The sequence below is a fragment of the Otoolea muris genome (assembly GCF_943193115.1).
Classification (GTDB): Bacteria; Bacillota; Clostridia; order Lachnospirales; family Lachnospiraceae; genus Otoolea; species Otoolea muris.
The window spans coordinates 1-56067 of the sequence record NZ_CALPCY010000031.1 but is presented as its reverse complement, the minus strand read 5'-3'; the positions used below and the strand labels follow the sequence as shown (position 1 = coordinate 56067).

Annotated in this window: 63 protein-coding genes and 1 other annotated feature (1 of these 64 only partly in view); of the genes, 54 read left to right on the top strand and 9 right to left on the bottom strand. The window is 49.6% G+C overall.

The window, feature by feature from the left end; translation table 11 throughout:
• A protein-coding gene (locus NFS31_RS17120; protein WP_251497643.1) for an endonuclease MutS2 crosses the window boundary here: on the bottom strand, positions 1 to 1660 show its 5' portion. 776 nt of this gene lie to the left of the window's left edge; the window shows 1660 of its 2436 coding nt (coding positions 1–1660); its start codon is at positions 1658 to 1660; its stop codon lies beyond the left edge, outside the window.
• A gap of 245 nt (positions 1661 to 1905) precedes the next feature.
• Here NFS31_RS17120 and NFS31_RS17115 point away from each other — a divergent pair, with 245 nt between their 5' ends.
• The 24 genes from NFS31_RS17115 (at position 1906) to NFS31_RS17005 (ending at position 22378) form a co-directional block, all read left to right on the top strand.
• Positions 1906 to 2079 carry a type II toxin-antitoxin system HicA family toxin gene (locus NFS31_RS17115; protein ID WP_251497641.1) on the top strand — a complete coding sequence of 58 codons (174 nt, stop codon included), beginning with the start codon at positions 1906 to 1908 and terminating at the stop codon, positions 2077 to 2079.
• Positions 2080 to 2091: 12 nt separating this feature from the next.
• Positions 2092 to 2532 carry a type II toxin-antitoxin system HicB family antitoxin gene (locus tag NFS31_RS17110; protein WP_251497639.1) on the top strand — a complete coding sequence of 147 codons (441 nt, stop codon included), beginning with the start codon at positions 2092 to 2094 and terminating at the stop codon, positions 2530 to 2532.
• Positions 2533 to 2659: 127 nt separating this feature from the next.
• A complete protein-coding gene (locus NFS31_RS17105; RefSeq protein ID WP_251497637.1) occupies positions 2660 to 4357 on the top strand; it encodes an AAA family ATPase in 1698 nt (565 codons plus the stop codon).
• Positions 4358 to 4447: 90 nt separating this feature from the next.
• Positions 4448 to 5062 (top strand): class I SAM-dependent methyltransferase, encoded by a 615-nt coding sequence (locus tag NFS31_RS17100; RefSeq protein WP_251497636.1) that lies wholly within the window; start codon positions 4448 to 4450, stop codon positions 5060 to 5062.
• Positions 5063 to 6016: 954 nt separating this feature from the next.
• The gene (locus tag NFS31_RS17095; RefSeq protein WP_251497634.1) at positions 6017 to 6478 is read left to right on the top strand and encodes a hypothetical protein; all 462 of its coding nucleotides are present in this window, start codon (positions 6017 to 6019) and stop codon (positions 6476 to 6478) included.
• A 10-nt stretch (positions 6479 to 6488) separates the two neighbouring features.
• Positions 6489 to 7778 carry a hypothetical protein gene (locus NFS31_RS17090; protein ID WP_251497632.1) on the top strand — a complete coding sequence of 430 codons (1290 nt, stop codon included), beginning with the start codon at positions 6489 to 6491 and terminating at the stop codon, positions 7776 to 7778.
• Between the two features lie 101 nt (positions 7779 to 7879).
• Positions 7880 to 8368 (top strand): hypothetical protein, encoded by a 489-nt coding sequence (locus tag NFS31_RS17085; protein ID WP_251497630.1) that lies wholly within the window; start codon positions 7880 to 7882, stop codon positions 8366 to 8368.
• On the top strand, positions 8355 to 8717 hold the full coding sequence (locus NFS31_RS17080) for a hypothetical protein (RefSeq protein ID WP_251497628.1): 363 nt from the start codon (positions 8355 to 8357) through the stop codon (positions 8715 to 8717). Before NFS31_RS17085 ends, NFS31_RS17080 begins: the two co-directional genes overlap by 14 nt.
• 3 nt (positions 8718 to 8720) lie before the next feature.
• On the top strand, positions 8721 to 9938 hold the full coding sequence (locus tag NFS31_RS17075) for a hypothetical protein (RefSeq protein WP_251497627.1): 1218 nt from the start codon (positions 8721 to 8723) through the stop codon (positions 9936 to 9938).
• The gene (locus tag NFS31_RS17070) at positions 9938 to 10993 is read left to right on the top strand and encodes a leucine-rich repeat domain-containing protein (RefSeq protein ID WP_251497625.1); all 1056 of its coding nucleotides are present in this window, start codon (positions 9938 to 9940) and stop codon (positions 10991 to 10993) included. The genes NFS31_RS17075 and NFS31_RS17070 overlap by 1 nt, the downstream gene beginning before the upstream one ends.
• A gap of 45 nt (positions 10994 to 11038) precedes the next feature.
• Entirely contained in the window at positions 11039 to 12124 is a 1086-nt protein-coding gene (locus NFS31_RS17065) for a leucine-rich repeat domain-containing protein (RefSeq protein ID WP_251497623.1), read from the top strand.
• A gap of 57 nt (positions 12125 to 12181) precedes the next feature.
• The gene (locus tag NFS31_RS17060; RefSeq protein WP_251497621.1) at positions 12182 to 13318 is read left to right on the top strand and encodes a leucine-rich repeat domain-containing protein; all 1137 of its coding nucleotides are present in this window, start codon (positions 12182 to 12184) and stop codon (positions 13316 to 13318) included.
• Between the two features lie 305 nt (positions 13319 to 13623).
• Positions 13624 to 14547 (top strand): leucine-rich repeat domain-containing protein, encoded by a 924-nt coding sequence (locus tag NFS31_RS17055; RefSeq protein ID WP_251497619.1) that lies wholly within the window; start codon positions 13624 to 13626, stop codon positions 14545 to 14547.
• The gene (locus tag NFS31_RS28360) at positions 14526 to 14690 is read left to right on the top strand and encodes a leucine-rich repeat domain-containing protein (protein ID WP_416389475.1); all 165 of its coding nucleotides are present in this window, start codon (positions 14526 to 14528) and stop codon (positions 14688 to 14690) included. Before NFS31_RS17055 ends, NFS31_RS28360 begins: the two co-directional genes overlap by 22 nt.
• A gap of 57 nt (positions 14691 to 14747) precedes the next feature.
• Entirely contained in the window at positions 14748 to 15824 is a 1077-nt protein-coding gene (locus NFS31_RS17050; protein ID WP_251497618.1) for a leucine-rich repeat domain-containing protein, read from the top strand.
• Positions 15825 to 15937: 113 nt separating this feature from the next.
• Positions 15938 to 17092, top strand: a complete 1155-nt coding sequence (locus tag NFS31_RS17045) for a leucine-rich repeat domain-containing protein (RefSeq protein WP_251497617.1) — start codon at positions 15938 to 15940, stop codon at positions 17090 to 17092.
• A 32-nt stretch (positions 17093 to 17124) separates the two neighbouring features.
• Positions 17125 to 17706, top strand: coding sequence for a hypothetical protein (locus tag NFS31_RS17040; protein WP_251497616.1), 582 nt, complete (start codon positions 17125 to 17127; stop codon positions 17704 to 17706).
• An 18-nt stretch (positions 17707 to 17724) separates the two neighbouring features.
• Complete coding sequence (locus tag NFS31_RS17035) at positions 17725 to 18294, top strand: hypothetical protein (protein ID WP_251497615.1); 570 nt, start codon at positions 17725 to 17727, stop codon at positions 18292 to 18294.
• A 4-nt stretch (positions 18295 to 18298) separates the two neighbouring features.
• Positions 18299 to 19630, top strand: a complete 1332-nt coding sequence (locus NFS31_RS17030; protein WP_251497614.1) for a DUF6531 domain-containing protein — start codon at positions 18299 to 18301, stop codon at positions 19628 to 19630.
• A gap of 237 nt (positions 19631 to 19867) precedes the next feature.
• On the top strand, positions 19868 to 20320 hold the full coding sequence (locus NFS31_RS17025; protein WP_251497613.1) for a hypothetical protein: 453 nt from the start codon (positions 19868 to 19870) through the stop codon (positions 20318 to 20320).
• A 311-nt stretch (positions 20321 to 20631) separates the two neighbouring features.
• The gene (locus NFS31_RS17020; protein ID WP_251497612.1) at positions 20632 to 20961 is read left to right on the top strand and encodes a hypothetical protein; all 330 of its coding nucleotides are present in this window, start codon (positions 20632 to 20634) and stop codon (positions 20959 to 20961) included.
• 64 nt (positions 20962 to 21025) lie between these two features.
• Positions 21026 to 21445 carry a hypothetical protein gene (locus NFS31_RS17015; RefSeq protein ID WP_251497611.1) on the top strand — a complete coding sequence of 140 codons (420 nt, stop codon included), beginning with the start codon at positions 21026 to 21028 and terminating at the stop codon, positions 21443 to 21445.
• A gap of 44 nt (positions 21446 to 21489) precedes the next feature.
• Positions 21490 to 22023, top strand: coding sequence for a leucine-rich repeat domain-containing protein (locus NFS31_RS17010; RefSeq protein ID WP_251497610.1), 534 nt, complete (start codon positions 21490 to 21492; stop codon positions 22021 to 22023).
• A gap of 118 nt (positions 22024 to 22141) precedes the next feature.
• Complete coding sequence (locus tag NFS31_RS17005) at positions 22142 to 22378, top strand: hypothetical protein (RefSeq protein WP_251497609.1); 237 nt, start codon at positions 22142 to 22144, stop codon at positions 22376 to 22378.
• Between the two features lie 122 nt (positions 22379 to 22500).
• On the opposite strand, the gene NFS31_RS17000 is transcribed toward NFS31_RS17005, so the two are convergent.
• A complete protein-coding gene (locus tag NFS31_RS17000; RefSeq protein WP_251497608.1) occupies positions 22501 to 23406 on the bottom strand; it encodes a hypothetical protein in 906 nt (301 codons plus the stop codon).
• A 161-nt stretch (positions 23407 to 23567) separates the two neighbouring features.
• Here NFS31_RS17000 and NFS31_RS16995 point away from each other — a divergent pair, with 161 nt between their 5' ends.
• From NFS31_RS16995 to larE, 13 genes are all read left to right on the top strand, one after another.
• On the top strand, positions 23568 to 24896 hold the full coding sequence (locus tag NFS31_RS16995) for a S1C family serine protease (RefSeq protein ID WP_160225929.1): 1329 nt from the start codon (positions 23568 to 23570) through the stop codon (positions 24894 to 24896).
• Between the two features lie 57 nt (positions 24897 to 24953).
• Positions 24954 to 25895, top strand: a complete 942-nt coding sequence (locus tag NFS31_RS16990) for a 3'-5' exoribonuclease YhaM family protein (protein WP_251497607.1) — start codon at positions 24954 to 24956, stop codon at positions 25893 to 25895.
• A complete protein-coding gene (locus NFS31_RS16985; RefSeq protein ID WP_251497606.1) occupies positions 25844 to 27304 on the top strand; it encodes a hypothetical protein in 1461 nt (486 codons plus the stop codon). The genes NFS31_RS16990 and NFS31_RS16985 overlap by 52 nt, the downstream gene beginning before the upstream one ends.
• A 10-nt stretch (positions 27305 to 27314) precedes the next feature.
• Complete coding sequence (locus NFS31_RS16980) at positions 27315 to 28340, top strand: acyltransferase family protein (protein ID WP_251497603.1); 1026 nt, start codon at positions 27315 to 27317, stop codon at positions 28338 to 28340.
• Positions 28341 to 28348: 8 nt separating this feature from the next.
• Complete coding sequence (locus tag NFS31_RS16975; protein WP_251497600.1) at positions 28349 to 28510, top strand: hypothetical protein; 162 nt, start codon at positions 28349 to 28351, stop codon at positions 28508 to 28510.
• A gap of 724 nt (positions 28511 to 29234) precedes the next feature.
• Positions 29235 to 30935: an ABC transporter substrate-binding protein gene (locus tag NFS31_RS16970; protein WP_331482723.1), complete on the top strand. Its 1701-nt coding sequence runs from the start codon at positions 29235 to 29237 to the stop codon at positions 30933 to 30935.
• Positions 30935 to 31960 (top strand): ABC transporter permease, encoded by a 1026-nt coding sequence (locus NFS31_RS16965; RefSeq protein ID WP_251497597.1) that lies wholly within the window; start codon positions 30935 to 30937, stop codon positions 31958 to 31960. The genes NFS31_RS16970 and NFS31_RS16965 overlap by 1 nt, the downstream gene beginning before the upstream one ends.
• Entirely contained in the window at positions 31941 to 32831 is an 891-nt protein-coding gene (locus NFS31_RS16960) for an ABC transporter permease (protein WP_331482722.1), read from the top strand. Before NFS31_RS16965 ends, NFS31_RS16960 begins: the two co-directional genes overlap by 20 nt.
• Positions 32832 to 32845: 14 nt before the next feature.
• Entirely contained in the window at positions 32846 to 33646 is an 801-nt protein-coding gene (locus tag NFS31_RS16955; RefSeq protein ID WP_251497594.1) for an ATP-binding cassette domain-containing protein, read from the top strand.
• Positions 33643 to 34248 (top strand): ABC transporter ATP-binding protein, encoded by a 606-nt coding sequence (locus tag NFS31_RS16950; RefSeq protein WP_251497591.1) that lies wholly within the window; start codon positions 33643 to 33645, stop codon positions 34246 to 34248. The genes NFS31_RS16955 and NFS31_RS16950 overlap by 4 nt, the downstream gene beginning before the upstream one ends.
• 131 nt (positions 34249 to 34379) lie before the next feature.
• Positions 34380 to 35126 (top strand): nickel pincer cofactor biosynthesis protein LarB, encoded by a 747-nt coding sequence (gene larB, locus NFS31_RS16945; RefSeq protein ID WP_251497588.1) that lies wholly within the window; start codon positions 34380 to 34382, stop codon positions 35124 to 35126.
• Positions 35123 to 36352, top strand: a complete 1230-nt coding sequence (gene larC / locus NFS31_RS16940) for a nickel pincer cofactor biosynthesis protein LarC (RefSeq protein ID WP_251497585.1) — start codon at positions 35123 to 35125, stop codon at positions 36350 to 36352. Before larB ends, larC begins: the two co-directional genes overlap by 4 nt.
• Positions 36349 to 37206, top strand: coding sequence for an ATP-dependent sacrificial sulfur transferase LarE (gene larE / locus NFS31_RS16935; protein ID WP_251497582.1), 858 nt, complete (start codon positions 36349 to 36351; stop codon positions 37204 to 37206). The genes larC and larE overlap by 4 nt, the downstream gene beginning before the upstream one ends.
• A gap of 69 nt (positions 37207 to 37275) precedes the next feature.
• Here the strand turns inward: larE and trhA are convergent, their stop codons facing one another.
• The gene (gene trhA, locus NFS31_RS16930) at positions 37276 to 37926 is read right to left on the bottom strand and encodes a PAQR family membrane homeostasis protein TrhA (protein WP_251497580.1); all 651 of its coding nucleotides are present in this window, start codon (positions 37924 to 37926) and stop codon (positions 37276 to 37278) included.
• Positions 37927 to 38510: 584 nt separating this feature from the next.
• On the opposite strand from trhA, the gene NFS31_RS16925 reads away from it, so the two are divergent.
• The 14 genes from NFS31_RS16925 to NFS31_RS27875 all read left to right on the top strand — a co-directional run bounded on the left by NFS31_RS16925 (position 38511) and on the right by NFS31_RS27875 (position 51828).
• Positions 38511 to 39305, top strand: a complete 795-nt coding sequence (locus tag NFS31_RS16925) for an RluA family pseudouridine synthase (protein WP_251497577.1) — start codon at positions 38511 to 38513, stop codon at positions 39303 to 39305.
• Positions 39306 to 39366: 61 nt separating this feature from the next.
• Positions 39367 to 39477, top strand: a complete 111-nt coding sequence (locus NFS31_RS27880) for a DUF6783 domain-containing protein (RefSeq protein ID WP_334303103.1) — start codon at positions 39367 to 39369, stop codon at positions 39475 to 39477.
• Between the two features lie 21 nt (positions 39478 to 39498).
• Complete coding sequence (locus NFS31_RS16920) at positions 39499 to 39774, top strand: acylphosphatase (protein WP_251497574.1); 276 nt, start codon at positions 39499 to 39501, stop codon at positions 39772 to 39774.
• Positions 39775 to 40096: 322 nt separating this feature from the next.
• On the top strand, positions 40097 to 41164 hold the full coding sequence (locus NFS31_RS16915) for an AI-2E family transporter (protein WP_251497571.1): 1068 nt from the start codon (positions 40097 to 40099) through the stop codon (positions 41162 to 41164).
• 304 nt (positions 41165 to 41468) lie between these two features.
• Positions 41469 to 42158, top strand: a complete 690-nt coding sequence (locus NFS31_RS16910; RefSeq protein ID WP_251497568.1) for an NUDIX hydrolase — start codon at positions 41469 to 41471, stop codon at positions 42156 to 42158.
• Between the two features lie 140 nt (positions 42159 to 42298).
• Entirely contained in the window at positions 42299 to 42949 is a 651-nt protein-coding gene (locus tag NFS31_RS16905; RefSeq protein ID WP_251497565.1) for a GntR family transcriptional regulator, read from the top strand.
• 212 nt (positions 42950 to 43161) lie between these two features.
• Positions 43162 to 44130, top strand: a complete 969-nt coding sequence (locus NFS31_RS16900; protein ID WP_251497562.1) for an aminopeptidase — start codon at positions 43162 to 43164, stop codon at positions 44128 to 44130.
• Positions 44131 to 44336: 206 nt separating this feature from the next.
• Positions 44337 to 44861 (top strand): M24 family metallopeptidase C-terminal domain-containing protein, encoded by a 525-nt coding sequence (locus NFS31_RS16895; protein WP_331482721.1) that lies wholly within the window; start codon positions 44337 to 44339, stop codon positions 44859 to 44861.
• 54 nt (positions 44862 to 44915) lie between these two features.
• Positions 44916 to 45179, top strand: a binding site (T-box leader).
• A 126-nt stretch (positions 45180 to 45305) separates the two neighbouring features.
• Complete coding sequence (proS, locus tag NFS31_RS16890) at positions 45306 to 46739, top strand: proline--tRNA ligase (protein ID WP_251497559.1); 1434 nt, start codon at positions 45306 to 45308, stop codon at positions 46737 to 46739.
• Between the two features lie 15 nt (positions 46740 to 46754).
• Complete coding sequence (locus NFS31_RS16885) at positions 46755 to 47972, top strand: CCA tRNA nucleotidyltransferase (protein WP_251497556.1); 1218 nt, start codon at positions 46755 to 46757, stop codon at positions 47970 to 47972.
• A 291-nt stretch (positions 47973 to 48263) separates the two neighbouring features.
• Positions 48264 to 49049: a polyphosphate polymerase domain-containing protein gene (locus NFS31_RS16880; protein ID WP_251497553.1), complete on the top strand. Its 786-nt coding sequence runs from the start codon at positions 48264 to 48266 to the stop codon at positions 49047 to 49049.
• Positions 49042 to 49719 carry a DUF4956 domain-containing protein gene (locus tag NFS31_RS16875; RefSeq protein ID WP_251497550.1) on the top strand — a complete coding sequence of 226 codons (678 nt, stop codon included), beginning with the start codon at positions 49042 to 49044 and terminating at the stop codon, positions 49717 to 49719. The genes NFS31_RS16880 and NFS31_RS16875 overlap by 8 nt, the downstream gene beginning before the upstream one ends.
• A gap of 79 nt (positions 49720 to 49798) precedes the next feature.
• A complete protein-coding gene (locus tag NFS31_RS16870) occupies positions 49799 to 51547 on the top strand; it encodes a carbohydrate-binding domain-containing protein (RefSeq protein WP_251497547.1) in 1749 nt (582 codons plus the stop codon).
• Positions 51548 to 51690: 143 nt separating this feature from the next.
• Positions 51691 to 51828 carry a DUF4160 domain-containing protein gene (locus NFS31_RS27875; RefSeq protein WP_334303102.1) on the top strand — a complete coding sequence of 46 codons (138 nt, stop codon included), beginning with the start codon at positions 51691 to 51693 and terminating at the stop codon, positions 51826 to 51828.
• Here NFS31_RS27875 and NFS31_RS27870 read toward each other — a convergent pair.
• Complete coding sequence (locus NFS31_RS27870; protein WP_416389476.1) at positions 51783 to 51962, bottom strand: DUF6783 domain-containing protein; 180 nt, start codon at positions 51960 to 51962, stop codon at positions 51783 to 51785. The two genes, NFS31_RS27875 and NFS31_RS27870, sit on opposite strands and share 46 nt — an antisense overlap.
• On the opposite strand from NFS31_RS27870, the gene NFS31_RS27865 reads away from it, so the two are divergent.
• From NFS31_RS27865 to NFS31_RS16860, 3 genes are read left to right on the top strand one after another with little or no spacing between them, the layout of a single operon-like run.
• The gene (locus NFS31_RS27865) at positions 51912 to 52019 is read left to right on the top strand and encodes a DUF6783 domain-containing protein (RefSeq protein WP_334303104.1); all 108 of its coding nucleotides are present in this window, start codon (positions 51912 to 51914) and stop codon (positions 52017 to 52019) included. The genes NFS31_RS27870 and NFS31_RS27865 overlap by 51 nt on opposite strands.
• Positions 51982 to 52131 (top strand): DUF4160 domain-containing protein, encoded by a 150-nt coding sequence (locus NFS31_RS27860; RefSeq protein WP_275563901.1) that lies wholly within the window; start codon positions 51982 to 51984, stop codon positions 52129 to 52131. Before NFS31_RS27865 ends, NFS31_RS27860 begins: the two co-directional genes overlap by 38 nt.
• Positions 52132 to 52148: 17 nt before the next feature.
• Entirely contained in the window at positions 52149 to 52391 is a 243-nt protein-coding gene (locus NFS31_RS16860) for a DUF2442 domain-containing protein (protein ID WP_160225893.1), read from the top strand.
• Positions 52392 to 52507: 116 nt separating this feature from the next.
• Here the strand turns inward: NFS31_RS16860 and NFS31_RS16855 are convergent, their stop codons facing one another.
• From NFS31_RS16855 to NFS31_RS16835, 5 genes are all read right to left on the bottom strand, one after another.
• A complete protein-coding gene (locus NFS31_RS16855) occupies positions 52508 to 52945 on the bottom strand; it encodes a sensor histidine kinase (RefSeq protein ID WP_251497544.1) in 438 nt (145 codons plus the stop codon).
• Positions 52933 to 53775 (bottom strand): sensor histidine kinase, encoded by an 843-nt coding sequence (locus tag NFS31_RS16850; RefSeq protein ID WP_251497541.1) that lies wholly within the window; start codon positions 53773 to 53775, stop codon positions 52933 to 52935. Before NFS31_RS16850 ends, NFS31_RS16855 begins: the two co-directional genes overlap by 13 nt.
• On the bottom strand, positions 53772 to 54464 hold the full coding sequence (locus NFS31_RS16845; protein ID WP_160226013.1) for a response regulator transcription factor: 693 nt from the start codon (positions 54462 to 54464) through the stop codon (positions 53772 to 53774). The genes NFS31_RS16850 and NFS31_RS16845 overlap by 4 nt, the downstream gene beginning before the upstream one ends.
• A gap of 28 nt (positions 54465 to 54492) precedes the next feature.
• Positions 54493 to 55857 (bottom strand): MATE family efflux transporter, encoded by a 1365-nt coding sequence (locus NFS31_RS16840; protein WP_251497537.1) that lies wholly within the window; start codon positions 55855 to 55857, stop codon positions 54493 to 54495.
• On the bottom strand, positions 55854 to 56067 hold a 214-nt coding region (locus NFS31_RS16835; RefSeq protein ID WP_251497535.1), incomplete at its 5' end, for a hypothetical protein. The genes NFS31_RS16835 and NFS31_RS16840, both read right to left, overlap by 4 nt.

The following is a 56067-nucleotide window of genomic DNA, read 5'->3' as shown; positions in this document are numbered from 1 at the left end:
TTTGCTGCAGGCGGCCCTTTAAGGCGGCGATTTCGGCCTTGTAGGCTTCGATCTCCTTTCGCTCCTTTTCAATGGTAACGCGGCTGTCCTCCAGGCCGGCGAGGAGATCTTCAAAGGATTCATCCTCTTTTTCGATGTGCTTTTTCGCCTCGTCGATGATATAGTCCGGAAGGCCCAGCTTTCTGGAGATGGCAAAGGCGTTGCTCTTGCCCGGAATGCCGATTAAAAGGCGGTAGGTAGGGCGCAGCGTCTCCACATTGAATTCACAGCAGGCATTTTCCACGCCCGGCGTTGTGAGGGCATAGACCTTCAGCTCGCTGTAATGGGTGGTCGCCATGGTCCGGCAGGACATATTGTGGAGAAAGCTTAGGACCGCGATCGCCAGCGCCGCTCCCTCCGTGGGGTCCGTTCCGGCTCCCAGCTCGTCAAACAGGCACAGGGAGCGGCTGTCCGCCTGCCCCAGGATGGAGACAATATTGGTCATATGGGCCGAAAAGGTGCTCAGGCTCTGCTCAATGCTCTGCTCATCCCCGATATCTGCGAACACCTCGTCAAACACGGCCAGCTCCGAGCCGTCAAAGGCAGGGATATGAAGCCCCGCCTGTCCCATGAGCGTGAAGAGCCCGACAGTTTTTAGGGAAACCGTCTTTCCGCCCGTGTTGGGCCCGGTGACGATCAGAAGGTCAAAATCGCCCCCCAGATAGATATTGATGGGAACTACCTGATCCGGGTTCAGGAGCGGATGGCGGCCGTCCTTGATATTGATGTAGCGCTTATCGTTGAATTTCGGCTCCGTGCAGTTGTAATGCCTTGACAGGGCGGCCCTGGCAAAGATAAAGTCCAGCCGGGCTAAAAGCTCCAGATTCAGGGCAATCGTTTCCGTATAGGGAACCAGGCCGGAGGACAGGGCGGCCAGGACAAACTCGATCTCCCGCTTTTCCTGGATCTCCAGCTCCCGCAGCTCATTATTCAGCCGCACAATCGCCATGGGCTCAATAAAAACCGTGGATCCCGTAGAGGACTGGTCATGAATCATGCCCGGAACCTGGCTCTTGTGCTCAGCCTTGACCGGCAGGCAGTAGCGCCCGTCGCGCATGGTGATGACCGCCTCCTGTAAGTAGGAGCGGCTGGAGTTTAAGATGGAATTGAGCTGGGTGTGGATACGGCCTCCGGTGATCTTCATGGAACGCCGCACCTTGTTAAGCCCCGGGCTCGCGTCGTCGCTCACCTCGTCCTCAGAGAGGATACAGCGCTTGATCTCCGCGTTGACAGCCGCAAGCGGTTCGAGAGTCCGGAACATCTCATCCAGCGAATCATCAGGAAGCTCGGATTCCTCATGCCTGCCGTAAGCCCTGGCCCTGGCTGTCACCGTGAGCAGGGAACTGACGGCCAGAAGCTCCAGGATATTTAAGGAGCTGCCGATCTCCAGCCGCTTTAAGGAGGCGCGGACATCTTTTACACCTCCAAAGGACAGGCTTCCCTTCATACGGATCCGGGTCACCGCGTCGCTGGTTTCAGTCTGGCTTTGGCGGATCTCCTCCAGGCTGCAGGAGGGGACCAAATCCCGGCAGAGGGATTTGCCCATCTCGGTGGAGGCGTATTCCGTGAGCTGATCGATGATTTTATTGTATTCTAATGTAGTTAAAGCTTTTTTGTTCATGCTTTGATCCCCTGTTAAATCGTGTGGCGGGTGGTTTGTGGGATTAAAAAACGGCCGCATCGCGTGCGGATGCGAGGCGTTTATTCTTATGATAAAGGGTATCGTGGTTTTTTGCAAGGGGAATATTGGGGGAAGAGGGGGATGTTATATGACAGTTCGGGTTGTCTGAACGATTGCTGTGTTATTGTAAAATGGTTGATTGTTGTGTAATTAGTGTGTATAATACTGATATCGAGGGAATACGGATGAAACAGAGGGATTTGGTAAAGAAGCTTGAAGACGCAGGTTTTTCCTTTGAGAGGCATGGGAGAAATCATGATATATACAGAAGAGGAAATGATATAGAAAAGATCCCACGACACAAAGAAGTAAATGAGAATTTGGCAAGAATGATACTGAGGAAGTGGAAACTATTATAAGGAGCAGAGTATATGAAACAGGTTTACGCAACATTTATCTTAAATACAAAGGACGGTTCAGAACATCCTTTTTTGGTATATGTTCCTGATATGGAAATTTTTACAGAAGGGGATTCCCTTGCAGATTCCATTGAAATGGCAAGAGATGCGATAGGACTGGCAGGAATTTCTATGGAAGATCATAAAGAAGAGATTCCTGCGCCGTCGGATCAGGCGGCCGCCATGGAAAAGGTAAAACAAAATGCAGAGGATATTGATTTTTCCAAAGGTATTTTGACATATGTGGACGTGGACTTCACGGAATATAGAAAGAGAGTCGATACAAAGACTGTCAGAAGAAATGTTGCGCTGCCAGGCTGGCTGAATTATGAAGCCGAACATGCCGGAATCAATGTTTCCAGAGTGCTGCAGGAAGCGTTGATGAATGTGTTAAATGTTAAGAGGAACATTTGATGTGGATTCTCAGGCAGCCGTCCAGATTGTCCGAACGGTTATGTCCTCAGAGAGCAGAGTCTTTGATGGCTCAATATGGAGGGGAGGCAGACATGAAATTGGGGAAGGTCAGAAAGGATGCGGGGATATGGCAAGAACAGTGGGGATAGGGAAGCAGGATTTTGAAAATATACGGGAAAAAAAGGTCTTTTATGTGGATAAGACAGAATTCATCCGTGAATGGTGGGAGAGCGAGGATGATGTAACTCTGATAACCCGTCCCCGGCGTTTTGGAAAGACTTTGAATATGAGTATGCTGGAGAAATTCTTTTCTGTTCAGTATGCGGGGAGAGAGGATTTATTTCAGGGACTTGCAATCTGGAAAAATGAAAAATACAGGAAGATTCAGGGGACATATCCTGTGATTAGTTTATCTTTTGCAGCGGTTAAAGAAAAAAGTTATACAATGACAATCTCGCGAATCAATCAGATATTGACAAATCTGTATTCAGCAAACCGTTTTCTTATGGAAGACGGGAATTTGGATGACAAAGAAAAGAAGTTTTTTTCATCTGTGGATGTGAACATGGACGAAACGACGGCAACGATGGCGCTTCACCAGTTATCCATCTATTTATCCCGATATTACGGAAAAAAGGTAATTATTCTGTTGGATGAGTACGATACGCCGATGCAGGAAGCCTATGTAAACGGGTATTGGGATGAATTGGCTTCCTTTACCAGAAGTATGTTTAACGCGGCATTTAAAACAAATGTTTGCCTGGAGCGGGCAATGATGACAGGGATTACCAGGGTAAGCAAAGAGTCCATATTTTCTGATTTGAATAATCTGGAAGTGGTTACTGCCACTTCCGACAAGTATGCGGATTGTTTCGGCTTTTGTGAAGATGAAGTTTTTGCCGCCCTGGCTGAATATGGTTTATCTGAAAAGAAGCAGGAAGTGAAAACATGGTATGACGGGTTTGTATTTGGCGGGCAAAAAGATATCTATAATCCATGGTCGATTCTGAATTACCTGGATAAAAAGAAGACAGGGACATATTGGGCAAACTCCAGTTCCAATCATTTGGCAGGTAAACTGATTCGGGAAGGGAGCCAAAATCTGAAGAGGGATTTTGAGTGTCTTTTGCGGGGAAAATCAATCATTATGGAATTGGATGAACAGATTGTTTATGATCAGTTAGGCGATGATGAACAGGCGATATGGAGCCTTTTGCTTGCCAGCGGCTATTTAAAGGTGAAAGATTTGAAGACCTATGCGACAGAATTTGGAGAATGGAAGCAGGAATATGAGCTGGAATTGACGAATTTTGAAGTAGGGGCAATGTTCCGCCACATGATAAGAAAATGGTTCAGCCGCGCGGCGGGAGGGTATAACGATTTTATCAAAGCATTGCTGCTTGATGATGTAAAAGGTATGAACATATATATAAATAAAGTGGCAATGACTACGTTTAGTTATTTTGATACCGGAAAGAACCCCTCAGAAGAAGCGCCCGAACGCTTCTATCATGGTTTTGTTTTAGGCTTGATGGTAGAGCTTGCAGATCGCTATGTATTGGCCTCTAACCGGGAAAGTGGATTTGGGCGTTATGATGTAATGCTGGAACCAAGAAAACCGGGAGACGCCGGAATTATTATAGAGTTTAAGGTACAGGATAATTCGGAAGAAAAAGAACTTTCTGAAACGGCAAACGCGGCGCTGAGACAGATTGAAGAAAAGAAATATGCAACAATGCTGATAGAGAAGGGCGTTACAAAAGAAAAAATCAGGATCTATGGTTTTGCTTTTTGCGGTAAGCGGGTATTGATTGAAAGAGGGTAAAGGAATTTCTCATATCAGATTATCACAGATTTTTATATAATTCAAGAAAAGGAGGTCAGATGAAAATGAAACAGGAAGAATATTGGAACCGTGTATCAGAAAAAAAGGGAATTTACTACGCCCTTTCAGGCCGGGGAATTTTCAAAATATGTGAAAAGGGATAATAGTATTCTTGATGTAGGCTGTGGATATGGAAGAACGCTTGGCGAACTGTATTATAACGGCTATCGCAACCTGATTGGCATTGATTTTTCAAAAGGTATGATAGCAAGGGGAAAACAGCAGTTTCCGTATCTTGATTTACGTGTAAAAGACGACGCTAAAATATCCCTGCCGGACGCAAGTATTGACGCCGTAATTCTCTTTGCAGTTTTAACCTGCATACGGACAAATGAAGGGCAGGAGCAGCTATTATCGGAAATTAAACGGATATTGAAACCGCAGGGGATTTTGTATGTGAATGATTTCCTGCTGAATACAGATGAACGTAATCTCACAAGATATGCAAAATACAAAGAAACTTATGGCATATACGGTGTGTTTGAACTTCCGGAAGGCGCGGTATGCCGGCATCATGATGAAACATGGATAAAACAACTTTTGAAGGATTTTTCGGAACAGGAATACAGCCATTTGACATTTACAACAATGAATGGGAATAAATCAAACGGCTTTTATTTTATAGGGCGGTTAAATGATTTTTAAGCAATTATAAATAAGGCTCCATGGTGAAAAATGACGCTCTTCCAGGCGCTGAATTTACCATTATTAATGCAATGCTGCACTGATATGACCGGCTGACGCCGAAGCCAAAGAAAACAAAAAAGGGGAAGGCAGAGAGGAAAAATAAATTTTTCTCGGCCTTCCTTTTATTATGTCTGTATGTATTTCGGTTCCTGTAACTGTTCCTGCGCCAGAATGCTTTTTTATCAAATAATTGTTCCGGGTCTTTTACAATTGCCAAAGTTCTATTGATATGACGATATTTTTTATAAGTCTGATTTTGATAATGAGAATAAGCGATATTTAAAAGTAAGGTATCATGAAGAGAAAAAATCATTTATCAGGAAGATTATTTGTCTAAAATTTCACAATATTTAAATATAAATACAAGTGAACGTTACAATTTTTGACAAAAACGTTACAAAAAACGACATCCCTATTGAATTGTGGCAGTAAATATGGTAAGAAGTAGCAAATAGATGCGGATGTTATTTCTAAGAGAATACAAAGAAGGGGCTTGCAGACTTCTGCAATGAGGCATGCCCGGAGAGACGGGGAGATTATAACTGAGGGAGAAGATTCGCAGATCTCTGCTTTATATCTGAGCTTGCATAATATCAGAGTGATAAGATAAGAAAAATGCAAATTTTTGGGTGAAAAGTGTCTGTTTTTGGGGTTTGGTTGGAATTCCTCTGATAGTATGGTATGACAAAACAAAATACAAAGCTATATTTGTTAAATAACGATATAAAAATAAAAAAAGTGATATTTATGGGATGGTAAGAAAAATTCGCGGACAAAAAGTGACAATTCGCGGACAAATTCACATTACTGACGAAAAAAATGCTATGATAATGGTGACGTAAATAGTCAGTTCTGTTCCTGTTTAAAGAAGATGCGGACAGTGGGTGTTCCTCCGGGCTTCAATGGGCGAATATGCGTCCGGAGCAGGGAGGGAGAAAATGCGATCCGTCCGCAGCCGTAGTTGTCCATCCGGTTATCGGGGCAGTCAGGATGCAAGTTTCGGACATAATATTTGCATATGTAGAAATGAGTTATAAAAGCTCTATAAATCAAAATGTAATATATCAGGAGGGAGATATGAGGATAATAAAGCTTGGAGTCGAACCGTTTGAAATGATATCCATTTTAAAATATGATGAGGTTCAGCAGATGAACGAACACGGATCAGCGCGTATATCAGGGCTGATTCCATATGATAAAAGGGATGAGTATCTGAAAATGGCGGCAAAGGAAACTTGGGTTAAAATCCTGGGCTATGACGAGGAAGAGAAGGAAACGATCCTGTTTTACGGTAAAGATACAGTAAGGCTATTGGCGCGTATTGGATTGGCAAATATGCGGTTCACATGCGGCTACAGATTACTGCCAAAATAAAGGAGGAAACATGGAGATCAATCAGGAGATTTCTCTGGAAACGGAGCTCCCGTTTCAGTCTGTACAGGATTTTACGATGAATTGGGAAATAAACGAGCATGCATGGCTGGAGCTGAACGGCATACTGCGGCAGGATCACTGGGACAAGGTTTGCGGCAGAGATTATGTGGGAACAGAAATAGCGGTGTTTCTGGCAGACAGTATTGAGCAGAGCACAGGCGGCGCGCTGTTCCGGGGGATTATACGGGATGTGAAGCTGCTTTGGGGCCATGGGGTTGGCATGGCGCGTATAGCCGCATCGTCAGCTTCGATTAAACTGGATGAGGAAGAGCAGAGGCTGTGCCGTTCCTTCCAGAATCCTTCGCTAAGCTATGCCGACGCAGCGAAGCTGATAGCAGAGACAGGAGGCGGGAAGCTGATCTGCACCGTGGAGAAAAAGGAGATAGAACGGCCGTTTATCTGTTACCGGGAAACCATATGGGAATTTCTTAAGAGACTCGCAAGCTGTCAGGGCGCGTTTCTCGTGCCGGATATAAAGACGGGCCGCCCCAATCTGTGGTATGGGATGCGATCCGGAAAGCAGATCGATGTGGATCTGGCCGGAGATTCGGCCTGGGTACATATTCACAAACGCTATGGAAATGGCGGTAAGAGCAGGGCCGTAAAGACAATTGGGTTGGAACGCAGGGCCAGCTATTCCCTGGGAGACTGGGCTGTAAGCCAGGGAGAAACGTTTGTCATTCATGCGGCAGAAGCGAAAATGGACAGAGGAGATATCACATTTTCTTATCAGATGTCGCCGCAGAGGGATCTGGTAAAAAAGCCGTATTATAACGAAGCGTTTACAGGACTGAGCCTGTGGTGTACGGTAAAGGAGACGAAAAATGAGGCGGTGCGGGTTGCCTTTGATATAGACAATGAAGAAGGCGAGTGGTTTTTTCCATGGCGGCCGGAAACCGGGAATGCGCTGTACGCCATGCCGGAGACCGGAGCCAGAGCGGCGGTATGCTTTGCAAACCATAATGAGGGATCCGGGTTTGCAGTGCGCTGTTCGGGACAGCCGCCTGAAAACCAGGAGCCAAAGGATAAATCAATCGTTATTCCGGCAGACGGAAAAATCGAGCTGTTCACCGGCAGATTGAATTTCCGCAAAAAGGATGAAATCATGGAATTAAACGATTCCAGCGGTATTGATTTCAGAGGAGGTCGGATGGGGATAGAGGCAGTCGGGAAGGTGAAGCTCCAGGCAGCGCAGATTTCGCTGGATGCAGTAACGGAGATAAAGGCAACGACAGAATAGCCATACATTTGTATGGCGACGCATGAACGGCTCATTTTGTTGCCGCTGGAAGCGGTTTAAGAGTGGACCGCTCCGGCGTTTTCACAGGGAGGCGTGGGGATATGAAATATTTCATACTGCGGCAGCATCCGTATTTTTCGGAAAGCTTCCGCCTGGACGGCTGGCAGGAGGTAATCAAGCCTAAGTGGATCTGCATGGAGGAATTCTACAAGACGCCCCGCAGGTGCGTTATCAGTGCATCCATGGGAGAATTTACGCCGTTTCCTGACATTGTGACAGTTCCGTTCCTGCTGATAAGCCGTCTGATGGCCGAAGTAGCGGGAATGTACGGAGAACCGGTATTTAAACGAGACGTGATTATTATCAATGAACGGGATAAACAAAGCAGGCATTATCACCTGATATTGCCCGAAGCGATCGGGCATGGAAGCGCCCTGCTCGGGGAAAGCCATCTCTTTTACATGAATATTGATAAACAAAAAGAGCTCGTGGTAAGCCAGGATTATGCGGAAAGCATTTTGCGTCGGGGAGCTGTGGGCATTGCGCTAAAGGAATGGGATATGAAGGAGGGGAGACATGATGGAAAATAATCTTCAGAGGATGTTTGCTTATCAGGAAATCATGGCGCAGCGGGGAAAAGAAAGTATCTGCCACTCCGCTATCCTGAGATGTGAGCATGGTTCGGAAAGGTGCGTGCTGAATCTGCCGAAAAGCCACGGAAAATATGTGGGCACGCATGCGCAAATTGATATCAAAGACGGAAAAAACGCATTCTTCGGCTACTGCAGAAAGCTGGAGGGCCCTTGCCAGGCGGAGCTGTCTGACTGGTTTAACGGGAATGAGGCGGATCGGATGTTTGATGAGAGCACACTGATGATGGAGGCGTCTGTTCAGAAGGATGTTGGGTTTATGGTTTGTACTGCGGCCAGAAAGGGGTAACATATGGGCGGGAAATATAGTATAATTGTCGCAGATTCGGATGGCCAGTGCAGATTTGAGGAAATGGAATGTCCAAAGAATGCGAGAGAGTATACTTTAAATGTTGCTTTTAATGATCCTGTGAAGAATGAGAGCAATCCGTGGCTTTATATACAGACGACAGAAGAGAAGTGCGGGACATTTATAATATCTTTATGGTATAAAAAACCACAATCGAATGATCCAATATCTGTAGTCCCCCGCTGTTTTTTGGAGCTGTACAGACGCAAGCCGGGATTTTTTAATCCTTCTTCGCAAATGGAGTTTGTTCAAAAATATACATTTGAGTTTAACGAAAAGTATACGTGGAAAGGCGAGTCAGGATATTATAAAGCGACAATACTTATGAACTTAATTTATGATGAGGTGTATAATAATGATAATCTTTATTACGTAAAGTTTAACTGCAAAGAGCTCTCTACAGAATTGTTTTTCCACATGATAGATGGATATCAGGATGTAATTGATATGTATTCCGCAGCATTATGGGTGAGGGAGACGCCAATTGAGTATTATAATTATATAACAAGTTCTCCCAAGTCAAAAGGGGCAGTTGATAAGGTTCTTTATCTGGACAGGACACAGGTTGGGATATTTATTAGCTCATATTTTGAAATTTCCGAGAATCTTAATGATGAAAGTGACAAGCAGACAGCGCCCTTCTCTGAAGAGGATATTTTAATAACTATCATCGCAGCTATACTTTCAGAGGCGGCAGGAGCAAATTTTTTTACGGGGATCGTAATCAGCCTTTTGGTGACAGGATTAAGTAATTATGACAATACTATTCGTGACGTTGATAATAGTTTAAAGGATCAATTAAAAAGATTTAGAGACAAGAATGTCAAATCCGAAGAAAATTCAAGCTCTGGTTCTCTAGGCCTGGAGAGTGAAATGGGGTTAAAAATTATATTTAGAACAAAATTAATGTTACAGACATGTGGTTACCATGAGACAGATAGCATAGAAATCTGGGATGAAGGAGCGGCTGGAAAACGTATAAAGAAAGTAGCACAGGGCCCCAAATTCTATAAAGGAACATTTACAATTGACTCGCAAATTTTAGACGGTGAACCACAGATCTTATCATTTGAAACGATAGCAGCTATTTTTGGATGGACAGAATATTTAGAACTTGCTAAACAAAGAGTTACAACAGACAAAGTGGAGAAACATAAATAATGGAAAATAGCTCCCGCCAAAAAAGACCGCATACCTCCGTAATTATCCGGATTATTATGATTGTTGTTTTCTCAATTGTAGGATATTATATATATAATAGCAATCAGGCCAGTGATCGCACTGAATTGGACGAAGCTCTGAAGTACCGCCCTCTTCCGTTCAGTACGGAAAATGACTATATAGTAGAATGGTCGGATACTGTCTTAGAAACCAGAATCAGAGAACAGCTCGGGAAAGAAAAAGGAGGTATTTATCTAAGCGATCTCTGGGACTGCGCTGATTTGTGGCTGAATACAGATTTGGATTCTTCCAGTCCGGAATTCATAACGGATATCAGCGACTTAACCGGACTTAAAAATCTGACAGGTCTGCAGTTAAACTTTAACCGCATCACAGATATCAGCGCAGTAGCTACAATGGATAATCTTAACAAATTATTGCTTCATGGAAACCCAATCCTGGATTTTTCACCGTTAGAAGCATTATCACGGTTAAGATACGTAAACTTAAGCGGCACGCATATGAAGGGCGAGGATCTTAAATGTTTGTCTCATCTCAAGTATTTAAGAATGCTGTATCTGGATTTTAATGAAATTGAAAACCTGGACGGATTACAAAATTTAAATGCGTCGTTTCTTTCACTGCGGAGAAACCAAATTTCAGATATCACTCCCCTGGCAGGTTCACAAAAGATGTTGTGGTATTTAGATTTAAGTGAGAACCAGATAGAAGATATCAGCATTTTGGAAAACTTCAGCAGATTAGAGGATCTGACGCTATGCCATAATAACATAACTGATATAGAGGCAATAAAAAAACTAAAGCGCCTGGAGTTTCTGGATTTAAGATATAATAATATTTCCGAATTACCGGATTTTACGAATATGGATTCTTTAACACATTTGTATTTAGGTCATAATAATATAACGAATGAGGAGTGGAAGAAAATAAAATTACCGCAGCATTCTATAAGGGTGTTTCTTTCAGGCAATCCTATTACTGATTTGGAAACGGAACGCGATTATCCCTTTTTAAAGATTATTGTAGATGAGTAGTCTGTTTTTAAATTATTACGCATGAGTATACCATTGGGGAACATTATGGAAAAAAGAAGCTTGAAGCAAAGACAAAATGAAACCTTAAAAATCGGGATAATTTTAGGAATTCTTTTTTTCCTGTTTACTTTATTTATCAGCGGCAGTCATTTAGTTCATCAGCGCGCTGTAGACAGGCTGCGGGAAGAATTAAATAAACAGCCGTATAAAGTTCCATTAGAGCCGGGAAATGACCGCCTGATAGAATGGAATGATATGGCTTTGGAACAAGATATCCGGAGGATACTAAAAAAAGAGGAGGGGGATATTTATCTCAGCGATCTCTGGGACTATAATACACTTTATCTGGTACGGGAACCCGGTTTTGACGATCCCGGCGTTGATGCGGTTGGAAATACTATAAAAGATATAAGCTGTTTATCCGGATTGGAAAATTTAAAAACATTATTCTTAACTGCAAATGATATTACTGATATCGCGGCAATCGGCGCCATGAAAAATATGGTCAAATTATCGCTTGGAGGAAATCCCGTTCAGGATATATCACCGATCGCCTCATTAACAGAATTATACTATTTAAACCTGAACAGCATGAATCTGAAGGGTGAAGACTTGAATTATTTATCAAACCTGAAAAATCTGAGGATGCTGGAGCTTAACTTTAATGAGAACGAAAATCTGCACGCGCTTTGTAACCTGCAGCTCTCAGGGCTCTTTTTAGAGCGTAATCAGATTTCGGATATATCGCCTCTGACTGGCCTGAAAGAAACGTTATTGTATTTAAACCTGGATACGAACCAAATCGCAGATATCGAACCGTTGACAGAGGCAGGCAGTCTGCGTTACTTGTCGCTAGAGCATAATTTCATAACCGACATAAAAGCATTAGAGCAATTAAATAAGCTCTGTTTTCTTTGTTTAACAGATAACGAGATCCGTTCATTACCGGACTTTTCCGGCATGTCATCATTGACCCGCCTGTATTTGGCTGATAATGATATTACAACTGAGGAATGGAAAAAAATTAAATTACCTATGTGCAGTATCCAGGTAAATATTTCCGGAAATCCGATCACTGATCTGGAGACGGAACAGGATTATCCGAATCTTCAGGTGATATTTGATTATTAGTTCAGGCGAAATATAAATGTGTTAAGATGTTTGTTATGATTTAGAAACGAGGGAGCAATGGAACCTGTAAGGAAGAGATCCCGTAAGAAAAAGCCTGGTAAGCATGTAAGCGTCACAACAATACTTTCAATTCTTATTATCGCCTTTATAATGCTCGGGGATCGTTTTATGAACTACCGCGCTCAGGACAAGGGCAGGGCTGTATTTCAAAAACAGCAGTTTATTCTGTTTATGCCAATGTACGAGCATAAGATAGAATGGACGGATATTATATTGGAAGAGAATATTCAGAAAATGTTACATAAAGCCGGAAGCGATATTTATGTCAGCGATCTGTGGGACTGCAAAAAGCTTGTACTGCAAAGGGTAATATACAGTTTCCCAGGCGTTGTTTATACTGACGGGGAGCCGATTACAGATATTCGGAATCTGAGAGGGCTGGCAAATGTAAGAAGCTTAAACCTGAATGAGAATCTGGTTACAGATATCCGGACGGTGGGCTCCTTTAAGCAGTTGAGGTATTTATGGCTTGATTATAATCCCATACAGGATATATCGCCGATATCATCATTGACAAAGCTATATCATTTAAGCCTGAATGGCGTCCATATAAACAAAGACGATTTAGAGCCTTTATCAGGATTGAAAAATTTAGGGATGCTGGAGCTTGGTTTTAATGAGATTGACAGTTTGGAGGCATTGCGCGGGATGAATATTGTTTACCTCTCCCTTCAGCAAAATCTCATCTCAGATATAAAGCCCCTGACGGACTTAAAGCATTCATTATGGTATTTGGACCTGAGTGATAACCAAATCGCCGATATTGGGCCCTTGGCAGAATGCGCTAAGTTATGGCGGCTGTCTCTGCGCCATAATAATATAGCAGATATAGAGCCAGTAAAAAATCTGAAAAAGTTAGAAAACCTTGACTTACATGATAATAATATTGCCTCCTTACCTGATTTATCTGATATGGCTTCCTTATGTTATTTAGACCTATCTGATAATAATATAACAACAGAGGAATGGAAAAAAGTAAAATTACCACCGCGTAAGATACAGGTAGATCTTGCAGGAAATCTTATTACGGATTTTGATACGGAGATTGATTATCCCCTTTTGGAAATAGTCTTAGACGGCGTTGTGTATAAGGCCCGTGTTTATAAGAAAAAGTTAATTTGTCCTAAACGCTGACAGCGCATGGGGGGCAGATTAGAACTGGAAGGGACAGTGTGTGCTGTATTAATGGAGACGAAATTGCTTTTATTAAGGAAAAATCAAAATCGGATTTTCTCATTAATCCGGCAGCTTATAAACAATGCAGGCGGAGAACAACCATGAAGCAAAATATAGGACCTGAATATAACTGATCGTTTTTCAGATATGTTTTAATAGCCGTTATTATTTTCCTGATTACTAACCATGATTTTATTTTCAGAAAAAAAGAACAGGTTATCGAATGGCAGGATGAGGCATTAGGCTATGTTATAAAGTATAACATGGGAATTCCAGAGAACGCGGATGTTTCTGTTCATCAGGCAAATACGTTTAAAGTATATACAAAGTATGGTTTTCCCGGAAATCCTGCGCTGATTTTGGATGGAAAGAATATTAAACGTCTGGATGACTTACAGTATTTCATCAGCCTGGACAGTCTGACCATAAGAAATACAGGCGTCACTGATTTTAGGCCATTGGAATCTATGGATGAACTGATGTGGTTATCGATTGACGGATGCGAAGAAGCAAATTTAGAGGCAATCGGGCGATTAAAAGAATTAGTAGGGCTGAAGCTGAAAAACATGCCGGATGCCGTGATTCCACTTCTGGAGGATCTGACAAGTCTGGAGTATTTATCATTGGATGGTATGTCATTAGACAGCATATCATCCATGGGATGGCTTGCGCGCTTATCGAATTTAGAATTAAAAAATACGGATGTCAAAAAAACTTCCGGTTTAAGTATGTATTGGTCTTTATATTCGTTAAAGCTGGAACATTGCCCAATAGAGGTTCTTCCAAAGTTATCTGGCAGTCTTAATAATTTGGAGTTACGGAGTACATACGTCAGGGATCTGTCCATTTTACCGTCGGGAATCCGCTGTGTAGAGATTGGGAATAACGATATTGAATTCCAGACGCTGAATGGACTGGATAAGCTGTCCGATTTAAGAATCTATGCCAGCGATTTAGGCGATACAGGCAAGGTAATATGCTTTCCTGAGCTGATGTCTCTTACAGTTTCAAATTGTAACCTGGAGAAATTTGATTTTGTAAAGGGCCCTGTCTTGAGGGATTTGGATTTATCGGGAAATAAATTAAAAAATATCAATGAAATTCAAAATCTCGAAACGGTTATAAATTTGAATTTATCCTATAATGAGATTTCAGATTTAAAGGATTGGAAAGAGCCCAAAATTTAGTTACATTAAATTTAGCTGGGAATCAGATTAGCAATGTTGATATTCTCAAAGAACTTAAAAGCCTGATCAAAGTCGATCTGACCGGAAATCCGATAGCGTCGGGGGAGCCGGAGCGGAGTCCGGAGGATCCAAATTATTACTGAGAAAACGATGGTCCTGCTTATTGCGTCATGCTTAACATTAAGAGAGAGGAAGCATTTATGGAAAAAAGATCCCGTTCCCGCCGGAGACAGCCGGACAAATCCCTGAAAAAGTGGATACTTCCTCTTGTTTTCTTATTCACTGTTATAATTGTCGGCCGCCGTTATATGTATTACCGCGCCCAATATCTGAAACAGGCTGAATTAGATGAATCCTTAGAGTATCATCCTGTCCCTTTCGAGCCGGAACAGGATCACAGGATAGAATGGACGGATCGTATTTTGGAGGATAAAATCAGAGGTGTGATTGATAAAGGACAGGGAGATATTTACCTGAGCGATCTCTGGGATTGCGCGGTTCTCCGCCTGAACAGGGATATTTATTCAGCCAGATCGGAATTTGTTTCCGATATCAGCAGTCTGGCCGGGCTGAAAAATCTGAGGCATTTAGAATTAAATAATAACTGCATTACGGATATCAGCGCGGTCAGCACGATGGAAAATCTTGACACGCTGATGCTTCACGGGAACCGGATACTGGATTTTTCCCCACTCAATTCACTTGCGCGGCTGGATACTTTAATCCTGAGCAGCACGCATCTGAACGGAGAAGATCTTGAATGCCTGTCAGGACTGAAAAATCTGGGAATGCTGGTTCTTGATTTTAATGACATTGAGTCCCTTGACGCCTTGCGTAATCTGGATATTGTGTTTCTTTCCCTAAAATGGAATCAGATTACGGACATAAAGCCTCTGGCAGGTTTAAAAGAGCATTTGTGGTACTTGGTCTTAGACAGAAATCAGATTGAGAATATCGAACCGCTCGCTGAATGTTATTGGTTAGAGAATTTGTCGTTATCGTATAATCATATAACGGATATAGAGCCGTTAAAAAATTTATACCGGCTGGAGATATTGGATTTGAGGAATAATAATATTTCCGAATTGCCGGATTTCATCAGTATGACCTCATTAGCTGTTTTGAGATTGCAGAATAATAATATAACAACAGAGGAATGGAAAAAAATAAGGCTGCCTCAGTCCCCCATCACGATATATTTGTCAGGTAATCCCATTACTGATTTGGAGACAGATCGCGAGTATCCTTTTTTACATATCGTCTTTGAAGACGAATAGCAAGCAGCGAAAACAAGCCATATTGATAAGAGCTAAACGTTTCACGACATATGTTCGTTCAGACGTCTGAACAGCCTTCCAATGCAGCTTTACATCTGGAAAAGGAGTACGTCATGCAATCAGTAAAAAGGCGATCCTGGCGAAAAAAGCCGGGTAAAACATCTGGGACATGGGCCGTCTGGGGGCTTATCGCCTTTTTAGCGCTCAGCGCCGGATATGGCTCCAGAGATAGAGATAACCGCGCTCAGGATGCGAAACGGGCGATGTTTCAAAAGCAGCGTTTTTTAGTATTTAATCCCATGCTTGAACGCAGAATAGAATGCACAGATGAGATTTTGGAGGGCAAGCTTCTGAAGGTTACTGGTAAGGATAAAGGGGATATGTTCCTGAGCGATCTCTGGGACTGCAGGAAGCTGTCGCTGCAGCGGGTTATTTACAAATATCCAGATGTTGCCTATGCCTCCGGAAAGCCAATCAGGGATATCAGTTGTCTGAGGGGATTACGAAACCTGAGAAGCCTGAACCTGGATGAAAACCTGATCTCCGATATACGCCCGCTCAGCTCCCTGATACATTTAAAATATCTGTGGCTGGCCCATAATCCGATTCAGGATTTATCGCCGCTTAAGTCACTGACTCAGCTTTACCATTTAAATTTAAATGCCGCGCATGTAGGGGATGCGGATCTGGAGCTTTTATCCGGCTTAAAGAATTTGGGAATGCTGGAGCTTGACAGGAACGGGATTGAAAGCCTGGAAGCGCTGCGCGGTATGAATGTCTCCCGCCTTACCTTAAATCAGAACCAGATCTCGGATATATCGCCGCTGACGGATTTGGGCAGGTCGCTGTGCTGGCTGGAGCTGAATGAAAACCAGCTCACTGACATCGGCCCGCTGGCAGAGTGCGGGCGGTTGTGGGAGTTATCGTTACGCCACAATCGAATTACCGATATCGGTCCGCTAAAAAATTTAGACAGGGTGAGCTATCTTTGGCTGAGTGATAATGCGATCGCTACGCTTCCGGATTTATCCGGAATGACTGCCCTTGTTCAACTGGATTTGTCTGATAATCATATAACAACAGAGGAATGGAAAAAGGCCAGGCTGCCGGAAGGGATCTTTGAAGTTTATCTTTCCGGAAATCCGATTACGGACTTTGAACCTGCTCCGGGCAATCCTGATTTTAATATTGTTTTTAATGGGAACACGTTCAATACAGGTATTTTTAAAAATAGAAAAGGTGGAAATGAAACGGAAGATGGCGGCTGACGCTGCTGTTATTTTAGAAACAGGAGGATATCATGGAGTACAGGGATGAAAAAATTGCAGAACTAAAGAGGGAAAGGCGCCGCCTGAAATATACGGATATCACAGGGGAGGGCGTATTTATCAGCGATGTATTTGTAACTTTTGGTCCCAGGGAAATTCTGGGCGCGGCGCGGCTGTATATACCGGACACGTTTATCGAGATGCCAAAGGAGGTTCAGCGGATGAAATTTCCCTCAGTCAGCAGGCCGCAGGTGATTCTCACTTCTCTGGACAGCAGCGTGAATTTTGCTTTCAGCCTTGTGGATATCCGGACGCCGGACAGCCAGATTGGGACTTTGACATTACAGATGAAGGAGACGCTCAAAACAGCCAATCCGGCTGCGGTCTTTTATATAGAGGAATCAGAGCTTCTTGACAGCGGGCGCCCGCTCTGTATGTTTGATTTTAAAAATTTTGGCGTAGACGGGCCCATGTACAACATGACGTGTTTTACGCCGCTTGGTCCGCAAACGCTGCATGGAACATTTATCTGCCCTGAACAGGATGCGGGGGAATGGAAATACATGGCCTGGGCGGCGTTTAAGACAATCCGTGCGATGAAACAAAAGGAATGAGCGAAGGGAGTGAAAATAATGGATCGGCTTGAACAAATACGGGACTATTTGCAGCCTTATCTGGTGGGGCGCATGTTTGAAAAAACTGAGGCGGCGGGTATGCAGAAGGACAGGGATCGTCTGCTTCCTCAGGCGGCGGATCTGCTTTTGGCGGCCTTAAAGCGCCAGGAAGCGCAGCCGCAATGGCAGCCGTCCTATATGAGTTTGTTCCACCTGATGACAGGGCTGCTCACAGGCAGCCATGAGTATGAGCTGGCTGTGTCGGATCAGCAGTTGTATCTGGATGAGCTTCGGGTCGCGCGTTTCTGGAGCCCGGATTTTCTTTATTCGGACAGGCAGGGAAAGCAAAACGTGGGAAGCGCTCTGAAAGAACAGTTTGTGCGTCTTAACCATTACGAGATTTCCTATGCAGAGAGGTTTGTTTTTTATTCATGCCGCAGCATCGCGGGTGTATACTGGAAGGAACGCCTTGGTGAAATCACGGCTCTCAGGGAATTTAAGAGCCTGAAAAAAGCCCGTCCGTTCCGGTTCCTTTTCGGAGACTATATGGGCGAAATGCACACAGTTTGGGAGTATGAGGAGGTATAACAGGATGGCAGGGAGAGGTATATTCGGCAGCAGCTTTTCTATGAGTAATGAGTTTAATTTCAAAGGGAAAAAGACAGAGATGAAAAGCAGGGGTGAAGCGTGTATCCCTGTTTCGATGAGCGAGGCAGAGCCGCCTGCAGATAACGCCTCCTTTGTACCGCTGATCCTGGGAGCCCTTCCGGCATGCTCCGGAGCCAGGGAACCGTCGCCGCTTGAACAGTCTGTTATGGGAGCCGTCAGCGCGGCCGGGAGAATCGGGATAACGCAGGATTCACTTACATCCCGGTATATTTGCAGCTACAGCCTGCCGCTTAAGAAGGTGGTAAATGGAGCTGTTGCCAGAAGCGGGAGGATAAGCGGGGACGAGCTGAACCAGCTCCTGCAGACTTTGATGGACGGATGGCTCGGGGAGCCGGGTTCTGGTTTTATATCATATAAACAGATTCTGGCCTGGCAGATGCAGAAGGCTGTCCTCCCGGATTTTATGAAAGGACTGCAGGGGGATGTCTGTGCGATGACAGGAGATCCGGTCAATGCCAATACAGGAAATTTTGTTTATGAAAAAGAGGACTTGCTGATTTCCGACAGGGAACAGCTCTGTTTCCGGATCTTTTATAACAGCATGGATAAGCGCTCCGGAACCATGGGCATGGGGTGGCGGCATAACTATGAGGTTCGGCTGATGGTTGAAACGGATCGCTACACGATCCTCCGTGAGGACGGACGCGAGGAAGTTTTCCTGCGCTATAAGGGGGACGCTCCTGAACCGCTGTTTGGCCTTCCCTGCCGCCTGACGCTGGATAAGGACGGATATATTTATGAGGCGCAGAAGGGCGCTGTGTACTGTTTTGACCGCGGGGGAATGCTGTTTAAGAGGGTCGATCCAGATGGACGGGAGCTTTTATTTTCATATGACAAAAACGGGAGGCTGAGCAGAGTTCGCAGCCATGAAGGCAATTCCCTTCTATTTGAATATGATCCATTTAGCGGTTATCTGACAGGAGTGAGGGATCAGGAGGGCAGGCGCGCGGCATTTGCATACGAGATAAACCGGTTGAAACAGGCGTCAGACGCGGCAGGGCAGGTTTTTGTTTATGAATACGGGACAGATAAACGGGTGCGCAGAATCCGCAATCAGGAAGGCGTTTATGTCGTTGAAAACACTTATGACAATCGCGGCCGTACAATAAGGCAGCGATTTGCCGATGGGAGTGAAATGCGGTTTGATTATCAGGATTACTTAAACCGCACGCTTGTGACAGAGAGGGATGGGGCTAAGACTGCCTATATACATGACGGGATGTTCCGGAATGTGGAGACGATTTGTGCGAGGTGAGGTTCCATGGTGGAAAAAGTTACTGCGATCTTTGTTTCGATTATGGCAGGGGGAAAGAAAGACACATCCATGTGGAAACGCGGTATCGGTTTATATTTATCAGGGGTGTTTGCTTCGGCTATCATTGCCGGATTGACTCTTTTTGTGATTCCGGCCATAAACCGTTCACAAAAAGAATCACGCTTAGTAAATGATACAGAAGAATGGCCCGCAATATTTGAAAAGAACCGGACAGAAATGGAGATGCTGGAGGACTATTATAACCGTATCGAAAACTGGGACTTTTCATGTGTTTACTTTTGGGCTGAACGTAAACACATGTATCAGTGTTATAGTGGGGATTTAGACCGGAAATATGTAACAGATGAGGATTATGTTCCTAAAGAATTTTTAGAATTTTCTTTGAAAAGCGGGGACTTTCCAAAAGACGGATGCAGGGTTATCCTGCAGGGGGATTATTGGAAAAGCCCGAAGTTTTCTCTAAATATAAGTCTGGCGGATATTTCTCCGGATTCCAGGATATTAATTGTTGATATTTCCAGGTATGGAAACAAGGAATTCTTCTATTTATATTCTCCGAACGGTTTTCCGGCCGTAGAAGAGAGGGAATATGAAAGCCTGGCTATAAAGTCTTTGGGAAATGGCTGGTATTCTATTATCGCAGAACAGGGAGGGGAGTTACAGTATTGATACATGCTTTATTAAAACATAGATGGTCATTTTGTATAGCAACAGCCGGATTTCTGTCTGGAAGCGCAATATTGTATCTGTTTGCAGCATGGCCGTTGTTCCATTTTGTGAAGCCAGGCCGGAAGGGGGAATTTTATAATAATGTTGATGATATGGCGGCATTTTTTATAAATAACAGGGATGATTTTGAATATTTGGAATCATATTTTAGTGAGGACAGGGAGTGGGAGTTTACGTTTTATCAATACGAGAGCGAGTGGCACGGAGGGCATATGACATATCGTTACCGTACAATTGGAGGCAATATATGGATGAATTATCATGATGTTTTAGAGGAAGATGAGATATCTATAGTGTCTGAGAATTTAAAGGAATTTCTGGATTTTGCAGCCGGGGGGAACGAAATCTGGAGCATTGTTCTTCATGGCGACGCGGATGTGCTGGATCCTCATGATGAGAATAAGCGATATTTGGAAGTGAGATGTTATGAAGGGGAAGAAATCATTTCATATTTGTATGCGCCGCTGGATTCGTTGAATGAGGATAATTGGGAGCAACTGATGCCTTTGGAAGACGGGTGGTATTTGGGCATTGACCAATATATCCCCGTAAAGCTGGAGGAGGCGGTATGGGAGTATTAACAGAAATGACGGAAAACAGCTTCCCCAAAAAAGACCGCATACCTTCGTAATTATCCGGATTATTATGATTGTTGTTTTCACAATTATCGGATATTATATATATAATAGAGATCAGGCCAGTGATCGCACTGAATTGGACGAAGCTCTGGAGTACCGCCCTCTTCCGTTCAGTGTGGAAAATGACTATATAGCAGAATGGTCGGATACTGTCTTAGAAACCAGAATCAGAGAACAGCTCGGGAAAGAAAAAGGAGGTATTTATTTAAGCGATCTCTGGGACTGCGCTGATTTGTGGCTGAATACAGATTTGGATTCTCCCAGTCCGGAATTCATTACGGATATCAGCGATTTAACCGGACTTAAAAATCTGACAGGTCTGCAGTTAAACTTTAACCGAGTCACAGATATCAGCGCAGTAGCTACAATGGATAATCTTAACAAATTATTGCTTCATGGAAATCCAATCCTGGATTTTCACCGTTAGAAGCATTATCACGGTTAAGATACGTAAACTTAAGCGGCACGCATATGAAGGGCGAGGATCTTAAATGTTTGTCTCATCTCAAGTATTTAAGAATGCTGTATCTGGATTTTAATGAAATTGAAAATCTGGACGGATTACAAAATTTAAATGCGTCGTTTCTTTCATTGCGGAGAAACCAAATTTCAGATATCACTCCCCTGGCAGGTTCACAAAAGACGTTGTGGTATTTAGATTTAAGTGAGAACCAGATAGAAGATATCAGCATTTTGGAAAACTTCAGCAGATTAGAAGATCTGACGCTATGCCATAATAACATAACTGATATAGAGGCAATAAAAAAATTAAAGCGCCTGGAGTTTCTGGATTTGAGATATAATAATATTTCCGAATTACCGGATTTTACGGATATGGCTTCCTTACGTTATTTAGACCTATCTGATAATAATATAACAACAGAGGAATGGAAAAAAATAAGGCTGCCTCAGTCCCCCATCACGATATATTTGTCAGGTAATCCCATTACTGATTTGGAAACGGAACGCGATTACCCTTTTTTAAAGATTATCATGGATGAGTAATCTGTTTTTATATTGATTACGCATAAGCATATCATCGGGGAACATTATGGAAAAAGAAGCTCGCAGCAAAGACAAAAAGAAACTTTAAAATTGGAATGATTTTAGGAATTCTTTTTTCATGTTCGCATTATTTATCAGCGGCAGTCATTTAATTCATCAGCGCGCTGAAGGCAGGCTGCGGGAAGAATTGAAAAAACAGCCGTATAAAGTTTCATTAGAACCGGGAAATGACCGCCTGATAGAATGGAATGATATTGCTGACACCACAGCAATCGGCGTCATGAAAAATATGGTCAAATTATCCTTGGTGGAAATCTCGTTCAGGATATATCACCGAGTGTTAATCGCCCTGTGATTTTGGCCTGAATGTTGTCGCCCATTGTTCCTCCTTAATGGTAAAAAAAATAGAGCATATAGACTTCGGTTCCTATATGCTCTAACGCTGTTCCTATATGTTATTCTGATTGATATGATTGATTATACTAACTGAATAACCTCAGATTTGATTTCTTTTATGTCACTTTCCGGTAATTCGGGGAAATATTCGCTGACTTCGTCAATATTTATTTTCCCTTTTTTTAACATAAGTATTGCTTTTTCCATTAGAGCTTCTCTTTTAATATCTTTAGCATAAGTCCTCATAATCTGCTCATCGTCAAATAAACTCATCATAATCGTTACGACCTCCACTTCCTTGTTACTTAAATACTGTTTTAAGATATTCCTATCCTTGCAAATACGGATTGTTTCTGTAACCGCCTGTTTTGTCATTCCGTATTCTTTAATCTGCTCGTTAAAAACCTTGCAAAAAACAATGTACTCATTGATTATATTGTCCTTGTCACTCTCATATATGACTTTAGCTTTTATCTCGATATCAATATCTGCACCGTTAAAAAACTCTTGCGATAAAGATATTGTATCGGGTTTTCTGCCTTTGCTGCCTGTATATATTACATATAATTCAGGTTTTGGCATTTTAACTTTCTTGCTTTTATATAGGCTCTGGCTGGTTCGCTCGAAATATTCATGGTAACTGTGTGCTAAATACAGCAGTATTCTGATTAAAATATTTACCGTCCAACTGGCTTGCGCTTCTAACAACAAAAGCAATCTGTTGTTACCTGCCATTATACCCAAATCATTATAGAGATTATCTGTCAAAACATTGTCTATCGTTACAATATCCAGTGTGTTCTCTGTTACGTCTGTATCTTCTGGGTGCAATGCTTTGTATAGTTTCAACAAATTCTTTTTATCTTGGAAGAGGTCTAAAAACACACTGTTTTTTGCGGTGCGCTTTGCCTTAATTTCCTGCGTCTGCTTTATATCGTCCGACACTTTCTTACCTCGATTTTTAAAAATCTGTGACACAAGATACAATGTATCCTGCTCCTGTAACATTTCAATTATACAAAAAAAAGCCTGTCTATACAATAAAATTCACATTAAATTTCTTCCTCCCCACGGGAACGTTTGTTTCTCTTGCATATCGCCCGGAAGAAAAGTATAATAAGGATATGCTGTTCAAAGGAGAAGAAAGTATGCCGGATACAGAAGAGCCTGGGAAGAGAGAGAAGACGAAGCGTGAATTTATGCGCGAGACGATCGTGAAGCCGCCTTTATCGAAACGGCAGCTTGTAAAGCGGCTGTGCCTGTTTGTCTGCCTGTCAGTGCTGTTTGGGGCGCTGGCGGCGGTTAGCTTTGTGCTGTCTAAACCGCTGGCGGATCGGTATCTGGGAGCGGAGGAGCCGAGCGAGAGCCCTACGATTCTGTTTACAAAGGACGAGCCGGAGACAACGGCCGCCCCGGCGGAGACAGAGGCGCCGGAGCCGTCCGAAGAGGAGACGTTTGAGGCGGAGCTTCTGGAGGATGCTGTTGAAAAGGTGATGGCCGGCTACAGCTTTTCGCAGCAGAACTTAGATTCTTTAAGCAGCGTTCTGCGTGATATCGGAACGCAGTCGGATAAGGGGATTGTGACGGTCAGCCCCGGAAAGCAGCAGACGGATTTATTCGGGAATCCGGTGGAAAATACTACGAGCTATGCAGGCGCGGTGATTGCGCAGACCAGCGGGGAATACCTGATTTTTACGTATGCGGACGCTGTGCGGCAGGCGGATTATATCTCGGTTTTATTTTATAACGGGACGGAGGCGGCCGGGGAGGTGCGCCAGATCGACGGGGTAAACGGCATGGCGGTCCTGGCTGTGAAGGCCGCGAGCATGGACAGTGAGACGCGCTCGGAAGTGAAGGTTCTGAATCTGGGCAATTCGTATTCAGTCCGGATTGGCGATATGGTGCTCGGGGTTGGAGCGCCGTCCGGCATGGTTCATTCCCTGACATATGGGATTGTCTCCTATGTGGCCAGGGATGTGCAGGTTCCGGACGGAATTACCAGAGTCCTTTATACGGATATCAGGAGCAATTCCGGCGCGGGAACATTTCTGGTTAATACAGCGGGCGAGATCGTGGGCTGGACGACGGCGCAGTACGGGACAGAGGACGGCGGGGGACTGACGGCGGCTGTCAGCATATCGGATTATAAGACTGTGCTGGAAAAGATGACGAACAACAGCCCTGCGCCGTATTTCGGAATCCGGGGGCAGGAGATCAGCGAGGCAATGGGCGAGACGGGGATTCCCCGGGGCGTCTATGTGACAGAAGCTCTTGCGGGCAGCCCGGCTTATGACGCGGGGATTCAGAACGGCGATATTATCGTGCTGTTTGGGGAAAAGGAGATCCTGACATTTAAGGAGCTTCAGACGCAGATCGAAACCTGCCAGTGCGGGACAGCCGTGGCCGTGAAGGTGATGCGCCGTGGCCGCGAGGGCTATACGGAGCTGGAGTATAAGGTAGATATCAGAGCCAGGTAAACGCGCCTGGCTTTCTGAATGGGAGACTACGGCAGAAAGGAAAGGACTACATATCGTATGAAGTATATTGAACAATTCCGTGAAGGAATGCGCATTTCGGACATTTATCTGTGCAAGACGAGGCAGCTTGCGGTGACGAAGAACGGAAAAGAATACGCATCCGTTATTTTACAGGATAAAACAGGGACCATTGATTCCAAGATTTGGGATCTGAGTTCTCCGGGGATTGGGGATTTTGAGCCGCTCCAGTATGTCCATGTGGACGGAGATGTGACCGTATTCCAGGGATCTAATCAGTTGAATATCAAGCGCATCCGTCAGGCCGGGGCCGGCGAGTATGTGGAAGAGGATTACCTGCCTGTAAGTTCCAAAGATATAAAGGAAATGTATCAGGAATTGAAGGCGCTGATTCAGTCCATGAGGGATCCGTATTTAAAACAGCTTTCAGCCAGCTATTTTATAGAAGACAGGGATTTTGTGAAGCGCTTCTGCTTCCACTCTGCGGCGAAAAGCGTGCATCACGGATTTGTGGGAGGGCTGCTGGAGCACACATTGAGCGTGATGAAGCTATGCGATTATTATACAGAGGCGTATCCGATGCTGAAGCGTGATCTGCTGCTGACGGCCGCGCTGTTTCACGATATCGGGAAGACGAAGGAGCTCTCAGCTTTTCCGGAGAATGATTATACGGATGACGGGCAGCTTTTGGGGCATATCATTATCGGAACGGAGATGGCGGCAGAGCGGATAAAGGAGATCCCGGGCTTCCCGGAGAAGACAGCGGTGGAGCTCAAGCACTGTATTTTGGCGCATCACGGAGAGCTGGAGTATGGTTCTCCGAAGAAACCGGCGCTGCTGGAGGCGCTGGCCTTAAGCTTTGCGGATAATACGGATGCCAAGATGGAAACCATGACAGAGATTCTGAAAGGGGCCGGTGAGAATAACGGATGGCTGGGATACAGCCGGCTTCTGGAGACGAATGTGAGGAAGACGCTGTAGGGCTGCCGGCCGTGATGGAGGTTTTGATGAAATGGTTTGACGGAAAACGAAGAGAGAGCGGGGAATGCCTTCTGGCGGCGGGGATTTTGGCCGCGGCTTTTGCGTGGTTTCATTTTTCCAGCGTATGGGCGTCTTCGGATACGCTGTATTTCCTGAATGAGCTGAGCCGCGTCTCTGTGTCTGAGCTTCTCTGGTCCCGGTTTGAGAATGTGACGAGCCGTGTGGTACTGGAGGCGATCCTGTTTTTCTTTCTTAAGCATTCGCCGGTATGGTTTTATGTATGCAACACAGCAGTCGTTATACTGACCGTCTTTATGCTGGGTTTTTATGGAAGGGAGATGGGCAAGCGCTGTTTTCGCATGGAGGAAGCGCCGCCATTTTTCTGGCTGCTGACCGTTTTTCTGTTTTTTTGTTATCCTTTCGGGGATATGACGGTCGCAGGGGTTCCGGGAAGCTTCATAAACTATGTGTGGTCCGGAACCTTTGGGATGGCGGCGCTGCTTCCGCTGTGCCTGCTTCTCATGAATCGGGGGGAAGGGGTGTACAGCAAAAAGCTGTGGCTTCTTTCAGCCCTGTGCGTCATCCCGGCCGCGAATATGGAGCAGCCGGCCGCGCTGCTGTTTTTCTTTCTTCCGGCCGGGGCGGTTTATCTGTTCAGGAAAGGCGTAAAAAGCAGGGGGATTCTCGTCCTGTGGGGACTTACCATTTGTTCCATGGCGTTTTTGCTGAGCCAGGGCAACGCCGTCCGGGTGGAGATGTCCGCGCAGGCTTACTGGCCGGAGTTTACAGAACTGAATCTGATGCAAAAGCTGTGGAACGGGGTTGCTTCGACAATGAATTATCTGTTGTGCATCCCTAATATGATTTTTCTGAGCTTTGCGGTATTGCTGGCGCTTCTGGCGCTGTCTTCTCCGCAGAAAAGTGTGCTGTGGCGTCTGAGCGGCCTGATTCCGCTTTTCTGGGAAGGCGTGATCCTGGCGGCAAAGGCGGCGGGGAAACTGCTTGGCCGCGATCTGCTGCGCTGGTTTAACGGAGTGGAGGATTTAAGCCTTGGGACGGAGCTGAGCCCCCTGGGCGCAGGGCTGCCTCTGTTTTTGCAGGCTCTTGTGCTCGGGTCGGCAGTTTTGTTTCTATGGCAGTATCTCGATACCGTATTTTGGAAAATCTCGATAATCGGCCTTTTGGGAATTGGATTTGCCAGCCGCGTGCTGATGGGATTTTCTCCTACCCTATTTGAATCCCATATGAGGACGTTCTACTATATGTATCTGACGATCCTGGCGGCAGAGCTCTGCCTGGCAGCCGGACTTGGCAAATGTTCCGCAAAGTATTATCGGTTTTACTGGGTTTTTATCGCTTTGCTGGGGAATGCCAATTTTGTCAGAGTGGTGCTGAAGATAGCCGGATGAGGTTTTTTGGATGGAAGAGAGCAGTTTTCGTAAAAAGGTGACATGGTTTAATTTTATATGCTGCCTGTTCGTGATATGGAATCATGCCGGAAATGCGGAGCTGTTTCTGGGAGAGGCGTCGGCCGGACATCCGCTTTATGTGTTTGAGTATACGACGACGCCCAGGCTGCTCCGTATCTGCATCCCCGGCTTTATCATGCTGACAGGGTATCTGTTTTACCGCGGATTTGATATGGGACAGCTCCGGGAAAAATGGGCGCGGCGTGTGAAAAGCCTGCTGGTTCCGTATCTGTTCTGGAACGCGGCCTATTATGCGGGTTATGTGGCGGCCAGCCGGATCGGGGCGCTGAGGGCGGTAATCAACCGCCCGGTGCTGGCGGTGACGCTGAGCGGATTTTTGCAGGCGGTTCTGCATTATTCCTTTAATCCGGTGTTCTGGTTTATGTATCAGATTATCCTCCTGGTAGCACTGGCCCCGGTTCTCTATCTGATATTAAAAAATGTGTGGACCGGGCTGGCCTTCTTTTGCTTTGTGCTCATCCGGATCTACCAGCAGAGGCAGTTTCCCGGTTTGAATCCCGACGCGGTTTTGTACTATTCGGCAGCGGCATTTGCAGCGCTGCACGGACGCCGGCTCGTGGAAGCGCCCTGGAACGGACGGCGCGCCGGGGCGGGATTGCTTCTGATTGGCATTGGGATGATGCTGGGGCATTTTTATTACACAAGCGGACAGGTGGTCGCGATTGTGCTGTGCCAGCTTCTGGTTCCGGCCGGGGCATGGCTTCTTGTACCGGAACGTATCCTGGGCCGGGTCAGGCCGTTTATGACCTGTACGTTTTTTATTTATGCCTTTCACTTTATTCCGGTGAGGCTGATCAATAAGCTCTGCGCGGCGAGATTCCCGGGAAATGCGTGGGCGGCCGGGATATTGTTTGCAGTTATGCCGGCTGTGGCTGTGGCCGTGTGCTATCAGGCGGCCCGGTTTATGAGAAAATACGCGCCGCGGGTGTGGGCGGTTGTGAATGGGGGGAGGTAGACGAAAGAATGATTGTTGTTACAGTTCATAGCATTTTATACTTGACTTCACCCAGGCAAAATGCTATTATGAAGAAGAAAAAAGGCGGCGATAAAGCAGCCGCCTCTTGGCCTTTAATGATTGCTTATGCAATCATCAGCCGACCCATCAGATGCCGCGAAGCTAGCTGATGGGTCCTTTTTTGTCTGTCCTTTACGCCGTTCTATGTAAGACTGACACTTTTCGGTTAATGCAAGTACGCCTGTAAGGCCGCTTACAATACCGCCGAAGATGCTTACAATACGACCAATGATGTCCAAAAGTCCCATAGACCCGCTCCTCCTTTCATTGGTGTTTTGCACACCTGTGGCATAGTCTTAGGATACGAAAGATCTCCTAAGGCTATCCCAAAGGTGTGCATGCGCCAAATCGGGAGTGCCGCCCGCTAATCTGATGTTTTTTATTATAAAGGAATTTGGGAAAGAATGGAATGTATAATGTATAAAATTTGTCGAAATATTTCGGGTGGCGCGGGCCTGCCTTTCCGGCTGTCAGGTTAAGTCTGTCAATACCACGTAACAGTTTAAAAATTGTCTGGATTGTTACATTACTACACTAACAGGCTTTCACAAATTCTCAAAATAAAAGGGATTGACGTATTCCCCCCCTGCGGTTATAATTTCATTACACTCCAAACATCCGGACAGCCCAAGCTGCCCTGTCCCGCCGAAGCGGGGGAAGATAGAGGGGAGTTTTTTCATAGCTGCAAAGCAGACAGTCAGTTTACCGAAACCAGTAAATCAGTTAATAAGTGATCAAATACAGATGCCAGGAAGGTATTTCTGCCCGGAAGGGCGGGGCTTTTCTGGTATTTTTATGTCTTTGGACAGTCTTTGAGAGAGGAGAGCATGAATTTTGGCAGGAAAACGAATAGACATCCGGCTTTATCATGGAAAGAGAAAACGAAGAGTTTCCGCCGCGGCAGCCTGCCTGGCGGCGTGCGCATGGTTTGCGGCGGGCTGTGGGGGCGGCGCGGCGGACAGCCAGCCGGTTAAAGAGGTGAGGGAAACCCGCGCGGGGGACGGCGCGCAGGCTTTGGAAGCCGGAGCTCCATCAAAAAGCCGGAATTCGGTTATTGTGGTTATGTCCCCGAATTCCGAGCCGGCGGCGGGCTTTGATCCGGTTTACGGATGGGGGGCGGGGGAGCATGTGCATGAACCGCTGATCCAGAGCACGCTTACGGTGACGAAGCCGGATCTGACGATTGGATATGACCTGGCGACGGATATAGAGGTGTCGGAGGATGGGATGGCCTGGACGGTGTCCATACGGGATGACGCGCGTTTTTCGGACGGGGAGCGGCTGACGGCAGAGGATGTGGCTTTTACATATAATTTACTGCGGGACAGCAGCTCTGTGAATGATTTCACAATGCTTAAGGAGGCGCGGGCGCTGGATGATACGACCGTGGAATTTGTGATGGAACGGCCGTTTTCCATCTGGCCGTACACTATGGCGATTACCGGGATTGTGCCGGAACATGCCTACGGCCCGGATTACGGGAGCCATCCGATCGGTTCCGGGCGGTATGTTCTGAAACGGTGGGACAGGGGGCAGCAGGCGATCTTGGAGGCGAATCCGGATTATTACGGCGATGCGCCGAATATGGAACAGGTGACGGTGCTTTTTATGGAGGAGGACGCCGCTTTTGCGGCCGTGCTGTCCGGGCAGGCGGATGCAGCGTATACAGCGGCTTCGTATGCGGATCAGGAGGCGGCCGGGTATTCGCTGCTTGCGTGCGAGACAGTGGATAACCGCGGCTTTAACCTGCCCGCGATTGAGGCGGAGGAGAGGAATGGGCTTTTAATCGGAAATGATTTTACAGCGGATGTGCGGGTGCGCCGCGCGATCAACCTGGCGATTGACCGGGAAGAGATGATCGCAAATGTGCTGAACGGATACGGGAAGCCGGCCTGGAGCGTCTGTGATAAAGCCCCATGGTACAATGAGGCGGCGGAGGCATCCGGCGGCCGGGAGGAGGCGAGGCGGCTGCTCACAGAGGCCGGCTGGGCGCCCGGGGAGGACGGGATCCTTGTAAAGGATGGGATGCGCGCAGAGCTGACATTTCTCTACGCGGCCAATGATTCAGTCCGCCAGGCGCTGGCGGCGGATACGGCGAATCAGCTAAAGGAGATCGGGATCGACGCCTCGATCCGGGGCGTTGGCTGGGATACGGCGTACGACGAGGCGCAGTCACAGCCGCTTATGTGGGGCTGGGGAGCGCATACGCCGATGGAGTTATATAATATTTACCACACCATGGAGGGGACGGGGCTCGCGGCGTATTCGCCTTATGCGAACGCGTCAGTGGATGCCTATATGGACGAGGCGCTCGCGTCGCGGGATCTGGAGGCGTCCTATGAGCTCTGGAAAAAGGCCCAGTGGGACGGGAAAAACGGAATCACGGCGCAGGGAGATATTCCATGGGTGTGGCTGGTGAATATCGATCATTTATACTGGGTGCGGGACGGCCTGCATGTGGCTGAGCAGAAGATTCACCCGCACGGCCACGGTTGGTCGATTGTAAACAATGTGGATCAGTGGGAGTGGCGGTGATGGAAGGCAGCATGACGGGATATATTGGAAAACGGTTTATGAGGCTTTTGCTGTTTCTTGCGGCAGTAAGCGCCGCCTCTTTTTTCCTGCTGTCGCTTTCTCCGGTGGATCCCTTAAAGAGCAATGTGGGCCAGGCGGCCCTGGGTTCCATGTCGCAGGAGCAGATTAAGCGGCTGGAAGCCTACTGGGGCGTGGGGGTTCCGGCCGGGAGACGGTTTCTTTTCTGGCTGTCCGGGGTTCTTAAGGGGGACTTTGGCATGTCGCTTCTCTACCGCCGTCCGGTGATGGAGGTGATTGGGGAAAAGACGTCCAATTCCCTGTGGCTGATGGCGTCGGCCTGGCTGTTTTCCGGAGGGCTCGGTTTTCTGCTGGGCGTCATTTCCGGGGTGAAAAGGGGACAGTGGCAGGATCGTCTGATCACGGCCTGGTGTATGGTGACGGCCGGGACGCCGGCGTTCTGGCTGGCTATGATGCTTCTGATGCTTCTGGCTGTCCGGTTTCCTGTTTTTCCGATAGGCTTCAGTCTTCCCGTGGGTATGGCGGCGCAGGAGGCGACGCTTGCGGATCGTCTGAGACATGCATTTCTCCCGGCGCTGGCGCTGGGGCTTACGGGCGTGTCGAATATAGCCATGCATACAAGGAGCAAGATGATTGAGGTAATGGAAAGCGATTACATCTGCTATGCCAGGGCCAGGGGGGAGCGGGGATGGCGGCTGATACGGCGTCATGGCCTGCGGGGCCTTATGCTCCCGGCGATCACGCTGCAGTTTGGCTCGATCAGCGAGATTTTCGGCGGCTCTGTGCTGGTGGAAGCGGTGTTTTCCTATCCGGGGCTCGGGCAGGCGGCTGTCACGGCGGGGCTGGGGGGCGATGCGCCGCTGCTTATGGGAATTACGCTGATCAGCGCCGTTCTTGTATTTACAGGAAATTTCGCCGCGGATTTGCTGTATCTGGCGGCGGATCCCAGGATGCGCGCAGGCACAGGCAGGAAAGGGGGCGGACGTCATGTCCATGGAGGCTCATGAGACGGAAAAAAACGGGGAGAGAAGACCGGGGACGTCATGGGTCAGGCTGATTTTTTACAGCCAGAGGGGCCGGATTGCGGCGGGCGTCATATGTGCGGCTGTTTTTCTGACGGCAATCGCTTTTCTGGGAAATATCTGGCTTGAGGATGCCATGGCCGTGGATTTTTCCAGAAAAAATCTCCCGCCGGGCCCTCTGTATCTGTTTGGGACAGACTGGCTGGGGCGAGATATGATGAAACGGACAATAGCCGGGCTTTCCCTGAGTATCCGTTTGGGCTGTGTGACAGCGGCGGCGGGCGCTTTGATCGCTCTGGCTCTCGGGACAGCGGCGGCGCTCATGGGTCGGGCAGTGGACGGGCTGATTTCAGGGCTGATTGATCTGATGCTGGGAATCCCCCATATGCTGTTGCTGATCCTGATTTCCTATGCGGCCGGAAAGGGCTTTCGCGGGGTGGCGGCTGGGATCGCCCTGACACACTGGCCGTCCCTGGCAAGGCTTCTGCGCGCGGAGGCGCTGCAGATCAAAACGAGCCAGTATGTGGGTATTTCGCAGAAGCTGGGGATGAGTCCGTTTCAGGTTGCCGCCCGTCATCTGCTTCCGCAGCTCGCGCCGCAGTTTTTGACCGGTCTTATTCTCCTGTTTCCGCATGCCATTCTCCATGAGGCGTCGATTACTTTTCTGGGCTTTGGCCTGCCTCCGGAGACGCCGGCAGCGGGCGTGATTTTGTCAGAGAGCATGTCGTATCTGATGACGGGAAAATGGTGGCTGGCGGTATTTCCGGGAGCGGCGCTTGTGTCAGTGGTTCTTGCGTTCGAGTGGCTGGGACAGGGCTTAAAAGCCCTTCTGGATCCGGGAAGCGCGCATGAGTAGCAGGGGGTGTGTCAATGGAAGAAAACATTCTTTTGAAAATCCGGGATCTGCATATCCGATTTACACAATATGACAGGGGGCTGAAAAGAAGGGAGCTCCACCCGGTGCGGGGGCTGAGCTGCGATGTGGAAAAGGGAAAGCTGACAGCCGTCGTGGGGGCCAGCGGTTCGGGAAAAAGCCTTTTGGCCCATGCGATCATGGGGATTTTGCCTTATAACTGCCGTATGGAGGGCGCGATCGATTACGATGGGCAGCGGCTTGACGGCAGGCGTCTTGCGGCGCTTCGCGGAAATGAGATTACCCTGGTTCCGCAGGGCGTTTCTTATCTGGATCCCCTGATGCGGGCAGGGGAGCAGATACGCGGGGGCAGGAAAGACTCGGCGGCGCGGGAAAAATGCAGGCAACTCTTAAAACGCTACGGCCTGGGTCCGGAAACGGAACGGCTTTATCCGCATCAGCTCTCCGGAGGCATGGCAAGGCGCATCCTGATCGCGTCGGCCCTGATGGGAGATCCGAGGCTAATCATTGCCGACGAGCCCACCCCCGGGCTTGACGCGCATACGGCCAGGCGGGTGGCCGGGCATTTTAAAGAGCTGGCCTGCGGGGGAGCCGCGGTTCTCCTGATCACGCACGATCTGGAGCTGGCGCTGGAATGCGCGGACAGGATATTGATATTTTATGAGGGAAACGTGATTGAGGAGGCGGATCCCGGCGATTTCCGGGCGGGAAGGAATCTGAAGGAGCCGTATACGCGGGCGCTGTACCATGCCATGCCGGAGAATGGCTTTCAAGTATGGGAGGAGGCGGATCGATGAGGCTTAGGGCTGAGGAGATATCCTTTCAATACGGGAGGGGAAAGGGACAGATCTTGGATCGCATTTCCATCTGCGTGGATGAGGGCGAGCGGGTGGGACTGACCGCGCCGAGCGGATTTGGAAAAACGACGCTTTGCCGGCTGCTCGCCGGATATGAGAGGCCGGATAAAGGGCGCGTGCTGCTCGATGACAGGCCGGTGGAGACATACAAAGGCCGTCTGCCCGTGCAGATGATCTGGCAGCACCCGGAGCAGTCCGTAAATCCCAGATGGAGGATGAAGCATGTTCTGAAAGAGGGCGGGGAGATCTCCGCGGAGCTGATCCGGCGGCTGGGGATCCGGGAAGAATGGATGGAACGTTTTCCGTCAGAGCTGTCAGGGGGCGAGCTGCAGCGCTTCTGCATCGCCCGGGCGCTGGGGGAGGGGACGAAGATTCTTTTGGCGGATGAGATTACGGCGATGCTGGATATGGTGACGCAGAGCCTGGTTTGGAATGTGGTGCTGGAGGAGGCAAAGAGGCGGGGAATTGGGGTTTTGGCGGTGAGTCATAGCGAGGGGGTGTTGGAGAGGGTTTGTACGAGGCGGGTTATAATGCAATGGTGATGCCTTTGGTTTATGTGTGTGCGGGTTGTGGCAGATCGTAAGAGGGGGCCAGCGACAGCCCGCCTGTATTAAGAATTGACGAACCAGTGTGATTCATATTACAATTAAAACAGCGCGACAGGAGGCAGGAGATGGATATAAAAGAAATGCTCCATAATGTCCGTGAAGGGCATATGAGTATCGAGGAAGCGGAAGAAAGACTTAAGAACCTCCCCTATGAGGATCTGGGCTTTGCGAAGCTGGATCTGCACAGGAAGCTGCGTTCCGGTTTCCCGGAAACGGTTTTCTGCGAGGGAAAGCCGGATGCGTATCTTGCTTCTATCTTTGAGACATTGCACCGTGAAAACGGAGAGGTACTGGGGACGCGGGCGTCAAGGAGCCAGTTTGAGCTGGTGCGGGAGCGTATTCCCGGCATTCTGTATGATCCGATCTCGCGGATTTTGAGGATAGAGCAGGAGGGAAAGCGTCTGTATGGCTGCGTGGCGGTCTGTACCGGGGGCACGGCGGATATTCCGGTGGCGGAGGAAGCGGCGCAGACAGCGGAATTTTTCGGGTGCTTTGTGGAACGGTTTTATGATGTGGGGGTGGCGGGCATACACCGTCTGCTCTCGAAGCGGGAACAGATTGCGAGGGCAAACTGCGTGATTGCTGTTGCCGGGATGGAGGGCGCGCTGGGGACGGCGGTGGCCGGGCTGGTGGAAAATCCGGTGATTGCGGTTCCGACCTCGGTTGGCTATGGGGCGGGCTTTCACGGTTTATCGGCGCTGCTGACGATGATTAATTCGTGTGCGAACGGAATTTCAACGGTAAATATTGACAATGGGTACGGAGCCGGCTATCTGGCGGCTCAGATTAACAGACTGGCGGTGAAAGAATGATGGAAGAGAGAAAAGAGAGATATCTGTATTTGGACTGCAGCTCCGGGATCAGCGGGGATATGACAGTGGGGGCGCTGCTGGATCTGGGGGCGGACAGAGAGGTTTTGGAGAGGGCCCTTGACAGCCTGGGAGTGGGCGGATATCATCTGCATTTTGGGAGGAAGAAGAAATGCGGGATTGACGCCTTTGATTTTGACGTGCATCTGGAGGATGAGGACGGCCACGGTCATGAGGAACACGGTCATGGGCATTCCCACGGACATGTTCACAGGAATTTGAACGATATTTTTGACATTATCGGCCGTCTTGATGCGGATGATGCCGTTAAGAATCTGGCCAGAAGGATGTTTTCGATTGTGGCTGAGGCGGAGTCAAAGGCGCACGGGATTCCGGTGGAAGAGGTTCATTTCCATGAGGTAGGGGCTATTGACTCGATTGTGGATATTGTCAGCGCGGCGGTATGCTTTCATAATCTGGGTATTTCCAGGGTTTATGTGTCGCCGCTGGCAGAGGGGCAGGGGTATGTGCGCTGCCAGCACGGCGTGATGCCGGTTCCGGTTCCGGCTACGGCCAATATTGTCTCCGGCCATGGACTGACGCTCCGTTTTACGGAGAATCAGGGCGAGATGGCGACGCCTACGGGCGCGGCGATTGCGGCGGCCCTGCGGACAGAGGAGGCAATGCCTGAATGTTATACGATCGAGAAGATCGGAATCGGCGCGGGAAATAAGGATTTTGAACAGGCGAATATCCTGCGGGCGATGCTTATTTGCCCGAAAGAAAAGCCGCAGGCCGTCTGGGCGCTGGAGGCCAATCTGGACGACTGCACGGGAGAGGCGCTGGGCTTTGCCATGGAGCGGCTTTTGGAGGCCGGGGCCAGGGATGTGTGGTATACGCCTGCTTTTATGAAAAAGAACCGTCCGGGCTATACGCTCCATGTGTTATGCGGCGCGTCTGAGATCGGGCGCATGGAGCAGATCGTATTTGCAGCGACAACCACAATCGGGATCCGCCGTTATCCGGTGGAGCGGACAGTGATGGAACGGGAGACGAGGCGCGTCCCGACGCGCTACGGCGAAGCAGCGGCAAAGATCTGCCGCCTGGGGGAACAGGTTTCCTGCTATCCGGAATATGAGAGCGTGCGCTCTATCTGCCTTGAAAAGGGGCTCGGATTCCAGGAGGTATTTGCCGGCGTGGCAGAGGATATGAGGGACTGCGGAAAATGATGGGAGAAATGAGTCAGTCTCTGAGGGAGCGCTTTGAGGCTCTTAAGGATTTTATGGATCAATGCGCGAAAGGGCCGGTGTGCGTGGCCTTTTCGGGCGGAGTGGACAGCAGCCTGCTCCTCAAAATGGCATGCGAGAGCGCGGAAAAATTTCACAATCCGGTCTATGCCGTTACCTTTTGGACCATGCTGCACCCGGCCTGTGATCTGGAGATCGCGGGCCGCGTTGCCGCGGAAGTGGGGGCGGATCATCATGTGATAGAAGTCAATGAGCTGGAGCTTGAAGCGCTCCGGAATAACCCGCCGGAACGGTGTTATTTGTGTAAACGCCACCTGTTTCAGACGCTTCTTAAATTTGCAGACGAACGGGGGGCGCAGTGCGCGATAGACGGGACGAATGAGGACGATCTCCATGTATACAGGCCGGGCCTTAAGGCCCTTAAGGAACTGGGTATCATAAGCCCCCTGGCGCGGTTTCACATCACAAAACAGGAGGTTAAGGAGCTGGCGTCCGGCTATGGGCTTTCCACGTCCGGACGCCCCTCAACGCCCTGTATGGCGACCCGCCTTCCGTATGGGGAGCCGTTAGACTATGCGCTCCTGCGCCGGATTGAGGAGGGCGAAACAGGGCTGAAGGCGATATTTACAGGCAATATCCGCCTGCGCGTCCACTGGGATACAGCGCGCATCGAGGTGGATCCGGATCAGATGGAGACGGCCGTAAAACGCCGGGAGGAGATCTGCGCGATGCTTAAGGGGCTGGGCTTTCGCTATATCACCCTGGATCTCGCCGGCTTTCGCTCCGGAAGCATGGATTCGGCGCTGGAAAACGCTGGCGGGCGGTATTGCCTGTAAACGGCGTGGGAAAGTTTACAGGCGCAGCCGGAGAAAAAAGGAACATGGTAAGTTTTCTGCGGCAGTTTTTCAGGCCACAAATGCGTACATCAGAATATAATGGCACAGGCTTCCGCCCATCACGAAGAGGTGGAAGATCTCATGCGAGCCGAAATTGCGGTGCCTGGAGTTAAACAGCGGCAGCTTCAGCGCATAGATCAAGCCGCCAGCCGTATAGATCAGCCCGCCTGCCAGAAGCCATCCAAAGGCGGCGCGCGGCAGTGCCAGGACGATCTGGCGGAAAGCGATCAGGCAGATCCATCCAAGGGCAATATAGACCAGGGAAGAAAACCATTTCGGACAGTTGATCCAAAGCGCATTGACAAGCATCCCCGCCAGCGCAATACCCCATACCAGAGCCAGCAGGAAATAACCGGATCGGTTGCCCAGCACGATCAGGCACACCGGGGTATAGGTGCCGGCGATCAGAATAAAAATCATCATATGATCCAGCTTGCGCAGGAGCTGATTGGTTTTCTCAGAGATATCGAGCGTGTGATACACGGTGCTCGCAGCATATAAAAGAACCATGCTGGCAATAAAAATAAGGAGCGCGGTGAAGTGGACGCTGCCAGGCTCTCTGGCCGCCTTCATGAGAAGAGGCACAGAGGCCGCAGCGGCTCCTATCATAGCAATAAAATGAGTCAGGGCGCTGCCCGGATCCTTGATTCGTCTGGTCATAATGCATCCTCCTGTTCATGAGACATGTTTTTTGGAAGCTTGTGGTATAAAATATTGTATTATGTAGTTTTGAATACTATATCAACTATTTTAATATACTATACACCTGTTTTGCGTTTTATGCAAGTAAATTATTTTAAATGGTTTACCCTGTATAACAGCTCAGACGGCGGGAAATTGATGTCATGATGTCGGGGTCAAAAGGTCTTTTGGCCCCTTTGATACCGGATTGCTCCGTACTTTGTGCTCCCGCAATCCTCAAAAACATTCAAAATCCACCCTGATCGGGCTCTTTTTTCCTGTTTTTGGCGGGTCCCAGGTTCAAAAATCCTCCTCCAGGCGAGCTTGTATCGGATTTTAGACCTTTTGGCCCTGGTATCATGTCATGAACTTAAGAAAATATTTTTTACATTTCAGATATACCAAGATAAACGCGTATAGATTCATGGCCCGCCAATAACGCAGCCAGCGGCCTTCTCCGCAATAAACCGCAGCACACCCCGCCGCCCGGTTCCTAAAATTCAGTAAATCGCCTGTAAACAGCAACTTTTCGATGTCATACTTACACGCATAAAGGATGTTATATGGTTAAAATATTTTACGAAGATTCCGATATCCTGGTAGTGGAAAAGCCGCCCGGCCTGGATTCCCAAACCGGCCGCGGCTTTGACCCGGATATGGTGAGCGAAATAAAGAATTACCTCAGGTTATCCACAGGGATGTCAACAAAAACCGCGGGAAAGGGTGGAGAACCTTATGTGGGAGTTATCCACAGGCTTGATAAACCGGTTGGGGGGATTATGGTATATGCAAAGAACCCAAAGAGCGCGGCCTCGCTCAGCCGGCAGGTTCAGGACGGAAGGCTGAGAAAGAGATATCAGGCGGCAGTTTGTGGAAAACCTGTGGATATTGTGGATAATTATGTGGATTATCTGTTGAGAGACGGAAAAACGAATCGCTCTGTTGTTGTGGATAAGGAAACTCCGGGGAGCAAATGCGCGAGGCTGAAGTACCGGACACTCTGGAACATGGATGTGGAGGATCCGCAGAGCGGACAGCCTCTCACCGTTTCTCTGGTGGAAATCGAGCTTCTGACAGGCCGCCATCACCAGATCCGGGCGCAGTTTGCCGCGCATGGGACGCCGCTTTTCGGAGATGCAAAGTATAATCCTCTGTGGGGCGGCGCGCTGCCGTTTCCGGGAGGGGAAAAGCGGCAAAAGGGGATACATGAAGGCCCAAAACGCCGCGGCAGGCTGGCCCTATGCTCTGTATACCTCGCGTTTGAGCATCCGGAGACGGGAAAGGCGATGGAGTTCGCACACAGTCCGGAGGATGCCGTCTTTGAAGGGCCGGGAGGCGAAGCGGATCAGACGGTATAGCCGGAGGAGGCAGTTACAGGGGGATATGGGTAAGGAACTGTCCGGAAATAACCTGTGAATAGTGCGCGGTATATTTGGGCCAAATTCACTTAACGCAGCCCGCTGCGCCGCGTTCATTTGGCCCAAATCTCCCACAAAGTGGCGCGCACAGCTACCAGAAAGCAATTTTTAAATACGCTCTAAGGAGATCAGGATGAAGATACGAAAACATGTTTATTTCAGCGGAGCGGTACAGGGCGTGGGGTTTCGCTGCCGCGCCCGTTATACAGCCGAGAGCCTGGGCCTTACGGGCTGGGTAAAAAACCTGCCGGACGGCCGGGTGGAGATGGAGGTCCAGGGAGACAGGGCGTCTATGGAAAGGCTTATGTCAGAGCTGGAAAACGGCCGTTTTATCCGCATTGCAGATGTGGAAGAGCAGGAGATTGCCTGTCTGGAGCGGGAAAGCCGTTTTCGCATTGCTGGATATTAATGACAGAAGAAAAAAGAATATTTTTTTTGAATCGGCCAATAATAGTTGCTGTACGAAAGAAGTACAAAACACAAATGGGCCAGCCCATGGGTAAGCTCCTTAATAGACAAAAGAGAAGCTTACAGAAGGAAGCTGCAGAGACGGGACAGGCGTGGTAAGACGCCGAATGCCCGCCTTTGCAGCTTTTCCTTTTTCTGTACAGTTCCTTATACGCAAGCTTTACGGCGGCGCGGTTGAGAAGATATAACGGTTCAGAGGCTGCCTGAACTGTTGCGGAAAGATTCAGTCTCCACAGGAGATTTTTAGGAAAGCAGGTGAATGGATGCCGGAATTGACCAGAAAACAGAAGAGAGCGCTTTTGACGGCAGGCGTGGGCGCAGGCGTTTATTTGAGCTTTAAATACCTTCTCCCATTGTTTATTCCGTTTATTATCGCTTATGTCATAGCCCTGATGCTGCGCCCTGTGGCAGTGTGGCTGGAGAGGCGGCTGACCTTCCGGATATGCAGCCGGAGCGTGCGGGTGCCGGTGGGCGTAATAGGGGGCGTGGAGCTTGTGCTTGTCCTGGCCGTTCTGGGCGCGGCATTTTTTACCGGGGCGAGGCGGCTGTTTATGGAGGCAAATCAGCTCGTCAATGCCGCGCCGGGCTGGATCCGCAGCTTTGACGAATGGCTGACCGGGCTCTGTCACGGTATAGAAGTATTCCTGCAGTTGCGCGAGGGCGTGCTGGTGTCTATGATGCAGGAGGTTCTCTTAGGGATGGCGGAGGCATTTAAAACCGTTGCCATGCCCAATCTGGTGTTTAATTCCGTTTCTGTGTTTCTGTCATTTATAAAAGTTGTCGTTTTTGTGGTGATACTGTTTATCGCGTCAATTCTTTCCCTGCAGGAAATGGATGAGCTGCGCGAAAGACGCTGGCGTTCCGTTTTCCACAGGGAGTTTTCGCTGCTTCGCAGACGCCTGACACTGACCGGGAGCGCGTGGCTTAAGACGCAGGCGGCGCTCCTGTTTTTGACCTCCTGCCTGTGCATACTTACCCTGATAGCTATTAACAATCCGTATTATATCACAGCCGGAATCGGAATCGGGGTATTTGACGCCCTGCCGATTTTTGGCACGGGGACCATTTTAATCCCATGGGGGATTTTTCTTCTTTTGCAGAAGAAATGGTATCAGGGACTGATGCTTCTGGGGCTGTACCTGATCTGCTATTTTATGAGAGAATTTCTGGAGGCCAGGATGATGGGAAAGAAAATGGGACTTTCGCCGCTGGAAACGCTGGCCTCCATGTATGCGGGACTGAAACTTTTTGGCGCCCTGGGCGTGATTCTGGGCCCCGTGGGACTTTTGCTGATAGAGGATCTGGTGGAGGAGTATGAGAGGGATGAATGAAAAGGATAGAATACGGGAATGTAACGCTTCAGAGTGGCTGTGGTTGTTACTGTTCACACACCAGCCAATCCGAGGTGTTTTTTGTGAGTGCAGCGCAGCGAAAGTCACAGAAAACCCGAGGGCAGCAGCGCCAAACCGCATTTTTTGCGGTTTGTGTGCATCGCGAAGCGTGTTGTTGGACACAGCCCGGCAGGGGTGTGAACAGTAACATGAGGTTTGCGCGGCAGCAATAAAAAAGGAAAAGTGGAGAAAAGAGCCGGGGCGTGATAAAATAGAGAAAAAGGTGAGGAACGGAGGTTTTATCGTGAAATTGTATCGTCAGGAATCTGAAGATTTAACAGCGCGGCCGCCGAAGGCGGATTCAAAGGATATGGTATCCCATATGAAATGCCTGTGGGCCGATCGGCGTCCCGGTATTCTCGACCGGAAGCCGGGGATGGATTTTGCTGTGCTCGTGCCTCTGATTGAAAAGGACGGGGAATTCCATATACTTTTTGAGGTGCGCTCGCCAAAGCTGAAAAGCCAGCCCGGCGAGGTATGCTTTCCCGGCGGCGCGGTGGAGGCCGGGGAAAGCAGGAGGGAAGCGGCTGTGCGGGAGACTGTGGAGGAGCTTTTGGCAGACAAAAGCCAGATCGAAATCCTGGCCCCGCTGGATGTGCTGATAACGCCGTCCGGCCAGATGGCGCATCCCTTTCTGGCTGTGCTGCGCGGGTATGAGGGAGGTTTTTCAGAGGATGAGGTGGAGCGCGTTTTTACCGTCTCTCTCGGCTGGTTTGCCGCGCATGAGCCGGAAGAACATATCGCAGACGTCGTGACAGAGCCAGGGGAGGACTTTCCCTTTGAGCTTGTCCCGGGCGGGCGCGCATACCGCTGGCGGAAAGGGGAATACAGAGTGCTGTTTTACAGGAATGAGGAGGCCGTGATTTGGGGGATGACGGCCAAAATTCTTCATTCGTTTATTCAGATGTACAGGGAGGCGGGGATTGGGATTTAAATCCATAAAAATACATTACGGCTGCATAATAGAATCTTTATTGCCATAAAAGGCAAATTGGTGATATAATTTTAGTAATGAATCCTGCATTTGGAATACAAAAGGCAGGGAGAGCAAAAGCAGAATGGAGTTACAGACAGATGAGGGGTTACGGAAAGGTATCCAGTGTATCGAGGGTGTCATTGGCTGAGCAGGTGTATCAGAATCTGGTAGATTCAATAGCGAGCGGAGATTTGCCGGCGGGAACCGAGCTGAAGGAGCAGCATTTGGCAAAACAAATGAATGTAAGCGCGACCCCTGTGAGAGAGGCGCTCCGGCGTTTGGCGAGCGACGGGCTGGTTGAGACGGTTCCATATCATGGGGCTGTGGTCCGTACATTAAATCAAAAAGAAATACAGGAGGCTTACGCATGCAGGGAGGCTCTGGAACGTCTGGCAGTCAGGGAGGCTGTTCACCGGCTGAACGAGAGAGATATTGATTATTTGTATCAGCTAATTGAGGAATTCGACGCGGCAAAAGGAGTTCTTGAAGTCTCGGAGGCCAGCCAGAAATTCGATGAGTATATATATCACCTGTCAGGAAATGAGACTCTCTGTAAATTGCTGGGCATGCTGAAAGGAGTGATCAGCAGGGACCGCAAATATTCTTCCAGCAGTGTAGAACGCCAGAAAGAGATTGTGAAGGAACACAGGGAGATTGTGGATGCACTGAATCAGAGGGAAGCAGAAAGAGCGCAGGATGCGGTCTCCGAGCACATCCGCAATGGGCGGAAATATATTGAAAACAAATAAAGTGCATAGAATAAGGTTACGGTTCGCAGGACGGCTGTTTTTCGGCCAGGCTGTGAGCCGTAACTTTTTTTGCAGTTTAGCTCCGCTGTCTGCGATATTTGATGACAAAAACCGGATGAAGGCCGCGCCGCATTCTTCTTGACATAAAAACGGGATTATTATATAATATATCATACATTCTATAGAATATACAATATGTCAAGGAGGGGGATATGACGAATTTTTACATGTCAAGAGGGGCAAGTAAGGTAATTAATACCTGTGTCAAGGTAAAAGAGGGGGAGCAGGTGCTGCTCATAACGGAGTTGTCGCATCTCAGCATTGCGCAGGCCCTGGCATCGGAAGTCTATCGGGTTGGCGCGGAACCGGCGCTGTGTATAATGGAACCGCGTAAACGGGATGGGGAGGAACCGCCAAAGGATATTGCGGCTGCGATGAAAGCCAGCGATGTCTTCTTCTCGATCGTTGGAAAATCGATCACGCACACACAGGCAGTAAAGACAGCGCTTTCGGAAGGCGCCAGGGGATTGGTACTGACTGGTTTTACAGAAGAGATGATGATGAGAGGAGGTATTGAAGGTGATTTTGAAGCGCTGAAACCAATTTGTATCGGGATGGCGCAGGCTATGGCCGGAGCGGAAACGATCGTTTTAACTTCGCCAAGCGGAACACATCTGGAATATTCGGCAAAGGGGCGCCGGGGAAACCATTTTTACTGCATGGTGGAGAAGGGAGAGTTTTCAACATTCCCGGCTGTGGAGGCGAATGTCTCGCCGCTGGAGGGAACCGCGAACGGAGTTATTGTGGCAGACGCAAGTATTCCGTACATTGGGATTGGCGTGTTAGAAGAGCCGGTAACTTTGATTGTGGAAAACGGGCGTATCGTCGATATTTCCGGAGGCAGGCAGGCTAAGATGCTGGCTGATGATTTGAAGGCAAAACGGGATCCGAATGTATACAATATTGCGGAACATGGCGTTGGTTTAAATACGCACTGCCGTTTTTGCGGATTTATGTTAGAGGATGAGGGGGTGTTTGGGAGCTGCCATATTGGAATTGGCGCCAGTATTACATTGGGAGGAAATGTGAAAGCAAGCTGCCATTATGATGTGATTATGAAAAACGGAACGATCGTTGCAGATAGCAGAATATTGATGGAGAATGGGATTGTCAGGCTGTAGCCCGGCCTGGAGGTGTTTTTAAAATCATTCCCGCCCTCTGAACGCCCCGCCTTGCGGTATGTTTGGCAGGGACAGGCGCGCTGGCCGGATGGGGCGGTAAGCTTACTGAATGGAAAAGGCATTGTCTATATGATTACCCATGCGTGTCCAATTTTCTGCAAACTTACTGATAGGCACGCTGGAACCGCTCCTGTGCGGAATCATGAATGAAGCGGTCAAGATGGCGGATCAGTCTTCCGGTTCGGTTATGCGCGCGGAAGACGGGGCGCTTTTGGGAAATTTCCCCTTTATGGGAGGCATTGTGGCAGAGGGGGCCGGATTTCAGCCACGGTACCGGCCTCGGCGTCGGATATGTATTGAATGTCCATGAGCGGCCCAACGGCCTCCTTTGGAAGATCGTGCCGGAGAGGCAGGACAGCGCGGTGATCGAACCGGGCATGATTTGTTCCGTGGAACCGGGTATGTACTTTGAAGGAAGATTTGGAACCCGGACAGAAAACCTGATTCTCTGTGCGCCGGATGAGAAAAACGAGTATGGACAGTTCCTCCGCTTTGAATTTTTGACCTGGGCGCCCATTGATTTGGATGCCATTGACACCGGATTTATGGATGAGCAGGATATAAAACGGTTAAATGCATATCATAAGGAGGTTTATCAGAAGATTTCCCCATTCCTCAGCGAGGAGGAAAAAACGTGGCTTAAAGAGGCTGCCAGAGAAATCAGTGGTTGACAAACCGCCCATCCTGACGTAAAATCAGCTTACCAAAGTCAAATCACATATAAAATTACGGCGATGAAGGGGATTAGTAGATTCTTACACACTTCCAGAGAGGAAACCGCTGGTGCGAGGTTTCCGTGTCCATGAGGATGGAACCGGCCCCTGAGCCATACATGAAGATGTATCGTATACCGGCGTTAACGGAAATTGAGTGAACCGGAAATGAGTTCGGGCTGTCTGAACAGCCGCCGGGCCGCAGAGAGGATGTGTGCGGCAGGTTCCGGTTAAACAGGGTGGTACCGCCGAAGTTTAAGCCATTCGGTCCCTTTGATCGCGATGATTCAGAGGGATCGGGTGGCTTTTTTATGCACAGGGGCGCGAGAGGATCCGCTGTGGAAACGGCGCGCGGCCGGCAGTGATGTTGACGGAACAAAAGGAGCAGTCAGGAGGTTTGTCATGGCAAAGGAAAAGAAGCTTGTGGAGGCGATCACATCCATGGATGTGGATTTCGCACAGTGGTATACGGATGTTGTAAAAAAGGCGGAGCTGACGGATTATTCGAGCGTAAAGGGCTGTATGGTGATTAAGCCGGCCGGGTTTGCGATCTGGGAGAATATCCAGGCGGAGCTGGACCGGAGGTTTAAGGAGACAGGGGTGGAGAATGTGTATATGCCCATGTTTATCCCTGAGAGCCTGCTTCAGAAGGAGAAGGATCATGTGGAGGGCTTTGCGCCGGAGGTGGCGTGGGTGACGCACGGCGGCCTGGAGCCGCTTCAGGAGCGGATGTGCGTGCGGCCCACGTCAGAGACGCTGTTCTGCGATTTTTATGCAAAGGATGTGCAGTCCTACCGCGATCTGCCGAAGAATTACAATCAGTGGTGTTCGGTTGTGCGCTGGGAAAAGACGACCAGGCCGTTCCTGCGCTCCAGGGAATTTTTGTGGCAGGAGGGACACACCGCGCATGCGACAGAGGAAGAGGCAGAGGAGAGGACGCAGCTTATGCTGAATGTCTATGCGGATTTCTGCGAGGAGGTCCTGGCTATCCCCGTGGTGCGCGGGCAGAAGACGGATAAGGAAAAATTCGCGGGCGCGAAGTCAACCTTTACCATTGAGGCTATGATGCATGACGGAAAGGCGCTGCAGTCCGGCACAAGCCATAATTTCGGCGACGGCTTTGCGAGGGCGTTTAATATTCAGTACCTGGATCGCGACAATAAGCTGAAATTTATCCACCAGACGTCCTGGGGGTTAAGCACGCGCGTGATCGGGGCGCTTATCATGGTGCATGGGGATGACAGCGGGCTGGTGCTTCCGCCCAGGATTGCCCCGGTACAGGCAGTGATTGTGCCGGTTCAGCAGAATAAGGAAGGCGTTCTTGGCAAGGCGTTTGAGCTTAAAGAGCGGCTGTCGGGCTTTAAGGTTAAGGTGGATGATACTGATAAGTCTCCGGGCTGGAAATTCAGCGAATCAGAGATGCGCGGCATTCCGGTGCGCATCGAGATCGGCCCCAGGGATATTGCGCAGAATCAGGCTGTGCTTGTGCGCCGTGATACGCATGAAAAGATTACGGTTTCGCTGGACGGGATAGAGGAGCAGCTTCGCGGCCTCCTGGATACGATACAGAGCGACATGTTTGCGCGCGCGAAGGGGCACATGGAGTCCCATACGTACACGGCTCTGAATATGGAGGAGCTTAAGGATACGGCGGATCACAAACCGGGCTTTATAAAGGCCATGTGGTGCGGTTCGCAGGAGTGTGAGGAGAAGCTTAAGGAGGATGTGGGCATTACCTCGCGCTGCATGCCGTTCGTACAGGAGCATTTGAGCGATACCTGCGTCTGCTGCGGCAGGCCCGCGGCGAAGATGGTATATTGGGGCAAAGCGTATTAAGAAAGGCATACGAAGATGCAGATTCCAAAGCAGGTAGAGTGGATTTTGTTACAGCTTGAGGAACATGGCTATGAGGCATACGCAGTGGGAGGATGCGTGCGGGATATGCTGCTCGGCCGTGAGCCGGAGGACTGGGATATCACCACATCCGCCCGGCCGGAGGAGGTCAGGCAGGTATTTGCGCGCACCATTGACACCGGGCTCCAGCACGGGACGGTGACCGTGGTGCTTGACCGCACAGGCTATGAGATTACGACGTACCGGATTGACGGAGAATACGAGGACGGACGGCATCCGAAGGAAGTCGCGTTTACGCGTGACTTAAAGGAAGACTTAAAGCGGCGCGACTTTACGATCAATGCAATGGCCTTAAGCCGGAGCGGGGAGCTGGTGGATCCGTTCGGCGGGCGGGAGGATTTGAAGGCCGGTGTGGTGCGCTGTGTGGGCGATCCTTCAGAGCGCTTTTCTGAAGACGCTCTGCGGCTTCTGCGCGCGGTCCGGTTTGCGGCCCAGCTCGATTTTACCATAGAAGAGCGGACGAAACTGGCGCTGCGCGCGGAAGCGCCCAGGCTGTCCTGTGTGAGCCGGGAGCGGGTGCAGGCAGAGCTTACAAAGACGCTACTGTCCCGCCATCCGGAGCGGCTGTGTATGATCCGGGAGGCCGGGATGGCTCCATATGTGTCGGAATCCTTTCCGGACCTGTTTGCAGAGACGGAGGCAGCCAGGAGGCTTGAAAGAAGGCTTCGGCTGGCGGCCGCGCTCCCGTCTGCCAAAGCCGTCCGCTGGGCTGCGTTTCTTCTGGAAATGGGGGAGGACGCCGGCGGGCGGATACTTAAGGAGTTTAAGCTGGACAATGAGACGATCCGCTGCGCGCGGGCGCTGATCCGTTGGCTCCCTGTCAGGATAGCCGGCGATCCGCGCGCGGTCCGTCAGGCGATGTCCGCCATGGACGACGGGCTTTTTGACTGCCTGCTGGAGATGAAGGAAATTCTGGACGGGGAGGACGGGGGGCATGCGGCCCGTCTTAAGCTTTTGGCAGAGGAGATCCGCGGGAAGGGAGACTGCATCCGCATGAAGGATCTGGCGGTCACAGGGACGGATTTAATCGCTGCCGGGGCTGCGCCGGGTCCGGCTCTGGGGCAGACGCTTAAGGAGCTGTTTGCGCATGTCCTTGAGTATCCTGAGGATAACGTGAAGGAAATATTGTTAAAGGCGGCGTCGGACAGAGACTGACTCCCGCGGGCGGCGAAGCAGAAATGCTTGCAGCGGAGGGGACTTTTCTGACGCGCTCTGGCCGGAGAGCGAATGCAGGGCGCTTTTACAGTCCGCGCTATACGGGCATCAAGCCCCGGAAATCGTGAGTTCACAGAAATATCACGGTTTCCGGGGCTTTTTTTAAGCCTTTTTTAAGCTTCGGCTGTTACGATAAGGCTGCGGTTTAAATAACCCGTATGGCTGCGCGATACGGGGAGGCGCAAGAGGCAGGCGCCGGATTCAACGCTGTGACGCATAAGGAGGAATAACATGGCCCAGGAAGTTTTTGAGCGGTATGAGAAAAAATATCTGTTGGATACGCCGCAGTATCACAGTCTGATCTGCGAGATGGTAAAATGGATGTGCGCGGATCAGTTTGGAAGGCATACCATTTCCAATATCTATTTCGATACGGGGAATTTTGAGCTGATCCGGCGCTCGATTGAAAAGCCGGAGTACAAAGAAAAGGTGAGGCTGCGCGCCTATGGCCCGGTATCGCAGGACTCGACAGTCTTTGCGGAGCTTAAAAAGAAAGCGGGCGGGATCGTCTATAAGCGCCGGGAGGCGCTGAAACTGAAGGAAGCCAGGGATTTTTTGTACAGGGGAATCTGCCCGGAGCCGGGGAGCCAGATTATAAAGGAGATTGATTACGCCATAAAGCGCTGGGGGTTGCTGCCCAAGGCTTTTATCGCTTATGACCGCCTGGCTTTTTTCGGCAGAGAGGATCCAGAGCTGCGCGTGACCTTTGACCGCCGTATACGGGGCCGGAGGAACCGTCTTGATTTGGCCGGCGGCGATTTCGGGACAGAGCTTATACAGCCGGATCAGGTTCTGATGGAGGTGAAAATCCCGGGCGCTATGCCGCTCTGGATGAGCCGGCGCCTTTCGGAGCTGTCCATATTTCCGGTCTCGTACTCGAAATACGGCATGTATTATAAAGAGAACATTTATAAACAGGGATCTTACAGAGAAGATATGATGAAAAGCAGCGGTTCATGGCGTCTGAACAGATGCGGTAAAACCGATAGCAGAGAAGGAGGGGAATATTGTGCTTGACAGTATTTTAACAGGGACAGGGGAGGCGGGACTGACCGCGGGACAGATGCTTTTATGCATGGGTACTTCCCTTGCGCTGGGGATGGTTCTGGCGCTTCTGCACACATATAAAAATACATACAGCAAAAATTTTATTGTCACGCTGGGGATACTCCCGGTGATCGTGCAGGCGGTTATCATGCTGGTAAACGGCAATCTGGGAACCGGAATCGCGGTAATGGGGGCCTTCAGCCTGGTAAGGTTCCGCTCCGTCCCGGGAAATTCAAGGGAGATTGGCAGCGTCTTTCTGGCCATGGCGGTAGGGCTGGCGGCGGGAATGGGATACCTGGCCATGGCGGCCCTGCTGGCCTTTACCGTCGGCGGGGCGGGGGTTATCCTAGTCTCGCTCCCTGTCTGGAGAAGCGGACGCGGCGCAAGGGAGCTGAAAGTCACGATACCGGAAAATCTCGATTATTTTGGAATTTTTGACGATATTTTTGAGCGCTATGTATACAGGAGCCAGCTTCATCGTGTGAGGACAGTGAACATGGGAAGCCTGTATGAGCTGTGCTATCGGATCGATCTGCGGTCAGAGGCGCAGGAAAAGGAGATGCTGGACGCGATCCGGTGCAGAAACGGAAATCTCGGTATTGTCTGCGGCCGCGTTCCGGAGAGCAGGGAGGAGCTGTGAGCGGCAAAAGGGCAGAGAGTGCAGCCGTTCAGGTTAGCTGAACGGTTATCAGAGAGGAATCAGACAGGAGGAAAGAAGGATGAAGGCAGGATTATACAGGAAAAAAGACGCAAAATATGTGTGGGAAAAGAAGGCCGGGACGGCGTATCTCCTGCGCGCGGGCGGGGCTGCGGGAATATTCGGCCTGTCATGCCTGCTCCTTGGCGGGTGCGGGCGGCAGACGGCGGATGCGCAGAAGGAAACCGCGGGCGGCAGTATGGGAGAAACCGTGATTACAGCCGCGGAAACAGGCTTTACAATAAACGGCCCGGGAGCGGCGGCGGACGGGACGGTTCTCACAATCACACAGGGCGGGAGTTACCGCGTCAGCGGCGCTGTCTCAGACGGCAGGATTGTGATTGACGCGGGAGACGGGGAGGTCGCCCTGATTATGGACGGCTTATCCATAGCAAGCGCAGATTTTTCACCCATATATGGGCAGCAGTGCAAAAGCCTGACAATTATACTGGAGGAGGGGAGTGACAATACCGTCTCAGACGGAGCTTCGTATGAGTATGACAGGAACGGGGACGATGAGCCTGACGCGGCCGTTTTCAGCCATGATAATCTGATTTTTGAGGGAGACGGGCGTTTACGGGTGATCGGAAACTACCAGGAAGGGATCCGCGGCAGGGATGACGTGACGATACGCTCCGGAATACTGAAGATAGAGGCGGTAAATGACGGAATCAAAGGAAAGGATTCTGTGGAAATCGAAGGCGGGACGATCACCGTCACGGCCGGGGGAGACGGGGTGCAGGCAAGCAATGACAGCGATGCTGACAAGGGCTATGTAAGGATAACCGGGGGCGGGCTGTCCATAGATGCGGCTGAAAAGGGAATCAAGGCGGAGACGCTGGCAGAGATAACGGACGGCGTCCTGGATATAGCCGCCGCGGACGACGCGGTCCACAGCAACGGGGATATACGTATAAGCGGCGGGAGCCTGGCCCTGCGCTCCGGGGACGACGGGGTTCATGCGGATCGGTCGCTGTCTGTTTCAGGAGGAGAGCTTACAGTCGCGGAAAGCTATGAGGGGCTGGAAGGCCTGTCTGTGGATATCACAGGGGGGACAATTTCCATTGTCTCAGAGGACGACGGCATCAATGCGGCCGGAGGCGCGGACAGCTCCGGAAACGGGGGGCGCGGAGACGATCCGTTTGCTGTTGCAGAAGGGGCGTATATCCGCATTGCCGGAGGCGAGGTGAGGGTGAATGCTTCCGGGGATGGGATTGATTCCAACGGAGATTTTTTTATGGAGGGCGGAATCCTGTATGCGGAAGGTTCGCTGGATGGAGGAAACGGGATTTTAGACTACAACGGGCAGGGGCGTATTGTGGGCGGAACGGTTGTGGGAACCGGAAACGCGGGGATGCTGCAGACCTTTTCAGAGGATTCGCAGCAGCCGATAATTGTCCGTTTTTTTGAGGCAAAGAAAGAGGGGGGAAGCGCCTTAAAGGTAGAGGATTCTGACGGGGCGTCCCTCCTGGAATATGCGCCGCAGAAGGAGTATTCCGTCCTGATTTTCAGTTCTCCGGAGCTTAAATTGGGAGAGAATTACCGGATTACAGCGGGAGAGGAGAGCGCGCAGGCGCAGACAGATGAAGTTATTACGTATTCCGGAGAGCGGATGGGAGGAGAATTTCCGGGCGGACATGGAGAGCCGGGGCGGGGCAGGCGTCCGGAGGAGCATGGGGACATGGGAAGGCCGGAGGGAGCGCCGGAGCCTCCTGGAGAAGGCGGTATTTTGGAAGGAGCGGAGGGGGAATTCGGACGGCGTGGGGAATGAGCGCAGTTATTGGATACAGAGGCACTCAATGGCGGCTCTCTCAAGACAGTCCGGACGACGGCAGATTTCAATTTTTTCTTTATTTATCAGAGCTTTTATGGTATTCTGTAAATAAGGAAAATAAAAAATTTGCAGCATTTTGAATGGAGGTTAAAATGCCCGCATTATCCATGTTTTTTGGAATTATTATACGAATGCAGAGTGAAAGAGATGGGAAGCATAATAAAGCACATATTCACGCTTTGTATGCAGGCAACGAACTGGTTCTAGAGCGTGTTTGAAAATTGCTTTCTGGTAGCTGTGCGTGCCACTTTGTGGGAGATTTGTGCCAAATGAACGCGGCGTAGTGGGCTACGTTAAGTGAATTTGGCACAAATATACCGCGAAGTGGGGCGTGCAGATGCCAGGAATGAATTTTCAAACACGCTCTAGGATTGGACGGAGAAGTTTTAGAGGGGAGCTTTCCGAATAAACAATTGAAACTTTTGTTAGCGTGGGCAGCGATTCACGAAGATGAATTACGGGCGAATTGGGAGCTGCTTAGTAATGGAGACGGTTATTTTAAGATTGAACCGTTGCGTTAGTAAAAGGAGGCGCCGCTATGTTAAGACCAACCGCTGTTCAGGTAGAAGCAGTTTGTGCGTATCAGATTTTAGTGGTTTTTGATAATGGTGAAAAAAAGTATTTTGATGTTGAGCCATATATAAAAGGAGAATGGTATGGGCAATTGCGGTCTTTTGAATATTTTAAACGTGTTACTACAGATGGTTTTACAGTGATTTGGCCGGACGGACAGGACATATGTCCGGACGAATTATATGATTTTGGAAAATTAGTATCATAGTTAAAAGGGCTCTACTGGCTAAGGAGAGCCCTGCTCAGCTTCATCGCCTAATAATGGCATCAAAGCTGTCACATTTTTAGCTGTTCTGTGTTTTCGGCTCCATCTGATGCATATTTTTACACAGGCAGCCGCACAAAGAAGCTGTTTTTGCCCTCTCCATCTGACTCCGCCCAGATCGCTCCCCTGTGTTCTTCCACGATGGCCTGGGCGATTGGAAGGCCAAGGCCGTATCCGCCTACCTGCCCGCGGGACGGATCCGAGCGGTAAAAGCGCTGGAAAATCCGTTTGAGCTCATCCTCGCTCAGGGGGACGCCTTCGCTGGCCACGCATAATAGCGCCTCCGGTTTTGCGCGTTTTAGGGAGCGGGAGAGAGATACAAGGATGCAGCCGCCTTCCCGGCTGTATTTGCAGGCATTGTCGAGCAGAATATCTGTTAGACGGCGCAGCCTGGATTCGTCGCCGTTTATCATGATCCCGTCTGCAATTTCTCCGGTTATGTTCTTCCCCATTTCAAAGGCGACGGGTTCAAGGGCGGCAAGGCTTATATTGACCACATAGCTGAGATCAAGCCCCTGAAGGCAGCGGCCTTCTGCCCTGAATCACTTCGCGCAAGGGTGAGCAGGGCTTCGGTCAGCTCTTTCATCCGAAGCGCTTCGGCTTCGATGTGGCGCAGGCGGGCGCGGTCATCGGGAGTTCTCCACGCATGCTCCGCTTCCCCGGAAAACGCGTTTTGGCCAAGCAGAAGATTTACATTGGAGAGGATGACGGTCAGAGGGGGTTTGAGCTCATGCGAGGCGTCGGAGATAAACTGCCTCTGCTGCTCCCATGCCGTCCCGACCGGCCTGACGGCCCATCGGGACAGAGACAGCGATATAAAGAAAAAGATTGCCAGCGCGGCGCAGCCGATCAGGACGGAATGAATGATCTGCCATCGCAGGGCGCGCTCTTCGGCAAAGGTATCTGTGAGTGCATAGCGGATGGTCTGTCCGGGTCCAAAGGGCTCGCGAAGATAGCGCAGATGTTCTGATTTGAGCAGGCCGAAGGGCTTTTCTAAAGAGCGGATCATGGAGACGAGCTCCTCCGGCTCAAGCTCGCGGCCCGGATAGAGGCGGCTTTCCAGGATCCGGATTTCGCCGTTTTTGTGTTCCTCAAGAACCAGCGCCGGAAATACCTCTCCCGGGAATTCCCGGATGCGGGGCCCGCGTTCTTCCCCGTCCGGGCGGACGGCGGCGCCCTGGCGTATGGCGGCCCGCAGCCCATTATAGGCCCGGCTCTGGTAGGAGGCGCGCGTAGAGCCGTACAGGGTGGCAAATACGGCAGACAGCATCACGGCCGCAATTGCCATCATAATTCCAATCATTTTTCTTCTCAGCCCGTCAATCACTTTGCCGCCTCCTTTTCCAGTGTTTCCTCCAGCCTGTATCCAAGGCTTCTCACAGCGCGGATGCGGACAGCAGAGCCGAGCAGCGTAAGTTTTTTGCGCAGAAACGACATATAGGCTTCAACGCTGTTCGGATTCACCGGGCAGTCATATCCCCAGACCTTTAAAAGCAGAGTCTCCTTTGACAAAAGCTGTCCCTGGTTGACGATCAGCAGGCGCATGAGTTCAAGCTCCTTTGCGCTGAGCGCGATTTCGCGCCCGCCGCAGACAAGCGCCGGAGTCTCAGGGCAAAGTGTTATATCCGAAAACCGAAGCGGCGCGCCGGCTGTATCGCCCGCGCGCCGGAGAATCGTGCGCAGACACGCCAGAAGCTCTTCATTTTCAAAAGGCTTTGTCAGATAATAATCGGCCCCGGCGTCAAGCCCCCGTATCCGATCCGGGAGCTCTGAGCGCGCGGTCAGCATCAGGACAGGCGTGTCCGTATGATCAGCCCGGAGCTGGCGCAGGATCTGGAAGCCGTCCATACCGGGCAGCATTACATCCAGGATAACCGCATCGTAACCGCCGCCGGCGGCCAGCGTCAGGCCGTCCGGTCCATTGTGGACGGAGGAGGCGCTGTATCCCGCGTGCTCCAGAAGATCCGCCAGGGTGGCGGCCAGACGGATTTCATCTTCTATAATTAAAATGCGTATCATCGAATCAGTTTTTACCTCCCCAGTCTCATGTTTCCCCGAGCTTTCTGTATTCTAAGAAGAACAGCGAGGCAGTCACTGACACAGCGATGACATCCGCTACAGGCTCTGCGATAAATACAGCCATGACCTTATTCTCGAAAAATCCCGGCAGAATGAAAATCAGGGGAATCAGAAGGATCACTTTGCGCAAAAGCGCTAAAAACACAGAGGTTTTCGCATTTCCAAGGGCGATGAAAGTCTGCTGGCAGGAAATCTGGATCGCAAAGATCAGAGACGCGGCCATATAGATCCGCATAGCCCACATGGTAAACTGCGCAAGCTGTTCATTATTTGTAAAAATCGCAATCGGAGCCTGCGGGAGGAACATACAGATCGCCCACAGGAAAGTGGAATAGCAGAGCGATACTCTCAAAAGCAGATGGAACGCCTGCTTTACCCGCGCGATGTTCCCCGCGCCGTAATTAAAGCTGATGATCGGCTGCACGCCCTGTGTCAGCCCCTGCAGAGGCAGCATGGAAAACTGCATGACGCTGGTGAGGATTGTCATAGCCCCCACCGCGATATCGCCGCCGTATTTTAAGAGGCTGGTATTAAAGCAGACAGACAAAATGCTCTCTGTGAACTGCATGATAAAAGGGGACAGTCCAAGCGAGACGCAGGCGCCGACGGTTCCGGCGTCCGGGCGCAGATTGGCCGGACGGATCCGCAGGGTGGTCTTCGGCCCGGTTAAAAAACGGAGGATCCATACACAGGACACGCTCTGCGAAATAATGGTGGCCAGAGCCGCTCCCCGCACGCCCAGATGCAGGGCAAAGATAAAGATCGGATCCAGAACGATATTGCACAGCGCCCCGATCGCGACAGTTACCATTCCGATCTTGGCAAATCCCTGCGCATTGATAAAGGCATTCAGGCCAAGCGACATCTGCACAAAAATCGTGCCGCAGGCATAGATCTGCATATAGGGCCATGCATAAAGGATCGTATTTTCACTGGCCCCGAACATCAGAAGCACAGAGCGGCCGAACAGCAGAAAGAACGCGGTCAGAGTGACGGAGATAAAAAAGAGCATGGAAGCGCAGTTTCCAAGGATGCGCTCCGCTTCATCCGGCCGTCCTTTGCCCATCATAATCGAAGCCCGCGGCGCGCCGCCCATACTGACGAGTGCCGCAAAGGCGGAGATGCACATGATCACCGGCATCGTCACGCCCACCCCGGTGAGGGCGTCCGGACCGATGTCGGGAATATGCCCGATATACATGCGATCCACCATGTTGTACAAAAGATTAATGATCTGGGCCGTGATGGCCGGAAGCGCCAGATTAAAAAGCAGCCGGCCGATCGGATCACGGCCAAGATCCGCTTCGCCGGAAGCACGGTTATGGTTCATAATTTATTCCTCCTTGCAGATTGTGGATTTGCTGTCTTTCCTGTTTTTCCTGAATCTCGTGGCAACAGGAATGAATATCTACGCGCAGCCGCCATCTGCCATTCGCTAATCAGGCGGCAGGTAATAGAGAGTAATATATCATATTGGAAACGCCTTTTCAACCACGTTATTTTAAGGATTGAGTGAGCGGACGCCGTAACGCTGCTATTC

What these genes read in the sequence shown, in the direction of transcription:
- NFS31_RS17115 (WP_251497641.1), top strand. Translation starts at nt 1,906, where the DNA reads ATGAAACAGAGGGATTTGGTAAAGAAGCTTGAAGACGCAGGTTTTTCC.
- NFS31_RS17110 (WP_251497639.1), top strand. Translation starts at nt 2,092, where the DNA reads ATGAAACAGGTTTACGCAACATTTATCTTAAATACAAAGGACGGTTCA.
- NFS31_RS17105 (WP_251497637.1), top strand. Translation starts at nt 2,660, where the DNA reads ATGGCAAGAACAGTGGGGATAGGGAAGCAGGATTTTGAAAATATACGG.
- NFS31_RS17095 (WP_251497634.1), top strand. Translation starts at nt 6,017, where the DNA reads ATGCGTCCGGAGCAGGGAGGGAGAAAATGCGATCCGTCCGCAGCCGTA.
- NFS31_RS17090 (WP_251497632.1), top strand. Translation starts at nt 6,489, where the DNA reads ATGGAGATCAATCAGGAGATTTCTCTGGAAACGGAGCTCCCGTTTCAG.
- NFS31_RS17085 (WP_251497630.1), top strand. Translation starts at nt 7,880, where the DNA reads ATGAAATATTTCATACTGCGGCAGCATCCGTATTTTTCGGAAAGCTTC.
- NFS31_RS17080 (WP_251497628.1), top strand. Translation starts at nt 8,355, where the DNA reads ATGATGGAAAATAATCTTCAGAGGATGTTTGCTTATCAGGAAATCATG.
- NFS31_RS17075 (WP_251497627.1), top strand. Translation starts at nt 8,721, where the DNA reads ATGGGCGGGAAATATAGTATAATTGTCGCAGATTCGGATGGCCAGTGC.
- NFS31_RS17070 (WP_251497625.1), top strand. Translation starts at nt 9,938, where the DNA reads ATGGAAAATAGCTCCCGCCAAAAAAGACCGCATACCTCCGTAATTATC.
- NFS31_RS17065 (WP_251497623.1), top strand. Translation starts at nt 11,039, where the DNA reads ATGGAAAAAAGAAGCTTGAAGCAAAGACAAAATGAAACCTTAAAAATC.
- NFS31_RS17060 (WP_251497621.1), top strand. Translation starts at nt 12,182, where the DNA reads ATGGAACCTGTAAGGAAGAGATCCCGTAAGAAAAAGCCTGGTAAGCAT.
- NFS31_RS17055 (WP_251497619.1), top strand. Translation starts at nt 13,624, where the DNA reads ATGGGAATTCCAGAGAACGCGGATGTTTCTGTTCATCAGGCAAATACG.
- NFS31_RS17050 (WP_251497618.1), top strand. Translation starts at nt 14,748, where the DNA reads ATGGAAAAAAGATCCCGTTCCCGCCGGAGACAGCCGGACAAATCCCTG.
- NFS31_RS17045 (WP_251497617.1), top strand. Translation starts at nt 15,938, where the DNA reads ATGCAATCAGTAAAAAGGCGATCCTGGCGAAAAAAGCCGGGTAAAACA.
- NFS31_RS17040 (WP_251497616.1), top strand. Translation starts at nt 17,125, where the DNA reads ATGGAGTACAGGGATGAAAAAATTGCAGAACTAAAGAGGGAAAGGCGC.
- NFS31_RS17035 (WP_251497615.1), top strand. Translation starts at nt 17,725, where the DNA reads ATGGATCGGCTTGAACAAATACGGGACTATTTGCAGCCTTATCTGGTG.
- NFS31_RS17030 (WP_251497614.1), top strand. Translation starts at nt 18,299, where the DNA reads ATGGCAGGGAGAGGTATATTCGGCAGCAGCTTTTCTATGAGTAATGAG.
- NFS31_RS17025 (WP_251497613.1), top strand. Translation starts at nt 19,868, where the DNA reads ATGGAGATGCTGGAGGACTATTATAACCGTATCGAAAACTGGGACTTT.
- NFS31_RS17020 (WP_251497612.1), top strand. Translation starts at nt 20,632, where the DNA reads ATGAATTATCATGATGTTTTAGAGGAAGATGAGATATCTATAGTGTCT.
- NFS31_RS17015 (WP_251497611.1), top strand. Translation starts at nt 21,026, where the DNA reads ATGATTGTTGTTTTCACAATTATCGGATATTATATATATAATAGAGAT.
- NFS31_RS17010 (WP_251497610.1), top strand. Translation starts at nt 21,490, where the DNA reads ATGAAGGGCGAGGATCTTAAATGTTTGTCTCATCTCAAGTATTTAAGA.
- NFS31_RS17005 (WP_251497609.1), top strand. Translation starts at nt 22,142, where the DNA reads ATGTTCGCATTATTTATCAGCGGCAGTCATTTAATTCATCAGCGCGCT.
- NFS31_RS16995 (WP_160225929.1), top strand. Translation starts at nt 23,568, where the DNA reads ATGCCGGATACAGAAGAGCCTGGGAAGAGAGAGAAGACGAAGCGTGAA.
- NFS31_RS16990 (WP_251497607.1), top strand. Translation starts at nt 24,954, where the DNA reads ATGAAGTATATTGAACAATTCCGTGAAGGAATGCGCATTTCGGACATT.
- NFS31_RS16985 (WP_251497606.1), top strand. Translation starts at nt 25,844, where the DNA reads ATGGCTGGGATACAGCCGGCTTCTGGAGACGAATGTGAGGAAGACGCT.
- NFS31_RS16980 (WP_251497603.1), top strand. Translation starts at nt 27,315, where the DNA reads ATGGAAGAGAGCAGTTTTCGTAAAAAGGTGACATGGTTTAATTTTATA.
- NFS31_RS16975 (WP_251497600.1), top strand. Translation starts at nt 28,349, where the DNA reads ATGATTGTTGTTACAGTTCATAGCATTTTATACTTGACTTCACCCAGG.
- NFS31_RS16965 (WP_251497597.1), top strand. Translation starts at nt 30,935, where the DNA reads ATGGAAGGCAGCATGACGGGATATATTGGAAAACGGTTTATGAGGCTT.
- NFS31_RS16960 (WP_331482722.1), top strand. Translation starts at nt 31,941, where the DNA reads ATGTCCATGGAGGCTCATGAGACGGAAAAAAACGGGGAGAGAAGACCG.
- NFS31_RS16955 (WP_251497594.1), top strand. Translation starts at nt 32,846, where the DNA reads ATGGAAGAAAACATTCTTTTGAAAATCCGGGATCTGCATATCCGATTT.
- NFS31_RS16950 (WP_251497591.1), top strand. Translation starts at nt 33,643, where the DNA reads ATGAGGCTTAGGGCTGAGGAGATATCCTTTCAATACGGGAGGGGAAAG.
- larB (WP_251497588.1), top strand. Translation starts at nt 34,380, where the DNA reads ATGGATATAAAAGAAATGCTCCATAATGTCCGTGAAGGGCATATGAGT.
- larC (WP_251497585.1), top strand. Translation starts at nt 35,123, where the DNA reads ATGATGGAAGAGAGAAAAGAGAGATATCTGTATTTGGACTGCAGCTCC.
- larE (WP_251497582.1), top strand. Translation starts at nt 36,349, where the DNA reads ATGATGGGAGAAATGAGTCAGTCTCTGAGGGAGCGCTTTGAGGCTCTT.
- trhA (WP_251497580.1), bottom strand. Translation starts at nt 37,926, where the DNA reads ATGACCAGACGAATCAAGGATCCGGGCAGCGCCCTGACTCATTTTATT.
- NFS31_RS16925 (WP_251497577.1), top strand. Translation starts at nt 38,511, where the DNA reads ATGGTTAAAATATTTTACGAAGATTCCGATATCCTGGTAGTGGAAAAG.
- NFS31_RS16920 (WP_251497574.1), top strand. Translation starts at nt 39,499, where the DNA reads ATGAAGATACGAAAACATGTTTATTTCAGCGGAGCGGTACAGGGCGTG.
- NFS31_RS16915 (WP_251497571.1), top strand. Translation starts at nt 40,097, where the DNA reads ATGCCGGAATTGACCAGAAAACAGAAGAGAGCGCTTTTGACGGCAGGC.
- NFS31_RS16905 (WP_251497565.1), top strand. Translation starts at nt 42,299, where the DNA reads ATGAGGGGTTACGGAAAGGTATCCAGTGTATCGAGGGTGTCATTGGCT.
- NFS31_RS16900 (WP_251497562.1), top strand. Translation starts at nt 43,162, where the DNA reads ATGACGAATTTTTACATGTCAAGAGGGGCAAGTAAGGTAATTAATACC.
- NFS31_RS16895 (WP_331482721.1), top strand. Translation starts at nt 44,337, where the DNA reads ATGAAGCGGTCAAGATGGCGGATCAGTCTTCCGGTTCGGTTATGCGCG.
- proS (WP_251497559.1), top strand. Translation starts at nt 45,306, where the DNA reads ATGGCAAAGGAAAAGAAGCTTGTGGAGGCGATCACATCCATGGATGTG.
- NFS31_RS16885 (WP_251497556.1), top strand. Translation starts at nt 46,755, where the DNA reads ATGCAGATTCCAAAGCAGGTAGAGTGGATTTTGTTACAGCTTGAGGAA.
- NFS31_RS16880 (WP_251497553.1), top strand. Translation starts at nt 48,264, where the DNA reads ATGGCCCAGGAAGTTTTTGAGCGGTATGAGAAAAAATATCTGTTGGAT.
- NFS31_RS16870 (WP_251497547.1), top strand. Translation starts at nt 49,799, where the DNA reads ATGAAGGCAGGATTATACAGGAAAAAAGACGCAAAATATGTGTGGGAA.
- NFS31_RS27875 (WP_334303102.1), top strand. Translation starts at nt 51,691, where the DNA reads ATGGAGGTTAAAATGCCCGCATTATCCATGTTTTTTGGAATTATTATA.
- NFS31_RS16860 (WP_160225893.1), top strand. Translation starts at nt 52,149, where the DNA reads ATGTTAAGACCAACCGCTGTTCAGGTAGAAGCAGTTTGTGCGTATCAG.
- NFS31_RS16840 (WP_251497537.1), bottom strand. Translation starts at nt 55,857, where the DNA reads ATGAACCATAACCGTGCTTCCGGCGAAGCGGATCTTGGCCGTGATCCG.